At 43.9% G+C, this 47,608-nt stretch carries 38 protein-coding genes, 1 tRNA gene and 1 pseudogene (1 of these 40 running past the window's edge); 36 read left to right on the top strand and 4 right to left on the bottom strand.

Translation table 11 applies throughout. From position 1 onward, the window contains the following. Positions 1 to 1,162 precede the first annotated feature (1,162 nt). The 20 genes and pseudogenes from ACNEUN_RS03325 to ACNEUN_RS03230 form a co-directional block, all read left to right on the top strand. On the top strand, positions 1,163 to 1,717 hold the full coding sequence (locus ACNEUN_RS03325) for a cysteine hydrolase family protein (protein ID WP_463630790.1): 555 nt from the start codon (positions 1,163 to 1,165) through the stop codon (positions 1,715 to 1,717). A gap of 231 nt (positions 1,718 to 1,948) precedes the next feature. Then, positions 1,949 to 4,423: a choice-of-anchor M domain-containing protein gene (locus tag ACNEUN_RS03320; protein WP_463630789.1), complete on the top strand. Its 2,475-nt coding sequence runs from the start codon at positions 1,949 to 1,951 to the stop codon at positions 4,421 to 4,423. Between the two features lie 45 nt (positions 4,424 to 4,468). Beyond that, on the top strand, positions 4,469 to 5,641 hold the full coding sequence (locus ACNEUN_RS03315; RefSeq protein ID WP_463630787.1) for a TIGR03773 family transporter-associated surface protein: 1,173 nt from the start codon (positions 4,469 to 4,471) through the stop codon (positions 5,639 to 5,641). 5 nt (positions 5,642 to 5,646) lie between these two features. Next, complete coding sequence (locus tag ACNEUN_RS03310) at positions 5,647 to 7,887, top strand: choice-of-anchor M domain-containing protein (protein ID WP_463630829.1); 2,241 nt, start codon at positions 5,647 to 5,649, stop codon at positions 7,885 to 7,887. Between the two features lie 75 nt (positions 7,888 to 7,962). Next, positions 7,963 to 9,702, top strand: a complete 1,740-nt coding sequence (locus ACNEUN_RS03305) for an anchored repeat ABC transporter, substrate-binding protein (protein ID WP_463630785.1) — start codon at positions 7,963 to 7,965, stop codon at positions 9,700 to 9,702. Between the two features lie 20 nt (positions 9,703 to 9,722). Further along, on the top strand, positions 9,723 to 10,553 hold the full coding sequence (locus ACNEUN_RS03300; protein ID WP_463630783.1) for an anchored repeat-type ABC transporter ATP-binding subunit: 831 nt from the start codon (positions 9,723 to 9,725) through the stop codon (positions 10,551 to 10,553). Next, a complete protein-coding gene (locus ACNEUN_RS03295; protein WP_463630782.1) occupies positions 10,553 to 11,425 on the top strand; it encodes an anchored repeat-type ABC transporter permease subunit in 873 nt (290 codons plus the stop codon). Before ACNEUN_RS03300 ends, ACNEUN_RS03295 begins: the two co-directional genes overlap by 1 nt. A gap of 49 nt (positions 11,426 to 11,474) precedes the next feature. Continuing rightward, positions 11,475 to 12,356, top strand: a complete 882-nt coding sequence (locus tag ACNEUN_RS03290; RefSeq protein ID WP_427876216.1) for a lysophospholipid acyltransferase family protein — start codon at positions 11,475 to 11,477, stop codon at positions 12,354 to 12,356. A gap of 169 nt (positions 12,357 to 12,525) precedes the next feature. Next, positions 12,526 to 13,521, top strand: coding sequence for an NAD(P)H-dependent glycerol-3-phosphate dehydrogenase (locus tag ACNEUN_RS03285; RefSeq protein WP_463630780.1), 996 nt, complete (start codon positions 12,526 to 12,528; stop codon positions 13,519 to 13,521). A gap of 82 nt (positions 13,522 to 13,603) precedes the next feature. Further along, positions 13,604 to 14,743 (top strand): D-alanine--D-alanine ligase family protein, encoded by a 1,140-nt coding sequence (locus ACNEUN_RS03280; protein ID WP_463630778.1) that lies wholly within the window; start codon positions 13,604 to 13,606, stop codon positions 14,741 to 14,743. Positions 14,744 to 14,815: 72 nt separating this feature from the next. Next, complete coding sequence (locus tag ACNEUN_RS03275; RefSeq protein WP_463630777.1) at positions 14,816 to 15,811, top strand: lysostaphin resistance A-like protein; 996 nt, start codon at positions 14,816 to 14,818, stop codon at positions 15,809 to 15,811. Between the two features lie 100 nt (positions 15,812 to 15,911). Then, positions 15,912 to 17,303 (top strand): homoserine dehydrogenase, encoded by a 1,392-nt coding sequence (locus tag ACNEUN_RS03270; protein ID WP_463630775.1) that lies wholly within the window; start codon positions 15,912 to 15,914, stop codon positions 17,301 to 17,303. A 19-nt stretch (positions 17,304 to 17,322) separates the two neighbouring features. Continuing rightward, positions 17,323 to 18,399 (top strand): homoserine kinase, encoded by a 1,077-nt coding sequence (thrB, locus tag ACNEUN_RS03265; RefSeq protein ID WP_463630773.1) that lies wholly within the window; start codon positions 17,323 to 17,325, stop codon positions 18,397 to 18,399. Positions 18,400 to 18,535: 136 nt separating this feature from the next. Continuing rightward, complete coding sequence (locus ACNEUN_RS03260) at positions 18,536 to 18,763, top strand: hypothetical protein (RefSeq protein WP_463630771.1); 228 nt, start codon at positions 18,536 to 18,538, stop codon at positions 18,761 to 18,763. 10 nt (positions 18,764 to 18,773) lie between these two features. Further along, the gene (locus ACNEUN_RS03255) at positions 18,774 to 19,127 is read left to right on the top strand and encodes a toxin-antitoxin system protein (protein ID WP_463630769.1); all 354 of its coding nucleotides are present in this window, start codon (positions 18,774 to 18,776) and stop codon (positions 19,125 to 19,127) included. A 51-nt stretch (positions 19,128 to 19,178) separates the two neighbouring features. After that, positions 19,179 to 20,615: a Maf family nucleotide pyrophosphatase gene (locus ACNEUN_RS03250; protein WP_463630767.1), complete on the top strand. Its 1,437-nt coding sequence runs from the start codon at positions 19,179 to 19,181 to the stop codon at positions 20,613 to 20,615. Between the two features lie 555 nt (positions 20,616 to 21,170). Next, complete coding sequence (locus ACNEUN_RS03245) at positions 21,171 to 21,338, top strand: hypothetical protein (RefSeq protein WP_463630765.1); 168 nt, start codon at positions 21,171 to 21,173, stop codon at positions 21,336 to 21,338. A 33-nt stretch (positions 21,339 to 21,371) separates the two neighbouring features. After that, positions 21,372 to 21,659 (top strand): toxin-antitoxin system antitoxin subunit, encoded by a 288-nt coding sequence (locus ACNEUN_RS03240; RefSeq protein WP_463630763.1) that lies wholly within the window; start codon positions 21,372 to 21,374, stop codon positions 21,657 to 21,659. A gap of 130 nt (positions 21,660 to 21,789) precedes the next feature. Continuing rightward, complete coding sequence (locus ACNEUN_RS03235) at positions 21,790 to 22,002, top strand: hypothetical protein (RefSeq protein WP_463630761.1); 213 nt, start codon at positions 21,790 to 21,792, stop codon at positions 22,000 to 22,002. A gap of 78 nt (positions 22,003 to 22,080) precedes the next feature. Beyond that, positions 22,081 to 22,233, top strand: a pseudogene (locus ACNEUN_RS03230) (ORF6N domain-containing protein); the annotation flags it as partial. Between the two features lie 371 nt (positions 22,234 to 22,604). Here the strand turns inward: ACNEUN_RS03230 and ACNEUN_RS03225 are convergent. Beyond that, positions 22,605 to 23,546: an AEC family transporter gene (locus tag ACNEUN_RS03225; protein WP_427876238.1), complete on the bottom strand. Its 942-nt coding sequence runs from the start codon at positions 23,544 to 23,546 to the stop codon at positions 22,605 to 22,607. A gap of 441 nt (positions 23,547 to 23,987) precedes the next feature. On the opposite strand from ACNEUN_RS03225, the gene ACNEUN_RS03220 reads away from it, so the two are divergent. From ACNEUN_RS03220 to rplA, 12 genes are all read left to right on the top strand, one after another. Further along, complete coding sequence (locus tag ACNEUN_RS03220; RefSeq protein ID WP_463630759.1) at positions 23,988 to 27,434, top strand: Rne/Rng family ribonuclease; 3,447 nt, start codon at positions 23,988 to 23,990, stop codon at positions 27,432 to 27,434. Positions 27,435 to 27,640: 206 nt separating this feature from the next. Further along, entirely contained in the window at positions 27,641 to 27,949 is a 309-nt protein-coding gene (rplU, locus tag ACNEUN_RS03215) for a 50S ribosomal protein L21 (RefSeq protein WP_427876241.1), read from the top strand. A gap of 33 nt (positions 27,950 to 27,982) precedes the next feature. Further along, positions 27,983 to 28,234, top strand: coding sequence for a 50S ribosomal protein L27 (rpmA, locus tag ACNEUN_RS03210; protein ID WP_004106248.1), 252 nt, complete (start codon positions 27,983 to 27,985; stop codon positions 28,232 to 28,234). A 128-nt stretch (positions 28,235 to 28,362) separates the two neighbouring features. Beyond that, positions 28,363 to 30,036 (top strand): GTPase ObgE, encoded by a 1,674-nt coding sequence (obgE, locus tag ACNEUN_RS03205; protein ID WP_463630756.1) that lies wholly within the window; start codon positions 28,363 to 28,365, stop codon positions 30,034 to 30,036. Between the two features lie 26 nt (positions 30,037 to 30,062). After that, positions 30,063 to 31,208, top strand: coding sequence for a glutamate 5-kinase (proB, locus tag ACNEUN_RS03200; protein WP_427876247.1), 1,146 nt, complete (start codon positions 30,063 to 30,065; stop codon positions 31,206 to 31,208). Positions 31,209 to 31,549: 341 nt separating this feature from the next. Continuing rightward, complete coding sequence (locus tag ACNEUN_RS03195) at positions 31,550 to 32,788, top strand: pyridoxal phosphate-dependent aminotransferase (protein ID WP_463630754.1); 1,239 nt, start codon at positions 31,550 to 31,552, stop codon at positions 32,786 to 32,788. Between the two features lie 136 nt (positions 32,789 to 32,924). After that, positions 32,925 to 33,000 (top strand) — tRNA-Trp (locus ACNEUN_RS03190). Between the two features lie 37 nt (positions 33,001 to 33,037). Then, a complete protein-coding gene (secE, locus tag ACNEUN_RS03185; RefSeq protein ID WP_427876251.1) occupies positions 33,038 to 33,265 on the top strand; it encodes a preprotein translocase subunit SecE in 228 nt (75 codons plus the stop codon). 53 nt (positions 33,266 to 33,318) lie between these two features. Then, positions 33,319 to 34,185, top strand: a complete 867-nt coding sequence (gene nusG, locus ACNEUN_RS03180; protein ID WP_463630827.1) for a transcription termination/antitermination protein NusG — start codon at positions 33,319 to 33,321, stop codon at positions 34,183 to 34,185. Between the two features lie 322 nt (positions 34,186 to 34,507). Beyond that, positions 34,508 to 35,536 carry a SpaA isopeptide-forming pilin-related protein gene (locus tag ACNEUN_RS03175; protein WP_463630752.1) on the top strand — a complete coding sequence of 343 codons (1,029 nt, stop codon included), beginning with the start codon at positions 34,508 to 34,510 and terminating at the stop codon, positions 35,534 to 35,536. 869 nt (positions 35,537 to 36,405) lie between these two features. After that, on the top strand, positions 36,406 to 36,837 hold the full coding sequence (gene rplK / locus ACNEUN_RS03170) for a 50S ribosomal protein L11 (RefSeq protein WP_463630751.1): 432 nt from the start codon (positions 36,406 to 36,408) through the stop codon (positions 36,835 to 36,837). A gap of 14 nt (positions 36,838 to 36,851) precedes the next feature. Further along, the gene (rplA, locus tag ACNEUN_RS03165) at positions 36,852 to 37,547 is read left to right on the top strand and encodes a 50S ribosomal protein L1 (protein WP_427876259.1); all 696 of its coding nucleotides are present in this window, start codon (positions 36,852 to 36,854) and stop codon (positions 37,545 to 37,547) included. A gap of 476 nt (positions 37,548 to 38,023) precedes the next feature. On the opposite strand, the gene ACNEUN_RS03160 is transcribed toward rplA, so the two are convergent. Further along, positions 38,024 to 39,445 carry a PucR family transcriptional regulator gene (locus ACNEUN_RS03160; protein WP_463630749.1) on the bottom strand — a complete coding sequence of 474 codons (1,422 nt, stop codon included), beginning with the start codon at positions 39,443 to 39,445 and terminating at the stop codon, positions 38,024 to 38,026. Between the two features lie 236 nt (positions 39,446 to 39,681). Then, positions 39,682 to 41,730 carry a DUF6020 family protein gene (locus tag ACNEUN_RS03155; protein ID WP_463630825.1) on the bottom strand — a complete coding sequence of 683 codons (2,049 nt, stop codon included), beginning with the start codon at positions 41,728 to 41,730 and terminating at the stop codon, positions 39,682 to 39,684. Between the two features lie 247 nt (positions 41,731 to 41,977). Here ACNEUN_RS03155 and ACNEUN_RS03150 point away from each other — a divergent pair, with 247 nt between their 5' ends. After that, positions 41,978 to 42,886: a biotin--[acetyl-CoA-carboxylase] ligase gene (locus tag ACNEUN_RS03150; protein ID WP_463630748.1), complete on the top strand. Its 909-nt coding sequence runs from the start codon at positions 41,978 to 41,980 to the stop codon at positions 42,884 to 42,886. Between the two features lie 111 nt (positions 42,887 to 42,997). Here ACNEUN_RS03150 and ACNEUN_RS03145 read toward each other — a convergent pair whose 3' ends face one another. Beyond that, positions 42,998 to 43,648 (bottom strand): biotin transporter BioY, encoded by a 651-nt coding sequence (locus ACNEUN_RS03145; RefSeq protein ID WP_463630746.1) that lies wholly within the window; start codon positions 43,646 to 43,648, stop codon positions 42,998 to 43,000. Between the two features lie 157 nt (positions 43,649 to 43,805). Here ACNEUN_RS03145 and ACNEUN_RS03140 point away from each other — a divergent pair, with 157 nt between their 5' ends. From ACNEUN_RS03140 to ACNEUN_RS03130, 3 genes are all read left to right on the top strand, one after another. Continuing rightward, positions 43,806 to 45,737: an acetyl/propionyl/methylcrotonyl-CoA carboxylase subunit alpha gene (locus ACNEUN_RS03140; RefSeq protein ID WP_463630745.1), complete on the top strand. Its 1,932-nt coding sequence runs from the start codon at positions 43,806 to 43,808 to the stop codon at positions 45,735 to 45,737. After that, positions 45,734 to 47,380 (top strand): acyl-CoA carboxylase subunit beta, encoded by a 1,647-nt coding sequence (locus ACNEUN_RS03135; RefSeq protein WP_463630743.1) that lies wholly within the window; start codon positions 45,734 to 45,736, stop codon positions 47,378 to 47,380. Before ACNEUN_RS03140 ends, ACNEUN_RS03135 begins: the two co-directional genes overlap by 4 nt. A 99-nt stretch (positions 47,381 to 47,479) precedes the next feature. After that, on the top strand, positions 47,480 to 47,608 hold the start of the coding sequence (locus tag ACNEUN_RS03130; protein WP_463630741.1) for a fatty acid synthase subunit beta domain-containing protein. It continues 9,438 nt past the right edge of the window; 129 of the gene's 9,567 nt are visible here — the first part of the coding sequence; the start codon lies at positions 47,480 to 47,482; its stop codon lies off the right edge, out of view.

The following is a 47,608-nucleotide window of genomic DNA, read 5'->3' as shown; positions in this document are numbered from 1 at the left end:
GCGAAAGCAACTCGGAGCGGAAACTCGCTCAAGTTGGAAGTCCAGTGGACTTCCAACGCGAGTTTCGTAGCGAGCGCGTAAACCGCGCGAGCGTCCTCTCACAATTGGAGCGAAACTAAGGCTAACATGCTCCAAACATGAGACAGTCCTCTCGCGAATGGAGCAAAACGCAAGCCGACACCCTCCAAAAGCGAGAGAGTAGTCTCGCAAATGGAGCACTGCACAACAATAAACCCTCCAAAAGCGAGAGAGTAGTCTCACAATTGGAGCAAAACGCAAGCCGACACCCTCCAAAAGCGAGAAAGTAGTCTCACAAATGGAGTAGTAAACAACTGAATCAACTCCAAACGTGGGCGCGACAACATGCTTGAGCGCGCATTAAATAATTTTTGTAGTTGTTAGAAAATGTTTATAACATCGGCTGATTATGTGTTTTCGACAATTTCGGCTTGCTTTTTGTAGAAAATATCGGTTGATTTGGTGTTTTCGACAAAATCACCATGATTTTTGTTTATTTCACCAACTGATTATGTGTTTTCGACAATTTTAAGTAATCAGCAAAAAAATCGTAAACAAACACACTCTCGCAAATGGAGCAAATACTGACACTAAACCCTCCAAACATGAGACAGTCCTCTCGCAAATGGAGCAAATACTGACACTAAATCCTCCAAACGCGAGAGCGTCCTCTCACAAATGGAGCAAATAATCTAATCAACAACTCCATTTACGAGAACACTCTCTCGCAAATGGAGTGAAACGAAGACGATAAACCTCCAAACGCGAGACTGTCCTCTCGCGAATGGAGCACTGCACAACAATAAACCCTCCAAACGCGAGAGAGTTGTCTCGGGAATGGAGCAGTAATCAGTGGTTTGCCGCAAGGTAGTGATTAAATGATGATAGTCGGTGCAGAAGCAAGTGAGCTTTGAGTATTCTTTGAGTATTAATATATTGCGCCGATTGCAATTGGGCCAGCAATTGAGTTGATAATTGGGCTATCAATTGAAATAAAATCAAGTAATTAAGAATGCGGAATATTGTAACTAAAGCGATTTTGCTATTGCAGTAGTGCTATTTGCAATAATATGGCATTAGAAATAGTGCGATTAGAGGTAATTGTATTAGTGATTATTCTGCAAATTTCATACAAGGAGTAGGTATGAATAAAGCCCTTATTAACATTGATTATACGAATGATTTCGTTGCAAGCGACGGCTCTCTTACAGTAGGCGAGCCTGCGCAAAAGCTAGAGAAGCGTATTACTGAGATTTCGCAGGAATTTCTCGACGCTGGCGAGTTCGTAGTTTTTGCGATTGATACGCATCATTTGAACGACCCGTATCATCCTGAAACTAAGCTGTTCCCACCTCACAATATTGCCGGAACTCACGGCCAGAAGTTATATGGTGCGCTTGGTGATTTTTACGAAGCAAATAAAGATAAAAGCAACGTGTATTACATTCATAAAACTCGCTATTCTTCGTTTAATGGCACGGATTTGCTGATTAAGCTGCGCGAGCGTCATATTGAAGAGCTGCATTTGGTGGGAGTTTGCACGGATATTTGCGTGCTTCACACTGCTGTTGATGCGTATAATCTTGGCTTCAAAATCGTGGTTCACAAAGATGCAGTCGCAAGCTTTGATCCTCAAGGTCACGAATGGGCTTTGCGCCACTTTAAGACTTGCCTTAATGCGGATATTGTAGAAGGCTGATAATTGCTTAAAAATATCAAATAATCATCAAATAATTATCAGAAGTTATTAAATAATCGACGCTGGTTGCTTTGAGCTGCCAGCGTTTTTGTTTATTCGGAGTGTCGACTTGCTATTAATGAGAATCATTATTATTATTGATACACGTTGTAAAGATATCTTCAATAATTATCTGTATTAGAAGAGAGCAGATAAGACTGAAGAAGATGAAGTGTAGAGAGCGAAATAATAATGACTCAGGTCATGAAGAGTATACTGAAACGCGCGTTCGCAATGGCAGGTATAGCCATTGTCGCGTTCGCTGTTCTCGTTTCAGGATTTAGTGCAGCTTTACCGGCAGTTGCATTAGAAAATAGTAATCCTGGCGAAAAATACGATCCTACGAAAAAAGAAGTGTTAAGTCACGGCCATACAGACGTATTCTACCCAATTCAATACAATGGTAAATTCATTATGGCCGTCGAAAAAGACGCTGCCACTTTCTTAAAGCCTGAAAACACTACTTTGCGCGTAGCAAAAAGCACGTATACTACAAAATCGCAACTTCCTGCTCTCGCTACTGAATACTACTATCTTGATAGTTCCGGAAATCAAAAAGGAAATCCTCTCTTCCCGGGTTGGGACACAGGTTATGCTGCAACTTTAGTTGGCGCATCACATGCAGATGACGCAACAGCAGATATTGCAATTCAGCAAGTTACTGGGCCTATGAACGGGCGTATTCTGCTTTGGACTACCGAGGGCGTTGGCAAAAATTCGAAGAAATTATCATTTGAAGAGAACGATTTAGACGACGAGCCTGATACTGAAGGCAGCCGATTTATGCTACCTGGCGTAATCCACCAACATACTGCTGGTCACATGCATGCAAACTGGGGATTTACGCAACCTGGCGTTTATAAACTAAAAGTATCAGCAACTATTACAAATAAGAACACTAAAAAGCAGATCACAACCGAGCCTGCAGAATACACTTTTGAAGTAGAAGACACATATTCAGGCGAAGTACCTTCTTCCGGAATCCCAGAAACTCTTGATTTGCATCGTCGTGGTGATTTTATTAATCCTGACGATGATGAAGAAGCGCACAAAGCTTCCAAAGAACATAAAGACACGGATAAAGACGATGGCGGCGATATGCGCATCGGCAATATTCGCGATTCCGGAGAACACCCACATTATCATTCATACGAAGGTTATGGCGGTTTAGACTTAAAAGTAGTTAACAAACCAAAGGGCGCTCGTATTGAGTGGAGATATGTGCGCGCTGACGAAGGTCCTGACGCGTATGGAACCACTCTTTTTGCCGAGAGATTGCAGCTTCCAGCTGAGCCTGCAATGAACAAAATGAAGGTGTATGCTCACGCAACTGAAGGCGAAACGCAAATTGGCAAAGATACTGCATCCGCAACAATCGCTGTTGAAGATCACGGTGCTGATGGGCATCCTGTAGTAAAAGCGATTGTTCCTTATAAGCGTTTTAAGCCAGGGGATACTTTACACGCGAAAACAGTATTGCTTAACCCTCATGTTGCAACCGACGCTACTACCGGTGATCCAATCGATGACCCTACGAATCCTGTAACTTCCATTGTTAAAGACTATGTTTGGTTGATGAAAAAGGAAGGAGAAAGCGAATTTAAGCGCATTCCTGGTGCTGTGAGCAGCAAGTTGGAGCTAAAGCTTGATGCATCAATGCAAGGTGCAACGATTCGTCCTTCCTTAGTTTTAAAGAACGGTGAGCTTTACAGAAATAGCAAATTTGATGAGTTTTGCGATTATGTTATTGAGATGAAGGGTGTTCCTCACTCTAATAACAATGATGGCGATGATGATCAAAGCGGTTCGGATTCAAAAGATGATGAGAATCCTCACGCAAAAAAGCATAGTAAGAAGCGCAAAAAGAAATCAAAAATCATTAGACGTGCTTCTGGAAACGGCAGTTTTGCGAATAAACTTTTTGGCAGAAGCTCAAATAATGGTTTAGGTAACGGAAATTATTTTGGAACCCAAAATATGAGAAATGGTTTCGGAATGAATGGTTTCGGAATACCTAATAATGAAGATTCTGGAATTTTTGGATCTGAAAGCGAAAACGGTTTCCAGTTTAGTAATAATTTCTTTAGTGAATTCCGCAAAAAATCAAAATCTTTTAAACAGAATAGTCATAGTGTAAAAAAGAATGTCAACCAGAAGAACGGCATTAATCAGAATGTTGCTCAGAAGAGTCTTATTGAGAGGATTTCTTCTTCCAGCTCTTCAAGTTCTTCTTCCGGTTCCTTTGGTTCTTCTTCTGGTTCTTTTAAAAGAACTGAGAATTCCAGCGGTTCCTCATTTACAAGAAGCTTAAGCAATTTGAATAAAACCGGTAAATCCAATAAAGGTAATAAAGCAAAAAAAGCGAGAAAAAAAGATATCTCTAATAAAACACAAAAGCTAGGTGGATCTTCTCAAACTGTTCGCAATTTCGAAACTTCTGGGAAAAATAGCGATGATAATTCTGCTAAGCCTGTAGTTGAACTTTCTGATAATAATTCTTCTCAAGATAGCGCAGAAAATGACGATAATGAGCAAACTTCCGAAGAAACAAGCAGTAATCATTCCTCTACGTTTATTGCTGCTACAGCTGGTACAGCAAGTGTCGGATTGTGTGCTGCTACTGGAATATGCGGGGTATTAATTAAACCTCGAATCAAAATGCTGTAAATAGTGAAAAACGAAAGTTATATACGTTATAAGGAATCTAAAATTATGAACCACAAATGCAAAAATATGACTAATTCTGTATTAAAACACTCATTTTCTAGCAGATTTATAGCTCTTCTGTTCTCTTTAGTAGTACTAGTTTCATCTTTCTGTTTACAGTCACCATTGGTGAGAGTAGCTTCTGCTAGTGATCAGCCAGTTATGATTCAAGCAGGTCATGCTGATTTTGGTCCTACGCTTATTAATAACAAGTGGAAGATTAAGATTCGCGATGATTCTGGAGATGAACCTGTTTGGCGTGATCCTGAGAATGTTGTGTTCCGTTTAGGTAATAACTCAATTATTCCTATGCCTGATGATGCTACCTACAGTTTTATTGGAGAAAATCCTGGTACGAAACTTTACGTAATTCCACAAACGCAGAATCCTGATGTAGTTTGGCTTGGATGGAACACTCAGGAAGGCGGAGTTCTCAACGAACTTGATCGAGGTGCAAACCTTTCTCTTGAGGCAGTAAGCGGTCCTGGAAAATTGCATGTTTATTTAGAAAATGGTAACAACGCTCCACAGCAGCTTTGGGATAGTACTAAAGGTTATCCACAAAATACTTGGATTGAAACTAATGCGCATACTCATGTGAATTGGGTATTCTCTAAGCCTGGTATTTATCATGTAAAGCTTACTTTTTCCGGAAAGTTGAAGAATGGTCGCGCTGTAAGTGATACTCGAGTGCTTAACTTTGCTGTTGGTGAAGGAACTGACCCGAATGCAGCATTGAGTGAAGCTTCTGACGATAGTGACGATCAGGGTCAAGATGAAGAATCTCAAGATGAAGATAATAGTGAAGGAACTGATGGCGATGCTTCCGAAGAAGATGCTCATCAGAATGGAAAACACTCTTCAAAACATTCTTCGAAACATTCAAGTAAGAAATCTGCAAACAGTGACGATACTGCAGTAATACTGCAATTTGTTGGAATTATTGTTGCGATTATTGCAGTAATAATTGTGTTATTCATTGTTATTGCTGTAGTTAAGAGTAAAAAAGCGCGTAAGCAGGCTTTAGAAAAGCAAGTTTTATCGCAAAAAACACGTGATAATTATTCGCAACAACATACTCAGAGCACACTAAATGCTGAAAATAATTTATCAGATTTAGTAAAAGATCAACCAACAACTGTAATGACACCGATTAAGCCAAATCAAGGGAATGAGTGATTGCGATGCAAGCTATTCTTAAGAATATTATGCGCACTTCGCGAGTGATTATGGCATGCGTATGCTTGTGCGCTTTAGTGATTGGCACTCCTGCAGCTTTTGCTGACAAGGGTAATGACGCAACTGTTGTAAGCGGAAAGAAATCTTCTAAAGATTTTGACGCAATAAAGAAAGTTAATTTTGAAGCGTGTGCAGCTGCTAAATTAGATAAAACTGCTTCACAGCCTGCGGCTGATAGTAAAGCTGCAATGTGCCACGCATATAAAGGTCATGCTGACGTTTTTGCAACTTTCTTTGATGTTACAAGCAAGCGCATGGTATTAGGCACTTTGGGTGATGCGTTTGAAGAGGATGATAATAATGGCGTCCGTTATGATACGAATCGACTTATTTTTGAAGTCGGCTCCAAAAACATCATGCAGCTTTCCAAAGATGAGAACAATTCGGTAATAAAAGAAATCTACGCAACAACTCGCGAAGGTGTAGTCTGGTTCTTTGATCAGTCGGGAGCTGGTAATACTGGTGCATTATGGCCTGGTTTAGATACTAGACCGTTATATGAGGGAGCTGGTTCTACAGAAGTTAATCCAACAGTCAAACTGTCATTAACTGGTATCGAAGCACCTCACAACGGCGAAGTTTTTATGTACACTCGCAGCGGTGACGGTTATGAAAAAATGCTTGGCTCTGCTGATGGCTGGCCGAAAGATGTGGATATTACTGATACTAAAGGTAAACACGAGCACATGTACTGGTCTTTTAACCGTCCTGGTGTGTACAAGTTAAAAATGAAGGCTACTGCTACCGTTGGTGTCGAGGAACAAAGTTCTGAGCAGATTTATACATTCCACGTCACTAATCATGATGTAACAGCTGGCGATTTTGCTGACTATGACGGGCCGTCGTTTGACGGTGGTGACGGTGACGAAGATAGCGAAGACGAAGAAGATTCTGAAGATTCTGATGCTGATTCTAACTACGGTGGCGGCATTAATCTTCAGCAGAGTAACGGAGCTTTCTTTATAAACGGTAACAATAACACTGTGTATGTGACGCCATCGGATGCTATAAAACATGGTCGTGGACTTGTTAGCGTGCGAGGATTAAAAACTAATGCTAAGAATACGAACAACGGATCTTTATCTTTAGTAGAAAGAATTGATAAAGAACAATCAGAGAAAAAAGCTAAAAAGTGCAGCAAATTTAAAGACATAAAAGGCGAAAAGCTTGTAATTGACCATGGGCATGTGGATGTAGCGGTTTACACCGATGAATCAAATAAAGTTAATCTTGCTATACAAGAGGACGTTACAGGAAGTCACGTTTTGCGAGACGCAGATTCTGTAGTATTCGCAGTAGACGACGCTGGTAAAACTAACGGCTTGTACCGTATTCCACAAACGCAAATTGATGGCGTGCCATGGATGGGATGGAACAACCAATCCATGAACCCACATAAGCCAACGCAACTTAGTTTGACTGGTGTCGATGGACCTGGTGACGTGCGCGTATGGATGTTTGGTGGCTTAGGCGGAGGAGATCAGGAGATTTTCTCCACGCAAGGAGAAACCGACTATACAATACCTTCCAACACCCACGCTCATGCGAATTGGGATTTCTCAGAACCAGGGTATTACACTTTGCAATTCCAGGCTTCTGACGGAAATTCTACAATAACTCGCAATATTCACGTTGCTGTTGGTGTAGATCCTCAAGAAACACCAATGTCTTGCAGTGTAAATAACAATTCGGATGAAACTAGCAAAACTGATGTTGTAAAAAACCCATTTAAGCTGCTTTCTTCACAGAAAAAGGATGATGGCAAAGAAAACAATATTTCTCAACCAATTAATCCTATTACGAATCTAGCAACTTCCGGTGGAAACAGTGGTGCAAATAAATCATTTACACGCGCAGTATCAGGTTTTGCTGGCAAAGTAGTTTCTGGTAAAAGCCTTCCAAAATCTGAGAAAAAGAATAGCGATGACAAAAAACCAAAAGGTCTTGTATCAAAAATCAACAAAAACAAACTTTCTCCAGCATCGTACAGGAAAAAGTTAGCTGAAAAAGTTGATTCTGTAGAAGATGAGCCTAAAGGTATTTCTGGGCTATTCAAACGAAACCCTACAGCTGCTTATACGCTTCTAGGTGTTGGAACTTCGCTAGTGCTATCCGTTTTGGGAACAGGATTCTGGATTTTGTATAAGCGAGGATTGATCAACTTAAGTTGGTTGCTGAGATATTAAAACTAAATTGTGCAATATGTGCAATATGTCAAATTGAGATTATTTGCATGAAATTAATTGTAGGAGTGTGAAATAGTGGGTTGTAAAAGCAGGAGATTTAGTAAAACTCTTGTTGCAGCAGCTTGCGCAATTGCGATCAGTTTGCCGCTTACTGCCTGCAGTATAAACAATGACAGTCGTGCAGGTCACAAAGACGGTCGTATAAATGTAGTAACTACAACCGGAATTCTGCGAGATATGGTAGCTAACGTAGCAGGAGACGCTGCAAACGTAACTTCAATAGTTCCTGATAACGCAGACCCACACTCCTACGAGCCGCGTCTTCGATCTATTCGTGACGTAGTTTATGCAGATTTAGCTTTTAGCAACTACATGATGCTTGAAGAGCATAGCGTTATTACAGCTTTAGACGCAAATCTTAAAAAAGGTGTGCCGAATGTTCAGCTTGCGGAAGAAAGCGTGAAGCATGCTGCAGATATTATTCCTATGGTTGAAGATGTGTCTTTAGATACGATTTGGCTTGGTCTTGCAACAGAACGACAAACTTCGCAGCCTATTGAGGAAGCTAAAGAAGCGAAAGATAGCGCACAAGAGAAAACTCAAGAAAAGTCTGATAAGTTAAATCAGTCTGGTCAGTCTTCTCAATCAAATGCTCCTTCTACCGCAACTGAGCAAGGCCGTTCAACAGTTATGAAACCGAACGCATACAATATGAAACGTTCGGATAGAATTCGTTTAACTGCCACGAAAGTTAAAGGATCTGGCTCCCTTTTTGCGTACTTAACAGGCACTTTTGGAAGTGTTGAAACGTATATTAATTCTGCAAATGGCATAAATGACGACGATCATGTAGATCTGCCGGCGGATGCTCACACTCATTTAAGCTGGGCTTTTAGTAAACCAGGAGAGTACATTCTCGATTTGCACGCTGATATACTTGATGCACAAGGAATGCGAATTTCTAGCTTAGGCAATACTAGTATGCGTTTTGCTGTCGGTATTAATGCGCAGAAACTCGCGAAAAAACGTGGAGCTAGCGTAGTTTTAAATCAAGGGCATGCTGATTTAGCTTACGATTTATCAAAACGCGGATTTTTGTACAGAGTTGACACTTTGCAAGAAAATCATTCCACTGTGCCAAAAAGAGTTTATTACGCACCAAACGATGTGGTAGTAGAAGTTCCAACTAATGCTTTAAAAGAAATTCCAGCAGAGCAAGGGTATCGTTTCTTAGGTTCTCCTCGCGAAAAACTTTACCAGCTTCCTCAAGCAGTTTTAGGAAAACATGTTCACGGAGATATTGATCCTCATTTGTGGCAGTCTGTAAAAAATGGTATAGCTTATGTGCGCACTATAGCAGATCGTTTGTGTGAAGTTGATCATAAAAATGCTAAAAAATATCGTGCGAATGCAGAACGTTATATTAATAAGCTTCTCGACGTGGACGCGTACATTCGCAAAAAAGTAGACTCGATTCCAAAAGAGAGACGCAATTTAGTAACCACTCACGATGCTTTCGCATACTTGGGTAAAGCTTACGGCGTAAAAATTGCAGGTTTCGTGACTATCAACCCTTCTAGTGAGCCGAGTATAGAAGATAGACGTAGGCTTTCGCAAGTGTTACGAGACTTGGAAATTCCAGCTGTTTTTTTGGAACCTAATTTGATATCACGCTCGTCGGTTCTAAAAGAAGTGGCTTCTGAATCTCACGTAAAAGTGTGTCCAATTTATGGTGACGCTTTTGATTCAAAAGTACATTCGTACGCGGATATGATGCGCGCTAACGCGGATTCCTTAGCAGAATGTTTGAAATAGTAGGTTTAAAGGTGAAAATTATGGAACAGAATTCAGTTATTTGCGCACAAAACTTGAATATTTCGTACGGAAGTAGACATGTTGTTAAAAATGTTTCTTTTACAATTAAAAGTGGCGAATTTGTTGGTTTACTTGGCGCAAATGGTGCCGGTAAAACTACTCTATTTCGTGCAATCATGGGTTTGATTCCGCACAGAGGAACTCTTGAGGTTAAAGCTCCAAAAACTAATGTAACTAATGGTGTTGCTTTAAATAGTCGTGTTTCATACGTTGGTTATGTGCCGCAGCGTCACGATATTGCTTGGGATTTTCCGCTTTCTGTACTAGACGTTGTTTTGATGGGAAGAATTCGTCATATCGGCTATGTGCGTCGTGCAAAAAAAGAAGATTACGAGATTGCGCTTACTGCTTTAGAACGTACAGGAATGGTAGATTTTCGTAATCGTACTATCGGTGAGCTTTCTGGAGGACAGCGTCAACGAGTTTTGGTTGCGCGTGCTCTTGCTGGTGAGCCACGTTTGCTTTTACTCGATGAGCCGTTTACTGGATTAGATATGCCTACTCAGGAGTTGCTTACTGAGTTGTTCCTTAATTTAGCTGATTCAGGCGAGGCGATTTTGATGAGTTCGCACGATATTATCGGCTCAATTAATTCTTGTTCGAGAATAATGCTATTTGACGGAAGTATTGTTGGAGATGGTACGCCCGAATCGTTAAACGTTGAACAATGGGTTAATACTTTCCATGTTGCTCCACAGAATCCGCTAATAAAAGCAGTGGAACGCGTTATTAGTAATGAAAAATATGAAAATCGTGATAGTAGCGAAATTTTTAACGAGGTGCGACGATAATGTTATCTCCAATTGAGTTTATTCAAGATTTAACTAACCCAGACCTGTGGTTTTTATTAAAAGCTCTTATAGTTGCTTGCCTTTCTAGCGTTATTTGTGGAGCGGTTGGCTGCTATGTTGTGCTTAGAGGAATGGCGTTTATTGGCGATGCTGTAGCGCACTCAGTGTTTCCTGGTCTTGCTATAGCTTTTGTTCTGCAAGGAAATTTGCTTTTTGGTGGAGCAATTGCTGGAGTTGCTACAGCGCTTATAGTGTCTATTTTTAGCCAAAATCGTAGGCTTCGCGAAGACTCGTTTATTGGAGTATTCTTCGTATCTGCTTTTGCTCTCGGAATAGTAATTATTTCGAAAGCTTCAGGTTATGCAGGTTCTTTAGAATCGTTCCTTTTTGGCTCTATTACAGGCATTCCAGATTCTGATATTAGTTTGATTGCTATTACTGGCTTAATTATTATTACTTTGCTTTTTATGTTCCACAAAGAGCTGGTTTGCGTATCTATGGATAGAGAAACTTCTCGCGCAATGGGTTTGCCTGTTGCTTTTCTAGATGGCATGCTTTATGTGCTTGTTGCGATTGCGGTAGTTGTCTCAGTGCAGATTATTGGTAATGTGCTTGTTCTTGCGCTTCTTGTTACTCCTGCTGCAACTGCTCGTCTTTTAACAGATAGATTATCGAGAATGATGTTTTTGGCTCCTTTGCTGGGATGCACTTCTTCAGTAGTTGGAATGTACGTTTCTTGGAGTTTCGATACTGCAACTGGCGGAACTATCGTGCTTGTGGCAACAGCGTTATTTATTCTTGCTTGGGTTCTATCACCTAAGCATGGGTTAGTAGCAAAAGTTTTACCAAAATTGCAACGAGCAGTAAGCTAGAAGTAACTTAGCAGTAAGTGTAGTTTATAGCATGCTGCACAATAGACGTATGGTATCAAAAGGAAAACCTTCGCCTAGAAGTGCAGTAAAACCACTCAGCGATGAGCAGGTAGAACGTTTAGCAAAAAAACATAATTTAGTGGATCCAACCTACTATTATCCTGCGGATAAGCGTAAGCCAAATGTGGCAGAAATAAATGCGCAAAATCCTAAGGCTGCAGAAAGATTACTTGAAGGTACTTCTCGAGTTCTACGGTCGCGTTGCAAAGTACGCGCGTGGGGATTGGAAAACGTTCCGGAAGAAGGCGTGTTTATAACCGCTTGCACGCACGTGACAATGTTTGACGTTTTCATACCTATGACAGCGTTATTTCACCAAGGGCGTAGGCCGCGTTACATGGCAAAAGCGGAACTTGCGCACTGGCCGATCTTAGGCAAATGGTTCCAGCTAGTAGGTATGCAATCAGTGCCACGAAGAAGCGGAAAAGCGCGCGAAATTGAGGAAGAATCAATTAAAATTCTCACAAACGGAAGACCTTTAAGCATTTGGCCAGAAGGCACTTTAACACGCGATCCTAAAAAATGGCCTATGAGCATGAAACCAGGAATTGGAATTATTGCTCTCGAAGCATCACGTAGATTAGGTCATCAGATTCCGCTATTTTGTGCAGTCGTGTGGGGTGCTGCAAGCATTAATCATTGGTGGCCGTGGCCTAAGAAAAACGTTGTAATGTGCTACGATACCCAACTTGATTATTCCGACTTACTTAAGGGCAGTGAAAACTGGGGAGAATTACCTCCAATTGAATCTGCTGAAGAGCTAGCTCGTCGAGTGCGCGTGCGCATGACGCAAATTATGGAAGAAATTCGCGGCGAAAAAGCGCCAGATGGGTATTTTGACTACAGGCAGATGAAAAGAGTTGCGGAATAATCACAAGCGTAATAATCATAAGTAAACTCGCGTTTTATAAAGCCGTAAAGCGTCGTGTGTAGAATTACGTAATAGTGTGATTAGTCGCAAATACTAGAAATAGTAAAAATCAAAAATAAAGGCTAAAGTCGCAAAAATAGAGATTGTAACCGAAAGGCAAGGCGTAAACATGAACGTTACGGTGTTGGGTGCTGGTGCTTGGGGAACTGCGTTTGGTCAAGTGCTTGCGGACGCAGGAAATCAAGTAACGATGTGGGCAATAGAGCCAGAAATCGTTGAAGGAATTCGCGACCATCATCATAACGCAGTGCGCCTGCCAAGCGTAGAAAAATTGCCGGAAAATATGACCGCAACTGGGGGTCGTGCGGAAGCTGTTGCGAATGCGGATATTGTAGTCGTAGCGATTGCTGCACAATTTGCGCGCGTTGCGTTAGCAGAATTTGTGGATTTGATTCCGCAAAATGCGATTGTAGTTTCGCTTATGAAAGGCATTGAGCGCACAACAGGCAAACGCATGGACGAAGTAGTGTGCGAAGCCTTGAAATTGCCGCGCAACCGTTTCGCTGCACTTTCAGGTCCAAACTTAAGTAAAGAAGTAGCATCTCGACAGCCTGCCGCAGCAGTAGTTGCTTGCGCCGAAAAGCATCAGGCAGAAGTAGTTGCAAAAGCCTGCTCAAACAGCTACTTTAAAGCGTTTGTGTCAACCGACGTAATCGGCGTAGAAATGTGCGGATCGCTTAAAAACGTGGTTGCGCTCGCAGTTGGAATGGCTCGAGGCGCAGGATATGGCGAAAATACAGCGGCTATGATCGAAACGCGTGGGCTTGCAGAATTGACGGCCTTGGGAGTTGCAGAAGGTGCAGATTCGCGCACTTTCGCAGGTCTTGCAGGCTTCGGTGATTTAGTTGCAACTTGCGGATCTCCTCTAAGCCGTAACTATACTTTTGGATCAAATCTCGGAAAAGGCATGAGCGTTGAAGAAGCAACCGCCGTAAGCAATGGTGTTGCGGAAGGCGTGCCAACTACTAGCGCGGTTGTGGCAATGGGTAAGCGATTTGGTGTTGCAACTCCGCTTGCAAGCGCAATGGCTCGCGTGCTTGAAGAAGGAATCTCCTGCCAAGAAATGCTTGCAATGCTTTTCGACGACGACGTTTGCGAAGAGTAGCAAAGTGCGTAAATAATCCAAAATAATCCAAAATAATCCAAAATAATTTGAAATAACCAAAATAATAATCTGAAGGAAAAAAATGACGAAAAAGCGTGTAGTGTTCTTGTACGGCGGTAAAGCAGACGAGCATTCGATTTCTTGCATATCTGCTGCTGGAGTACTCAGTGCTGTAGACGAAAGTCGTTTTGATATTATTCGCATTGCGATTACTAAAAAAGGCGAGTGGATTGTTGGCGGTGAAGATCCGCGTAACTTCCGCATGGAAGAAGGAGAGCTGCCAGTAATCACAAAAACTGCTGAAACGCGCGATGTTGTTTTAGACCCAGCCAAGGGAGCAGACGGATTTTTAGTGCGCGAGGCGGACGGTACTCTTACGAGTTTGGGTCATATTGACGCTGTTTTCCCTGTACTTCACGGGCCAAACGGTGAAGATGGAACTTTGCAAGGCTTACTTGAAATGATGCAAGTGCCGTACGTTGGTTGCGGAGTGTTGGCTTCGGCTGCATGCATGGATAAGTATTATGCAAAGCAACTTTTTAAGGCTGCCGGAATTGCAGTTGCTCCAGGAATCGCTTTAGATGCGAGAAAGTTTGCAAGCGATTCAGCAAATCATTTTGCTGCTTACGCAAACGAAATTATTTCGCAAGTTGAAGAGGCAAAACTCGAGTATCCGCTTTTCGTAAAGCCAAGCCGCGCAGGATCTAGCTTTGGAGTTACAAAAGTAGAAACGCGCGATGCTAAAGCTTTGGCGCAAGCCATTTTTGAGGCTTCGAAGCACGATTGGCGAGTGTTAGTAGAGCAGGGAATTGACGCGCGCGAAATTGAGTGCGCTATTCTTGCAGCTCATGACGGAGAAGAGCCGAAAGCTAGCTTGCCTGGAGAAGTTGTGCTCGATAAGCGCGAGGCTGGCGAAGACCAGTTCTACGATTTTGACAGCAAATACATGGATTCTGCAGCTTCTCACGTGGAAGTTCCAGCAGATCTTCCTGAGGAAACTTTGGAGCGTGTGCGTAAGACTGCGCTTGCAGCATTTAAAGCGGCAGATGGCAGAGGGCTAAGTCGCGTGGACTCTTTTGTAACTAAAGACGGGCACGTAATTCTTAACGAAATCAACACAATGCCTGGGTTTACGCCAATTTCCATGTATCCGAAAGCGTGGGAAGCAACTGGAATAAGCTACAGTGATTTAATTACGAAACTTATTGAAGGAATTCTTTAATCAGAAAAGTAATGTTTTGTAAGTGTAGTACTAAATCAGATAGTGCTAAATCGCATACTGCAAGGGGTGAGAATGCAAGAAATGATTGACGACGAAGAATACTTAACAGCTCGCAGCAATCAAAGCACAGTAGGAACGTCGTTATTTGTGTTTCTAATTTCAATGGTTTGTTCTTGCTTATTCTTAAGTGCTGTTGCTAAAGAACTTATGCCAGAAAATTTGTACAAAACTTCTTTGGTATCTATTCTGATTTCTCTCATATGCCAGTATGTTATAGCTTTGCCTATTTCATTTTCGATTATGAGAAATGTACCAGTTGCAAAAGCCTCACAATTTACTATGACAACTAAGCAATTTATAGGATTTTTTGCTGTAAGTTATCCTATTATTTTTGTTGGCAATTATATTGGCACTTTTCTGTCTTATCTTCTTTCGGATGGCTATTCACTAAATCGTGTAGAAAAATTAGCGCTTTCTAGCGGAATTTTGCAAAATATTCTATTTTTTGTAATTATTGCGCCTATTGTTGAAGAGTTTATTTTTAGAAAGCTGATTTTAGACCGTTTAAGAATGTACGGTGAAAAAAGAGCCATAGTATTTTCTGCATTAGCTTTTGCGCTTTTCCACATGAATTTGTTCCAATTCTTCTATACTTTTGGAGTCGGATTACTGTTCGGTTATATGTATGTGCGCACTTCGCGTTTGCGTTACAGCATATTGCTTCACATGATTATTAATTTGCAGGGTTCTGTAATCCCAATTTTGATTATGCGGCAGCTTGTTAATGCAAATGGGAAAATGATAAATATTAATAAACTTGCTAAAAGCGAGCTTTCACAGATACCGTTAAATATTCTCATAATTGGTTTTTATGGAATGTTTATGTTAGGAATGCTTATTTTTGGCATAGTTATTTTGGCAAGATGCAAGCATTATCTAGTATTTTTCGAAGCTCCTAATGAGATTAGTGGCTCGCGTGGTACGAAAGCATTATACGGGTCTGCGAGTGTTATATCTTTTATCGTAATTGGTTCGATATTTACAATATTGATGCTTTTTGCGCAATAAATTTGTTTTTTGAAATGATACACGGGCAGAGTGTACGGGCAGAGTGTAAATTAAAAATAAACGTTTATCGTAATCTACACAAAACGAAGGAGCGATTGCTATGCCGAACAAACAATCTTTTGACAAAACAATTCGCGTTGGATTGCTTGGCGCAGGAACAGTCGGTTCGCAGACAGCGAGACTTATAGTTGAACAGAGTGATGAGCTTGCGGCTAGAATTGGCGCAAATATTGAGCTTGCTGGAGTTGCGTGCTTGCGTCCGGAAGAAGTTGACGCTCCTTGGATTAAGCGCGATTTATTGACTACAGACACGGCATCGTTGTGCGCTCGCGAGGACGTTGATATTGTAATCGAGCTTATTGGCGGACTTGAGCCAGCGCATACTTTCGTAAAAAGCGCACTGTGCAACGGAAAATCTGTTGTTACTGCAAATAAGGCGTTGCTTGCAAAGTTTGGCCCTGAATTATACGAGTGTGCAGAAACTCACGGAGTGGACTTGTACTTTGAGGCGGCTGTTGCTGGGGCAATTCCTATTGTTCGCCCGCTTCGTGAGTCACTTATTGGCGACGAAATTACGCAAATTTTCGGAATCGTAAACGGAACTACAAATTATATTCTTGACGAAATGACTGTGCGCGGACTTGATTTTAATTCGGCTTTGCGTGCGGCTCAAGAAAAGGGTTATGCTGAAGCGGATCCAACCGGAGATGTTGAAGGTTTTGACGCTGCAAATAAGGCTGCTATCTTAGCAACTCTCGCATTCCAAATGCCAGTAAGTATTGATGATGTTTCCGTTGAGGGAATTAGCGCGATTACGGCTGAAGATATTGCAGCTGCGAGTGCCGAAAAGCGTGTAATTAAGTTGCTTGCGGCAGTTGAAAGGCAGGGTGACTGCGAGTCAAACGCAGACGGCGAGTCAAGCGCAGATGCTGGCGTAAGCGTTAGTGTGTATCCGGCTCTTGTTGGTGATGAGCATCCTTTGGCTTCGGTTCATGGCAGTTTCAACGCTGTGTTTGTGAAAGCTAAGGCTGCTGACGATTTGATGTTCTATGGTCGTGGCGCTGGCGGCGCTCCAACTGCAAGTGCTGTTGTGGGAGATGTTGTTAGCGCGGCTCGAAATCTTGTACGCGAATGCTCTGGTTTTGGCGTGCCAATGTATCACAAGTATGTTCCGGCTTCTAGCGAGCAGACTAGAGCAGATTTTGTGATTCGTTGCAATATGGAAGATACTTCTTTGGCTTTGTGCAGCGAAGTTATGGATGTTTTTGCAGATCATAGCGTCGCGGCTGAGCGTTTGGCTTCGGCATGCCAAGCTAAGTATGCGCAAACTAATGGTGATTCGGATTGTCCAGAGTGCGGTCTTGGTGGGCCTGGCAGTATGCGTGTGCTTGTGCGCGAATGTTCAGAAGCTGCAGTTAAAGCTATTTGCGAGGATTTGCAGAAGTTGGACGTTGTGTGCGGAAAGCCGCTAGTTTTGCGCGTTATAAAGTAGAAAAATTGCAGGTGATTGTATGAATCCAGTGTGTAATAGTGTTTCCGTGCGCGTGCCAGCAACTAGCGCAAATCTTGGTTCTGGGTTTGATACAGCCGGTATTGCGCTTGATTATGCGGATTCTTTAGTTTTTACTTTAGATGATAATCAGTCTGAAAATTCGCTTGATTCACTTGATTATGCTGGAAACGTGCGCGTAATTATTCACGGCGAAGGCGAGGATACGCTTCCAAAAGATGAAACGCATCTAGTTGTATCAACTTTTCGCAAAGCTTGCAAAATATTTGGTCTGCCAAACTTACGGTTTACGTTAGAAGCGCATAATCGGATTCCGCAAGCGCGCGGTATGGGATCTTCTGCAGAAGCGATTGTGGCTGCAGTTGCTGCTGCTTGGTCTTTTGCGCACGAAGGTGAGCTTAATCGCGAAGCAATTTTCGAAATCGCGGCCGCAATTGAAGGCCATCCAGACAATGTTGCTCCTGCGGTTTTTGGCGGATTGACGATGAGCTGGAAGCTTGATGCTGGAGAAGGCAAAGGTTCCGTGCGCGTGGCTGGAGATGGTGAAGCGCCTCTTCCTACCGGTTTTCATACGGTACGATACAAAGTTTCGCAAGATATTTCCGTGTCTGTATTTGTTCCTAATTTTGAGCTTTCTACAGAGCTTGCTAGACGCGCACTTCCAGCAAAAGTGTCGTATGGCGACGCAATATTTAACGTATCGCGAGCTGCAATTCTTCCGGTTGCTTTTGGTGAGTTAAATAGTGATTCTGAAAATAAATCAAGCACAGTAAAATCTGATATTTCGCGAAATGCGTTACTTTTTGCAGCAACTCAAGATGCTCTTCATCAACCGTATCGTGCAAATCTTATGAAAGATTCGTGGAAGTTAGTGGAAACGTTGCGCGAGAATGGTTTTGCGGCAGCGATTTCGGGAGCAGGATCGTGCGTTGCTGTATTTTATGCAGGAGACGCTGAGTATAACAAGAGTGCTGCTCAAAAAATCGACGCAATTGCTGAGCCGTGGCTTTCGCGTGCTGGCTGGCGCGTTTTGCACGTACCGGTTGATTCTACTGGCGTTGCAATAAATCGCGAATGATTTGTGCGAAGTTGTAATGAAGTAGCAAGTCAATAAATTGTGGTACAATTACACAATGGTTATTAGGTTTGATCCCAAATCTGCGTATAAACATTTTGATGAAGATCATCTAAATGAGGAAGAGATACGAAAGGCTATGGCTAAACCTATATGGTTTGCTTTAGTTAATCCTGATGATGTGTCAAATCCACCTAGTTCAAGGGGAAGAGTTGTAGCACTGGTCATATGTTTAAGGCATCCAGGCGCATGGGAAGATGATTTAATTGAAGTGCTTGCAAGGCCTCAAGGTAAAGATTTTCTCGTGTTTCATGTAGAGCATCTTACTGATAAATGGTATAAATATTGGAAAAGATGGGGCAAATGAGGTGATTAAAATGGATATGTATGAGAATTTAGCTGATGAAAATGTGTCTGCTCCAAATAATCCTCCTGTAATGCAATTTTCTGGCGAAGCAGCTGCAAAAATTATGCAAACTTTACTTTCTGAAGATTCTGATGCAACTGAAATATTTGCATCTTTATCTGGACCGGGAAGACCAAATTCGAAAGAAAGGCGCGAAAGCAGTGTTCAAGAGCGTTTTCGTGTTCCTAAATCGTGGAGTGAATATATTTCTCGCGCTGCTAAGAGAGATGGCATGCCGAATAAAAGCAAGTATTTGCAATCTTTGATTTTGAGAGATGCTCAGATGCATAATGAACAATGCCAGCTACAGGCAGCGTTGCAATAACTCGCGAATAAGCTGTGCGAAGTTGTAAAGGCGTAAAAGGAAGAGTAAGGTATGACAGTTTCGTTGATTTTGGCCTCACAGTCTCCGGAGCGTAGAGCGGTTTTGGCGGCTGCTGGCGTGATTCCGATAATTCACGTAAGCGAAGTGGATGAGCCGGCGGCTTTGCGCGATGCCGCTAGTGAGCGCGGAACAAACGTTGAAGAGTTGAGTGCTGAGCAGCGAGTTTCTATTTTGGCTCGCGCAAAAGCTAAAGCTGTGTACAATGCGTGGAAACTTGTTGCAGATGCGGCGGCGAGTGCTAGTGGCGATTTAGTTGTGGGGTATCCGCTGGAAGCTGAACATGCGGGATCTGCTGAGACTGCTGAAACTGAATCTTCTGGTAACGCTTTAGCAAGCGACGCAGAATCAGACGTAACGCATAACGTAGATACGGCGCAAACTCGCGATTTTTCAGGTGTTACTGTTCCTACAAAAACTTTCGATATTCACGATTTTGCGTATACGAATAAATCTTCTAATGATTGTAGCGGTGTGCTGATTGTTGGCTGCGATTCCATGTTCCTGCTCGATGGCGAGTGCTACGGGAAGCCGCATACTCCTGAAGTGGCATTTGAGAGAATCAAGCAAATGAGCGGAAAAACAGGACAATTGTGGACTGGTCACTGCTTAATCGACGCAAAAACCGGCAAAACTATTTGCAAAACAAGCCACGCAAGCGTAACTTTTGCGCAAATGAGTGACGCGGAAATTCGCGCGTATGTGGCAACCGGAGAGCCTCTGGAAGTTGCAGGATCCTTTACGCTAGAAGGTTTTGGCGGAGCTTTCATTGAAAGCATTAATGGAGATCCGCACGGTGTTCTTGGAATCAGCTTGCCGCTGCTTCGCAGTATGGTTACCGAGCTTGGATACGCTTGGCCGGATTTGTGGAATAAGAAAAGTTTGGAAGAAGTTGGCGAAAAGAACGATCCGACTTCCACGGAAGTTCCTAAAGAAAATGTACATCAGCCGGGAGATGGCTGGGTGCATTGCAATTGTGGTCGAAGGCACTGGGGTCATAACGGTGCTGCTGGCGTGTTGCTTGCTAGGCGAGATGCTGAAACTGGTCGCGTGACGCACGTTGTGATGCAACATCGCGCGCTTTGGAGCGCTGAAGGTGGCACTTGGGGCATTCCTGGTGGCGCAATTTCCGACGGAGAAAGCGCGATTGAGGGCGCATTGCGTGAGTCTTTCGAGGAAGCAAATATTACTTCGGGAGATATTGAAGTTGTTGGAGCTTACCGCGAGGATCATGGAAATTGGTGCTACACAACGGTTTTTGCGTTTGAAAAGCCAGGACATAGTGTGGATCCGTGCGCGCATGACGACGAGAGTATGGAAATTAAGTGGGTGCCGATTGACGACGTGCCTAAGCTGAAGTTGCTTACAGCGATGCGCACGGATTGGCCGTCTTTCCGCGCTCGGCTTGACTCGCTAGCTGAGCGACGGTAGCTGTGCGACGGTAGCTGCGTAACGACCTGTTTGAGTGCTGCGATGTAGTGCGGAATTGTCGAAAACACCAAATCAACTGGTGAAATGAATAAAACGCAAGCCAAAACTGTCGAAAACACCAAATCAACTGGTGAAATGAATAAAACGCAAGCCAAAACTGTCGAAAATACAAAATTGCCCGATGTTTTCGACATTTTCTATTGACTGCAAAAATATTTAACGCGTGTATAGATTCGCTAGCTGCGCAAAGAGATTTGCAATCTGGAAGTAGACTTCCAACTTTTGCCATTTTGCACTAAACTTGGAAGTAGACTTCCAAGTTGCGAAAGCATTGTTGTTTTCGTTTTGTTCAATAAATATTTTGATAATCTTTAATACAATGTGATAACATTTCGTATACGAAAATATTGAGAGTTGGAGATATTGTTTATGAAGGTTTTAGTGCATCCTAGAGTTATTCGAAAGCGACCTTGGCTCAGAGAAACTGAAGTGATAAATATGTGGAACTAATCATGTAGAGAGCTTCCCAGACAAGGTGAATATGAGCCTAGTCAAATGCTTTCACTTGCGTGGGATTCGCGCGGAGTTATTACAGAACTTATTGCATATAAGGGTGAAGATGGGGAATGGATCATTTTTCACGTCGCTCCTGCAACTAAAAAGTTTCTTGCTGAGATGGGATTTAGCCAAGAAGAAATTAGGCAAATTTTTGGTAGAAGATAATTGGAATATATCTACGAGATAGTAGGAGTAATTATGGCTAATTTTCGCGGTGAAGGTGGCGTTGATGTCACTGATGAAATGCTTGATAAATGGGAAAGTGATGCTAAAAAAGGCATCTATCATGGTAAAGCTGGCAATCTGCATATTAAAAAGCCGCTTGGTAGACCGCCTCTTTATGAAGAAGCTATGATGCCTATAACTTTCCGCATATCTGCTGAAGATGCGGCTGCTCTAAAAGCTTCTGCTGATAAGCAGGGTGTGAAGGTAGGTGATGTTGTGCGAGAGGCGTGCAAATTGCTTCTTGCTAATCAAACACGATGATTGAAAAGTATTGCTATTGCTTGGCTTTTAATATGTCGCTTGTTTTTGTAAAGCTTGAAAGCAATGCAGTACTTATAATTCATGCGAATAGACTTACAAAAGGATTTTTACAAGAGATAAGGGATGCAAGATGAGTGGTAATACGTATACGGCAGAAAACGGATTCGTTATTACGGACGATATTGTTGATAAGTGGGCTAAGGAAGCAGAAGACAATTTTTCTAGTGCTATTGTTACAGAGTTTGCTGGAAGAGCTTGGGAAGATGAAACTCAGCCATTGAAACCGCGTACTGTTAGGTTAAGTGATACCGTTTGGCATTTAATTGAGGCTGATGCATGCTAGTTTTCTGCTAGTTTTTAGATGTTTTGTGGCTTGTGGTTGATTTTGTATTGTGCTTGTGATTTATGGGGTTGTGTCAGAAGTGTAGAAAAATTTGATAACGACTTTATGTTTCAGTTAACTGTTGATGAGTTCAAAAACTTGATGTCGAAAAATTCTACATCAAGTTGGGGTGGCCGCAGAAAGCTTCCTTATGCTTTTACGGAGCAGGGTATTTATATGCTTATGACGGTGCAAAATCTCGACTATTATGCGGATAGAGTCTTTGAATTTGAGCTTGTATCATGCGATGTTTGATGAGTTGTTAAAGAATGCTGAGTTGGAGTTTTAGGTGTGTGGGTCTGTAAGTGCGATAACGCGTTTGCCACAATTTTTTTTGCAGCTTACTTAAACTGTCGAAAATACCAAATCATTTGGTGAAATCGACAGAATGTGAGCCAAAACTGTCGAAAATACCAAATCGCTTGGTGAAATCGACAGAATGTGAGCCAAAACTGTCGAAAACACAAAATTGCCCGATATTTTCGACATTTTCTATTGACTGCAAAAATATTGCATAGATGTCGGCGAGTTGATTGCAAAGAGTTGCAAATACGCCTCTAAAGTTACCCTAAAACGGCGGCAATTACGGCAATACAAAGTGGGCTAGTAACAGTCGAAAACAGGATTCCATCGCGAGCAAAACTCAAGCCAACATCGTAACGAGCAGCGTAATTGTAAACGTTCTGGCCAGTCGGAAGCGCCGCTAACACAACGCAAGCGTAAAGCGTTGCGCCGCGAAAATCCATAACAAAATAAGCCAGCAAAAACGCAACAATTGGCATAATCAAGTTTTTCAAAATCGCAACTGTCGCAATAGCAGCGCGATTGGAATCTTTTTGCAAAGGCTTGCTGCCGTAAAGAGACATTCCGAAAGCCATTAAAATCATTGGAACTGCAGAATTGCCAATCATTTTAATAGGATCGTAAAGAAAATTCGGAACAGGGAAATAGCCAACTTTTGCGGAAATTGCGGAAATAATAATTCCTCCAAGTGAACCAATTAAAAGTGGCTGCTTTAGGGGCTGCTGAGCAATGCGCTTAAGCGAGAATTTTCCTGTAGTTGTAATGTCTAAAACCGTCAAGCCAACAGGAGTAAATACAGCCTGTTGCATAACTAAAATCGGAGCAACAAGCGCAGGATTTCCCAAAATATAAGTCGCAACCGGCAAGCCAATATTATTCGAGTTCAAATAAAGCGAGTTAAGCGCGCCAATAGTGCAATCAGACGCAGGAAGATGGAAACAAATGCGATTAAGCAACACAAACGCAACGCCAACAATCATTGCAGAAAAGAATGCAACAAAGATTGAAGAATGAAAAATCTCAAAAATTGGCTGTTTGGAAAGAATTGCAAACATTAAACAAGGGCTGGAAACGAAAAAACTTACTCTGTTCATTACCATTTGAGCTTGCGATCCGCCAACTCGCATGCGAGCAGTGATATAGCCTGCGATAATAACAATGCCGATTACGCAAAACCCTTGCATAGCGCTGATTAAACCCATGCCCATGATTCTAGCGCTGATTATTGGATTGTGGTAGTTGCGTATAAGTTCGCGAGTTTGTTGCGTAATAGTGAGTTTGTTGCGTAATAGTGCGTTATATGAAAATGGTCTTTTAAATAACGCACGAAAGTATATCGAAAAAGTATATCGAAAAAGTATATCGAAAAAGTATAGCGAAAGTATATCGAAAAAGTAGAAAAAACTATGGTGCACACATATAGATTGCATGTTATTTGACGTTGCAATATGGCATACTAGAGAGCGGTGGCACTGCAAGCCGCCGAAGCATTCGATGGCGTCGATCCCCTCGCAAGGGTTTAAGTGAGGCTGGTGTCCGCCGTCGCGCAGCTAGACTTTATAGAGAGCTTAAGTGTGATTCACATAAGTGAAACCATGCTAAGCCAAGGATACGAAACGATGCAGCGTTTCGTGAGGAGCATAGTGCCCGGAATAACAAGAGATGGCTTCAATGTGCCTGAAGCTGGGGAAGGCGCATCGTATGTGCAAGACAATCAAAAGTCTTCAACGTTGCAGCCAGATAATACCAAAGAAAATACTGTTGTAAATAAGACTTCTAATAATGAGTCTGATACTTCTGGCGTTACTGCACAAAACGGAACTTCGTTTGTGCGCAGTGTGAGTGATTCTGATGTCACTACGCGTCGCCGTCGTGGATCGCGTAGAGTAGTTAGAGTTGCTGGTGCTGCCGGTGAAGCGATGAAATTGCACGTTCAGGATACCAGTGCTCCGTATGCAGCTAGGCCAATAACTTCGCTTCTTTTCCAAGAACCAGTTTTGCCTAATCGTAGTTATAATACTGAGAATTCGAACGATACTGACTCTTTCGATGAGCGTTCGAATAGTGAGAAAAATAGGCGAGCTTCCTCTAAAACAGAGTATAAAGGAAGGCGCGCAAGCCGTGGAAATTCTGATACAGACGAACTAGATGATTTATCAGAAAGCGCGAGTTCTCGCAACTCCCGTAACTCTCGCGATTTGCGTAATTCTCGTAACAATGACGCTGATCGAGACGATGCTGACAGCCGTAATAATGACGATATTCGTAATAGTAGCGATTCTCGCAGCAGTAGCGCTGATCAAAGTCGTAGAGACGGTCGCAATAATCGTAAAAATCGAGACAGTCGAAATACTAAAGACTATCGTGATTCTGAAGATACTCGCGCAGTTAGCCGCCGTCAAAAGCGTACTCTTGACGAAACTTCTTCCAGATCTCGCAGTTCTCGCCGCTTGAACGCTTCAGAACGTCGTGCTGCGGCGGAAGTTGAAAAAATTGAGGAAGATTTAGTTTATGACGATATAGTTTATGCCCCTATTACGCGCGGTGTTGAAGAGACGCTTGATATAAGCGACTTATTTGATAGCGAAAGAACTGGCAGAAGCGAGCGCGACAGTAGAAAGCGCGACGGTCGAGACGGTCGAGATCGTGATGGTCGAGACGGTCGTGATAGCAGTAATGGTCGTGATAGCAGCGACAGTAGCAGCATTCGCGATAATGACAAAAACTATGACAATGACAGCGAAGATGGGATGATTATTCGTCGTCGTCGCCGTCGTGGAAGTAGAGCTAAAGAAGAGAGCGCAAACGCTGATAACGGCAATTACGGCGATAACGCAAGTAATGATGCAAGTAATGATGCTAGAGATAACGCCATCGATAACGCCATCGAAAATCTAAGTAAAGATTCTGAAGACAGTGATAACTTCACATACAGTGGCAGCAGGCGTCGTCGTTCTCGCACAACTCTTAAACAGGATAATGGAGAAATTTCACAGGACGATAGCGATATTATTCCAGATCCTGATGAGCTTAGAGCAAGCGCGGAAGAAGAGGAGACGCTTTACACTCGTCGCCGTCGCCGTCGCCGTTCGAAATCTTCGGATGATGCTGCAAACAGCACAATATCAGACGCAAGCTCTGAGGATAATGCCCCACGCCGCTCTCGCAAGCAGCAGTATATTGATGAGATCACCGATATTGAAGGCTCCACAAGACTAGAAGCGAAACGTCAGCGTCGTCGTGATAATCGTCGCGAGCGCAGCCGTCAGAACATGATTATGGAGCAAGATTTCCTAGCGCGTCGTGAAAATGTTGAGCGACTTATGGTTGTGCGAGAACGTGATCGTCACACGCAAATTTCCGTTATAGAAGACAATATTCTCGTAGAACATTACGTTTCTGATATTCAGGAAGTTGCTACAGTAGGAAATATTTATCTTGGCCGTATTCAAAACGTTTTGCCTAGCATGGAAGCCGCGTTTGTGGATATTGGTCAAGCGCGAAATGGTGTGCTTTACGCAGGCGAAGTCAACTGGGATATGACCCGTTTGGAAGGTCAGCCTAGAAGAATTGAGCTTGCTTTTAAGTCTGGAGATCCTGTTCTTGTGCAGGTTACGAAGGATCCTATTGGACATAAGGGTGCGCGTTTAACTTCCCAGGTGACTATTGCCGGTAGATTCTTAGTATTGGTTCCTTCTGGCGGTATGACTGGCGTGAGTCGAAAGCTTTCTGACCGCGAGCGCTCGCGTTTGCGCGGAATTGTTTCTAAGATTGCGCCAAAAGATATGGGTGTGATTATTCGTACTGCCGCTGAGGGCGCTACTGAGGAAGCGATACAGAAGGATCTTGAGTCGCTTATGCGTCAGTGGGAGCGTATTGAAGAAAAGCGACAGGAGTTTTTGCACGGCAAACGTCCGAAGTTGCTTCAAGGCGAGCCGGATGTGGCTATTCGTGTTGTGCGCGATATTTTCAACGATGATTTCCAGAAGCTTATCGTTGAAGGCGAAGGCGTGTGCCAGCGAATTAAAGAATATCTTGAGATGATGGCTCCTGATTTGTTGAGCAAGATTGAGTATTGGGATCCTGCTGAGCATGAGGGCAAAGATATATTTGATAAGTGGCAGATTGATAGTCAGCTTCGTAAGGGTATGGAACGTCAAGTTTATTTGCAGTCTGGCGGTTCGATTGTTATTGATAGAACTGAGGCTATGACTACGATTGACGTGAATACTGGCCGATTTATTGGTCGCGGTAAGTCTTTGGAAGAGACTGTAACTCGCTGCAATTTGGAAGCGTCTGAAGAGATTGCTCGTCAGTTGCGTTTGCGTGATATTGGTGGCATGGTCATGATTGATTATGTTGATATGGTTATGCCAGCAAATCGCGATTTGGTTCTTCGTAGACTGCTTGAGTGCTTGGCTCGAGACCGCACTAAGCATCAGGTTGCGGAAGTAACTTCGCTTGGTCTTGTGCAAATGACGCGTAAGCGCGTAGGACAGGGCTTGGTTGAAGCTTTCTCTGAGGAGTGCCCAACTTGTAAGGGGCGTGGCTTTATTTTGCATGATGAGCCGACTGTTTCTTCTGAGTATGCTGATCCTTATGCGCTTAAGGGTGGAGATCCGTTTATTAAAACTAATAAACACGGTCATGGTAGTTTAGTCGAGTCTGCGACTGTTAAGCAGCAGGGTTCTAGTGCTGATGTGCGAGCTAAGTTTGCGCAAATTGCTGCGGCAACTACTACTGTAGATTCTTCTGATAAAAATAATGACGATTCGTCGTCTTCGGAATTTACTGATAATTCTGACGCTGATAATTCCGGTTCTGATAATTCCGGCGCTGCAGTAAATGTTTCTGCTGAAGATTCCGCAGCTTTGCATGCTGTAGAATCGTTGGATTCCGTTACTGATAATGGTGACTCTTCTGCGCATGCGGAAATTTCTGCAGAGTCTGTAGCTAAGCTGGAAGTTGATATTGTAAATGCTGCTAAAGAGTCAGTTAAATCAGATATTTCTGAAAATCAGAAATATAACGGGAAAGTTAGTGAACCTGCAGAAATAACTACAGAATTTCCTGTAATTCAACCAAAATAATTGTGTTGGAAAGCGGCTAAATAATAGACAATAATCAATGAAGTATGTGGCATGAGTACAATATTGACTATTGTCTATTCTGGCTATAAAAAATAAGCTCTTGACGTAAGTACAGGGGTGGGTGTAATTTTGATAGTCGGTGTCTTGACGTGCTCCTGACTGCTGCGCGTTAGACAAGAAGCTTTCAATTGAGCAAGGAACGAATTATGTACGCGATTGTGAAGGCCGGTGGCCATCAAGAGAAGGTCGAGGTTGGAGATGCCATCCTCGTGAACCGTCTCGATGCAAAGAAGGGCGATACCGTGGAATTCCCGGTCGCGCTCGTAGTTGACGGCGCTAAGGTTATCTTAAGCGCTAAGGATCTTGCAAAGATCTCGGTAAAGGGCGAAGTTGTAAACGACGAAGCCAAGGGTCCGAAGATCAGCATTATGAAGTTTAAGAACAAGACTGGCGTGGCTCGTCGCAAGGGTCATCGTCAGAAGTTGACTCTCGTCAAGATCACGGCCATTGCCTGATTGACGGTGTTATAAACCTGAAAGGACAGCAAGATGGCACATAAGAAGGGTGCGTCTAGCTCGCGCAACGGTCGCGATTCACAGGCGCAGTATCTTGGCGTTAAGAAGTTCGGCGGTGAAGCTGTGGTGGCTGGCAACATTATCGTTCGTCAGCGCGGCACCAAGTTCCATGCTGGTCAGAACGTGGCTTTGGGTAAGGATCACACGCTGTACGCTTTGGTGGACGGCAATGTGAAGTTCGGCATTCGTCGCGACCGCAAGGTTGTTGACGTTGTGACTGCCTGAGTCGCTTCGATTATCATCTTTTTAGCCGCACCCAGTTCGGTGCGGCTTTTTTGTTCTCCTCATTTTGCGTTTTTAAGAGTACTAAAACGTGGAAGTTAAGTGTTGTGCTATTCAGGTAAGGTAGCGATATGAGTGATTTTGTGGATCGCGTAACAGTGCACGTGAAGGGTGGCGACGGCGGCAATGGTTCTGCCGGCGTGCGTCGCGAAAAGTACAAGCCTTTAGCTGGTCCAAATGGTGGCAACGGAGGCGATGGTGGTTCTGTTATTTTTGTAGCAGATCGTAACGCAAATAGCCTTCTTGACTATCGTTTTATGCCGCATCGTACTGCTGAAGACGGCACAATGGGTTTTGGTGATACAAAAGACGGTTCAAAGGGCGCTGATTTAGTACTTCCTGTTCCTGTTGGTACAGTTATTTTTACGGCTAAAGGCGCGGCTGGTTCTGCAAAACGCCCGGGTGAAGTTTTGACTGATTTAAAGCAACCGGGTGATCGTTTTGTTGCTGCTGCTGGTGGCGCTGGCGGTCTTGGAAATGCTGCTCTCGCTAATAAAACTCGTCGTGCTCCAGGATTTGCTCTTTTAGGAGAGCCTGGCGAAGAGCGTGACGTAATTTTGGAACTTAAATCAATTGCAGACGTGGCTTTAGCTGGATTTCCTTCTGCCGGAAAATCAAGTTTAGTTGCGTCTATTAGTGCAGCTAAGCCGAAAATTGCTGACTACCCGTTTACTACTCTCGTGCCAAATCTGGGAGTTGTAAGTTTTGGCAACTATCGTTATACGATTGCTGACGTTCCAGGCTTGATTCCAGGCGCTTCTGAAGGTAAGGGTTTGGGACTTGAGTTTTTGCGTCATATTGAGCGTACTGAAATTATTGCTCACGTAATCGATTGCGCAACTTTGGAGCCAAATCGCGACCCTATTAGCGATTATCACGCTCTTGAGCATGAGCTTGCGCAGTATGCTGATAAGCTTGAGCTTCCGCTGGGCGCTATTCCGATTCCTGAACGTCCGCGCATTATTGTGCTAAACAAAGTTGATGTGCCTGAAGCTAAAGAACTAGCTGATTTTGTGCGCGGCGAATTTGAGGCGATGGGATTAGACGTATTCGAAATCTCTACCGCATCGCACGAAGGTTTGAAAGAGCTTGGTTTTGCTCTCGGACGATTGGTTGAAAAGATGCGTGAGAAGCTTGCTGCTGAGGAAGCAGCGCGAGAAGAAGAGCGTGTTGTTATTCAGCCGCTTGAGCAGCAGACTTCAGCGTTGCGTCGACGCCGCGATGATGGACGTGGAAATAGTGCGGACTTCACTATTGAACGTGAAGAAGACAAAAACGGTGATTTTTGGTTTACCGTTACTGGCATGAAACCTGAGCGTTGGGTTGTTCAAACGAACTTTGATAACGATGAAGCTGTTGGATATTTGGCTGATCGTCTTGCGAAGCTTGGTGTTGAGGATGAGTTGCGTAAGAAGGGTGCTCGTCCTGGAGATGAGATTCGCATTGGCCGCGGAAATCGTATGGTTTGCTTCGACTGGGATCCAAGTATTGCTGCTGGAGCAGAAGGTCTTGATGGAGCAAGCTTGGGTGCTCGTGGTAGGGATTTGCGTCTTGAGGCGAATGATCCTAGGAACTCTCGTCGTACTAATGCGGAGCGTAGACGCGACTATCACAGCATGATGGATGCTAAGAGTGCTGTTCGCGACGCAATGATGGCCGAACGTAAGTCGGGGCACTGGGCAGATCCATCTGTTGACGATGATCGTCATGACGAAAATAGCTTATTCGGCCGCGGTGAAGAGTAAAAACTAGTAGAATCAAGAGGAATTTTATGAGTAATCCTGCAATTGAGCTAACCGAAGAAGGGGTTCGGCGTTCAATTCGTGAGGCGCGCACAATCGTAGTAAAAGTTGGTTCAAGTTCGCTTACTGACGCGTCAGGTCATCTTGATGTGCAAAAATTGCGTGCGCTTGTAGCTGCGATTAGTCATGTGCAAATGATGGGTGCGCGTGTAGTACTAGTTTCTTCTGGCGCTATTGCAGCAGGTTTTGGGCTTCTTGGTTTTGATGAGCGTCCTAAGGATGTGCCGACTCAGCAGGCGACGGCTTCGGTTGGTCAAGGCTTGCTTATGGCTCAGTATGAGTCTGCGTTTGCGCAATTTGGTTTCAGAGTAGGGCAGATGCTGCTTACAGCGGATGTTACTATTTCGCCTTCGCGTTACCGCAATGCGCAGCGAACAATGCTTCGTCTGCTGGAGCTTGGCGTAATACCGATCGTAAACGAGAACGACGCGCTTTCTAGTAACGAAATTCGTTTTGGCGATAATGATCGTCTTGCTGCGCTTGTAGCAAATGTGGTGCGTGCGGAAGCGTTGGTATTGCTTACGGATGTTGATGCTTTGTATACTGCTCCTCCGAGCGAGCCTGGAGCTAAGCGTGTAAGTTTTGTACCAGATGTGACGCGTGCTTTAGAGAAAGTAAAAGTTGGTTCAAGTGTTTCTGGAGTTGGTACCGGCGGAATGATCACAAAGATTGAAGCTGCGCACGTTGCTGCAGTTTCGGGTATTCCTACCGTGTTAACTTGCGCGAGTAACGCTGGGCCGGCTCTTGCAGGCGATGCTGTTGGTACTGCGTTTGCGCCTGTTAATACGCGTGATTCTTCAAGGCGACTTTGGATTGGTTTTGCTTCTTATCCGCATGGAACTTTGGTTGTTGATGCTGGTGCTGCGGAGGCGGTTCGTGGAGGTCGCGCAAGTCTTCTTGCGGCTGGAATTGTTGATGTGCGCGGCGAGTTTTCGGCGACGGATCCGGTGTGGATTGATGATGAGCAGGGCAATCATTTAGCTAAAGGATTGGTTGCTTTTGATGCGGAGGAGATTCCGGAGATTATGGGGCGCACGAGCGATGAGCTTGAGAAGTCGCTTGGACGGCAGTATGCGCATCCGGTGGTGCATCGCGACAATCTTGTGCTTGTGTAAATTAACTGCAACTACATTTGCCGGGAATTTTCCGGAAAATGTTTCACTACGCCGGTCTTGAGACAATAACGCAGTAACAGTACTGCACTAGTGTCTCAAAATGAGCAAAATGAGACACTCTTGCAGAACGATAACTGCGCGAATGTCCGAAAACAGCCAAACAGAGACAATAACGCAGTAACAGTACTGCACTAGTGTCTCAAAACAAACAAAATGAGACACTCGCGCAGAAAGCAAGTCATCGCGCGCTACGCTTTAAGTGCGAAAACAGTTCGTCGCGCAAACGCCTGGTAATTTCCGGCAGATTCGTCGTTTCTCGGCTTAAGGTTACACTGGAATACATGGCAGATAATATTGCAGAAACTTCATCGCAAGAAAATTGGCGCGTATTAAGCGAGCGCATTAACCGAGTCGCTCCGAGCGCAACTTTAGCAGTAGACGGCAAGGCGAAAGCTATGAAAGCTGACGGCATCGACGTTGTAAGCTTTGGTGCAGGCGAGCCTGATTTCCCTACTCCTTCTTACATTGTTGAAGCAGCCGCAGCTGCTTGCAAAGACCCGCGCAACTATCGTTATACTGCCACAGCCGGTTTGCCGGAGCTTAGAGAGGCGATTGCGCGCAAAGTGCAGCGAGATTCCGGCTACGAAGTTTCCCCAAATCAAGTCGTTGTAACAAACGGCGGAAAGCAAGCAGTTTACGAAGCTTGCCAAATTCTTTTAAACGATGGCGACGAAGTTATTATTCCAGCTCCGTATTGGACGAGTTATCCGGAAGCGGTAAAGCTTGCCGGCGGCGTACCTGTGCCGGTTTTAGCAGGTGCAGAGCGCGGTTTTGAGCCAGATATTGCGGCGATTGAGGCTGCTAGCACACCGCGCACGCGCGCAATCATCGTAACTTCGCCTTCCAATCCTACGGGCGCTATTTGGAGTGCGCAAACTATTCGCGCAATCGGAAAATGGGCGCTTGAACACCATATTTGGGTGCTTTCTGACGAAATTTACGAGCACTTGCATTACGACGGCATTTCGACTTCGTATATTGGCGTCGAGGTGCCAGAGATCCGCAATCAGCTGCTGATTTTGAATGGCGTTGCTAAAACTTACGCTATGCCGGGTTGGCGCGTCGGTTGGATGGTTGCTCCGGCAGATGTGGCGAAGTCTGCTGTAAAGTTGCAAAGCCACATGACTTCCAACGTTTCTAATATTTCGCAGCGTGCGGCAATTGCTGCAGTCGGTGGCTCGCTGGATGTGGTTTCCACTATGCGTGAGGCTTTTGATGCTCGTAGAAAAGCGATTGTGGAAGCGTTGAACAATATTGATGGTGTTACTTGCCCTCTTCCTCATGGAGCTTTTTACGCGTTTGCTAACGTTGAGGCGCTGCTTGAGCGTCCGCTTGGAGAGAAGCGCGAGATGCCGCATACTTCTTCTCGTTTTGCTGAGATGTTGCTTGATGAAGCGCATGTTGCTGCTGTTCCGGGAGAGGCTTTTGGTGCTCCTGGATATTTGCGTTTCTCTTGCGCTCTTGCTGACGATCAGCTTGCGGAAGGTATGCGTCGTATGAAGAAGTGGGTTGAAGCTTAGTCTGTTTCAATTTCTAATTTTTCTACGACACTCAATAATTGAAGTTTTGGTGCGGAAATCGTGGCCTTCCGCTAACATAGCTATTTGGCGGTTTTGCTATATTCTCTGTTTTGGGGTATGATTAGCAAGTTCACCTAGGGATGTGGCGCAATTGGTAGCGCAACGGTCTCCAAAACCGTAGGTTGTGGGTTCGAGTCCCGCCGTCCCTGCCAGTTTCATTTTATCAATCAGTTAGCGAAGGGTTTAGGCATGACACAGGCACGCGATAGTAAAAAAGCGAAAAAGCCAAATTTGTTCGTGCGTATCATCAGGTTCGTTAAGCAGACTATTGACGAGACTCGTAAGGTGATAGCTCCTCATGGTAAGGAACTTTTCGCATGGTCAGCTTCTGTATTTATTTTCGTTATTTTCTTGATGGTGTTTGTTACTTTCATGGACTTCGGCTTAGGCAAGTCCGTTATGTGGATGTTTGGCTGAGTTGAGATTCGAGGGTTTACAAAATGACTGACGAAGAAATGACTGATGCTGATATGACTGATAATGAAGCAGCTGAGATTAATCTTGAGGCGCTTGATTCTGTTGATGATGCTGTAGTTGATGATTCAGTAGTTGAGCCTGCTGAATCTGTAAGCGCTGAGTCTGATGAAGACACTTCTGCTGATGTGAATGCTGAAGATGTGACTGCTGGCTCGGTTGAAGCTGCTGATTCCACTGGCTCTGAAGAATCTACTGAAGCTGCTGACTCTTCGGAAACTTCTACTGCAGAAGTTGATCCTACTGATGCTGGCGCTTTGGCTGTAAAAGAGTTTTCGCAAAAGTTGCGTACGCTGGAAGGTAAGTGGTATGTTCTGCACACCTACTCCGGCTACGAGAAGCGAGTGAAAACTAATGTTGAGTCTCGTGTGCAAAGCTTTGGTTTGGAAGATAAGATTTTCCAGATTGAAGTTCCGATGGAGGAAGTTGAAAAGCATACCGAGAAAGGCAAGAAGGTTATTACTCGCGTGCGCGTGCCAGGCTATGTGCTGATTCGTATGTGGCCGGACGAGAATGCTCGCCGTATTGTGCGCGAAACTGAGGGTGTGACTGGTTTTGTTGGTCCTTCTAAGGAACCAGCTCCGCTTAGCCGCAAAGAAGTTGTGGCTATGATGGCTCCTATGATTGCTTCCGAGGCTTTGAAGAATGCTGGTGATAAGCCAGCTGCTGCTCGTAAGCGTACTGTTGAGGTGGCTTACAAGGTTGGAGATCAGGTTACAGTTACGGATGGTCCATTTGCGACTATGGCTGCTGTGGTTTCCGATGTGGAGCCTACAACTCAAAAGCTTACAGTTTTGGTTTCTATCTTTGGTCGAGAGACTCCTGTGGAGCTTGGATTCCATCAGGTGGAGCCGATTGTTTGAGCTTTTATAAAACTTTTACAAACCGGGGTGCGTTATTCGTGCTCCGGTTTTTTAGTTTCGCTTAGTTTTTTTTATTTACTGCGACACGCCGTAAAATGGTAGATTTTCTTGTAGCCGCAGTGCTTTTATCAATCTAAATAATAAATATTTCCAAAGTAAGTAGTTTTACTTGAATCTCACCATGGGGGGGGGGTATACTCTCAGCTGTACATTACGAAAGGGGTCGCATTCTGCCTGATTGTTAATGTGAGCCTTTGGGTTTCGTTAATTTTTGGGCCATTAAGTTTAAAAATTGTTTATGATTGTATAAGGAGAGTATGTTATGACTGCTCCGGAATCTAATACATTTTTAAAGTGTGTACGTGCGATTAGAGATTTTGTTGCTCGTCACATTGACTCTGGCGTTGCAAGAGAGTCTCAAAAGGCTTCTTGCGCCGCTTTGCGCTCAAACGCGTCCAAAAACGCGTTTGTAAAATCATCTAAAAACGCGTCTCGAAAAGCGTGTGGTTCGTGCACGAGTCGAGCGTTACTTTCGTTATTTGTAGCATCTGCAACGTTGCTTGCTACTTTTGTGATTGCTCCAACTTATGCTTTAAGTGCTGGTGAGAGTGCTACTGTTACTGAGAATACTGCTGGTACTAAGTCTGGTTCTGCTAAGACTGAGGGTGAGCAGAAGCAGACTGAGCAGAGTGAACCTAATAGTGCTGAGCTTAATAAGAATAATACTGGCTCTCCAAGCACTTTAACTAATAATAAGGAATCGAAGCCTGTTGAAAAGCAGAACTCTGATAGTAACAAGGTTGATGATAAGGCTAAGTTAGCTGAGACTGCTGCAAATAAAAACACTAAAAAGAAAGATGCTGCTGCTAACGCTAATGGTAACGGCACTGACAGAGGCGCGAATGAAGAGCCTCAGCTTCCGAAAGAGTGCAAGGCTGCGTCAACTATTGGTGATGCTGCTGCAGCTGCTGCTTCCCAACCAGCTGGCGCTGCTGCTACTGATGTGCAGACTGCTACAACAAATGATAAAGGTAACTTCGCGGCTGCATACAAGACTCGCGCTGGCGTTCCTGTTTATCTTGTTGAGGTTAAAGCTCTTACAGGCTATAAGCTTTCTAATGTTATAAAGGAAGTTACGGTCGCTACAACAAATACTGTGACAGATCCTTATGTTGTAGAATTCCCGAATATTCCAGAACATAACATTGATGGCAAGAGCTTCTGGTTCAACCTTCCTGCAACCGGCTCTTACGGAATACTGATTTTCGCTGTCGTGGGCATGGTTCTTATTGTTGCGAGCGTGATTACGTACGTGCGCAATCGCAAGGAAGAAGAACAGCAGAACGCTTGATCCGCTTTTTAAAGCTGGTCTTGTAGTCTAATAGCAAAGTGTGAGTCTAGGGTTTACTTAACTAAATCCTAGACTCGCTTTATCTACCAGCCCTGTTCGTAGTTTAATTTGTATGAAATTACTAGCGTTGTTGTAAAAAACAGGTACGCTAAATAACAACGGTGGGTGAATTTACGAGTGAGGGGTGGGTATTGCTTGGTCGAAGATGCTTTGTTATTAGTGTGGTAGAGATTTGAGATTTTTCGCACTGAATGAGATGAACCTCAGCCATTGAAGCCGCGTACTGTAGTTAAGCGATACTGCTTGGCATTTAATCGAAGCTGATACGAAGCGCGTAAAGATGACTGTGAGTCAAAACTGTCGAAAATACCAAATTGTTTGGTGAAATGAACAGAATGTGAGTTGAAACTGTCGAAAATACCAAATCGTTTGGTGAAATAAACAGAATGTGAGTTGAAACTGTCGAAAACACCAAATCGTTTGGTGAAATAGACAAAATGTAGGGCAAAACTGTCTAAAACACCAAATCAACCGATGAAATAAACAAAACGCGAGCTGAAACTGTCAATCTCCCGATGTTTTCGACATTTTCTATTCACTGCAAAAATATCACCGCGTGTATCGATTAGTTATATGCGCAAAAGTAGCTGCAGCTTTCGTACTGCAGCGTGTCGCGAAGATGTGACATAATAGGAAAGCTTGTGACTGGAGGAGAAATCCGCTAGCACAGCACAGCAATACAAGATGCGGGAGGAAGCTGCAAAACGGCTTTATAGCAACGTTTATGCATAAAAATTAAGTGTAACGTCTATGTATCAGCGTTTGTAGCAACCGTTTGGACCGCTTGTAAAAGAAAGAAGAACCATATTATGGCTCCGAAAAAGAAAGTCTCCGCGCTTATTAAGCTCGAGATTCAGGCTGGCAAGGCAAATCCAGCCCCACCACTGGGCCCAGCATTAGGCTCCCACGGCGTGAACATCATGGACTTCTGCAAGGCCTATAACGACCAGACGAAGGACAAGATGGGTCAGATCGTCCCAGTAGAGATCACCGTTTACGAAGATCGTTCTTTCACCTTCGTTTTGAAGACTCCACCTGCTGCTGCTTTGCTGCTTAAGGCTGCTGGCATTCAGAAGGGCACCGAGAACCCATTGACTCACAAGGTTGGTTCTGTGACCAAGGCTCAGGTGCGCGAAATCGCCGAAATTAAGATGCCTGACCTCTCCGCACGTGACGTCGAGGCCGGTATGAAGATCATCGCGGGTACTGCTCGCTCGATGGGTATTACCGTTACCGACTGAAAGGGAGTGTAGAAATGGCTAAGCGTTCTAAGAAGTATCGTGAAGCGGCTGAGAAGATCGACCGCAATAACCTGTACACCCCAGCTGAAGCTATCGCTTTGTTGCAGAGCATGCCAAAGCACGCTTTCGACGAGTCCGTTGAGGCTGTTATGCGCCTTAACGTTGATCCTCGCAAGGCTGACCAGTTGGTTCGTGGCGTAGTAAACTTGCCAAACGGCACCGGTAAAACCGCTAAGGTTTTGGTGTTCGCTCGTGGTCCAAAGGCTACTGAGGCTCAGGAAGCTGGCGCTGACATCGTTGGTGATGACGAGCTTATCGAAAAGGTTGCCGGTGGCTTCCTTGACTTCGATGCAGTCGTTGCAACCCCAGATATGATGGGTAAGGTTGGCCGCTTGGGTCGTGTTCTCGGCCCTCGTAGCTTGATGCCAAATCCAAAGACTGGCACCGTTACCATGGATGTAGCTAAGGCTGTTGCTGATATTAAGGGCGGTAAGATTGAGTTCCGCGTGGATCGCCAGGGCAACCTGTCATTCCTCTTCGGCAAGCTCTCCTTCGATGCTAAGGCTCTTGAAGAGAACTTCAAGGCTGTTGCAGACGAAATCCGCCGCTTGAAGCCAACCACCATTAAGGGTCGTTACATCACTAAGGTGACTGTTACCTCCACAATGGCTCCTGGTGTTCCAGTGGATATTGCAAGCATCGCTGCCTGATTTATTGCTAGCGAGTTTGTGCGAAAGCGCGAGATTCGCAAAGTAAATCAAGTATAAAGCTTATAAACGCTGAGAATGTGCTCATTTGCGAGCGCTTCTCAGCGTTTTTTAATAGTGAGGCACGCGTGCAGTTGGCGCTCGCGCGAGCTTTGACCGAGCTTGAAATCATTGGGATTTCAAGCTCTTTCAAAGCGTGATTTGGCTCAATTGTGAAGCACGGTGTGCTTCACATGCCAAATCAGCCTAACGGCTACCAATAACCGTGAGGAATAAACGCTCGCTTACGAAACTCGCGTTGGAAGTCCACTGGACTTCCAACTTGAGCGAGTTTCCGCTCCGAGTTGCCCTCGCGCGCTAAATCGCAGCGCTCAGGCAGGTCGTCGCGCTGCGTGAGTGTCTCTTGATTGCGTTTTTGGGACACTCGTGCAGTTTGTTTTCGGCGTGAGTGTCTCTTGATTGGTGAGTTGGCGACTTAGCTACATAATGTGCGAGCGCGCGTCGCGGATGCGGCCTATGGTAATGGCCGTCTGCAGTACGTACGCTGCACGAGGGTCGGTAGCATCCCAACCAGTTGTTTGCGCTACTTTGCGCAAACGGTATCTCACAGTATTTGGATGCACATTAAGTTCGTGCGCTGTCTGATCAAGTGCTCCGCCAAATCTAAGGAACATGTCTACTGTACTAAGAGTCGGATCGTCGCGATTATACGGAGCTAGGCTTTGATAAACGTCGTTGTATAAGCTTTCTACTGCAGTGCTGTCTCCAATAAGAGCGCGTTCAGCTAATACGTCATCAGCGTGAATTATTTGCGGCAAATGTTTAACAGCTGGTGCTACTGCAATTGCTGAAAGCGTGGCTGTTAAAGCAGATGATACTCGATCTACTCCCTGCACTATTCCGCTTATGCATACGGGCTTTTTGGATGCTGTAAATATTTGACACAGTTTTTCTAGCGACTGCTCGCTTGGGGTTTCACGAACTGCTAGCAAGACTATATGGGATGGTGATGAGAAAGTCTCGCTTGAATTTGCGCTATTTGCGCTACCTGCGCTACCTGCACTACCGGTAGTGCTACCGGCAAATAGATTCGTTGTTTGCCACGATCTGTTAATACGCTGTAAAGCGCTATTTTGCGCGCGTTCGACTATTGCGTCATATGCGTTGCAGTTTCCTAATTGTGGCCAAATATTGCGGCGTAATGTGTCTGTATTATCTGGAATTACTGGAGAGTCTTTTTTGCGCGTAGGGCCATCATCTTTAGTAATTTCTGCGCCGTAAGTACCAGCTATAACGATTATTTTCGGTGTATCAGGCCATTGCAATAGGTGTATTAAAGCGTTTACTCTCTGATCTGCGATGCCGTTCATAAGACACGTTGCAATAATAGTGTGTAAGCGTAGGCGAGTGGCAGCGTCAAAAACTTGACCATCGCGAGTATCGAAAATCCCAAACGGCTCAACTGCTGGTGCGCAAGGAAGTGGCGTAAAGTGTGGCGCTTCTTCTACAGTAGTATTCTCGCGATCTTGATTTGTGTTTTTGCGTCTCCACAAATGGTGCTTTCGTTTTTCTTCAACATCGTCTTTGTTGTTTGTGGAAGATTTAGTAGATTCTTCTTTTGCTGCAACAGTTGCGGAAAGTGCCGACTGATTTACCAGCTCATTTGATTGATTTGATTGTCCTGACTTTTCTAACTGCTTTTGTATTGCGCAAATTTGCACTCCTGTTAAAAGTGAAAGAAAATCATCATTTAGATTTGTGAATTTTTGATTCGCATCTGATTCGTCACTCGCCATTGCGTGATATGTATCTGAAGCGTTTACTTCAGTATTATTTAAGGATGCGGCATCGGAATGAGCACTCTGTGCTTGCGCAAACTGGTTTGAATTAATCTCGTCCATCCTGTGCCCTTAGTTGCAGCAATAATTAGCAATCATCTTTTCTATTATAGTCTTATAGTTGCTTTCTAGTAAATGCGCGGCTCGCAAGTGCTTTTGCGCTTTATGTTTTCGCTTTGCGTCTGCTTAGTATTTGCGCTTTGCGTCTACTCCTAATGTTTACTTCTTAGTACCCACCACTTTTATAAATTGCAGAAGCTAGCTCCTTTTAACTCAGCGCAGATTAACTAAGCGCAGAGTCATAATTTTTTAACAGCTTTCAACGTATCTCTCCAAAACGCTAGAAGTACAAAGCAGAATACAAAAGTAAGCGGAAGCATATGCCTTTCAAAATTATTAGCTGGAGCCATAATCATTACGCCCATTAACAGTGCTAGAGGAATATGCCATATCACTGTTTTCCAGCGTCTCAAAATAATTTCAGCAACTCCAATTAGTAGAGTTCCAATCACATAAGTATTACCGTGAATTAGGAATCTTAATGTGCTTTCTTCGCTTAATTCATTAATATTTTTTGAGATTTTGGATCTAAGTCGTGGATTCCATAGTTTTATCCATACAGATTTATGTATGCTGTCTGTGTTGAGATAATATTCTGGACCAACGTAAGGCGTGTCGAGAATATCAAAATATCCGTAAGATTTTGCTACAAGAGCGTCTGTTGCTACAAGTGGACTGTTAGTAATTGTTTTCCACCATGCTTTGTCTAGCTGTTTAATATCGGATTTAGTTACGTATCTCCATCTGTAACTAACTTTTTTTGATTGCAATCCAGAAGATTTTACAGGATCCGCATCGTTCGGTTTGTATGCTTCTGCTGCTTGATCTAGATTAAAAATTCGCGATATCGCGCGTTTTGCGCAGTGCGGTATGCTTTTTGGATCTACTTTTGCGATTCTAGCAATCTGCTGTAATTGTACTCCGCGACTTTCAATAGGGTCGCCGTTTATGATTGCGCCGCTTGAGATAAGCATTGTGATTGATCCGTGAATAATCACAGTCGGCAGTAGGATTCCACAAAGCCACAGTTTCCAATGTTTTATATGCGCTATAAGTAGCAGTGCGAATTGAATTGTAAGAATATACCAAGCGTATTTAGCTGCGATTAGCATTACAGATACGCTTATAACTAGCTCAATTATAGTGTGAATTGGAAGTTTTCTGCGGCTTTTGCGTTCGCTATTTTCACAGTCGTAGCTTCTATTTTCGCAAGTATTTTTATCGAAATAAATGCTATTAATTTCGTAACAAACGCCAACCCACCATGTAAAAGCGAATGCAAAAAGCGGTGATTTCGTTAGTGAAATCGTAGATAAAATAACTAAAGGATTAAACAGAAGCAGAAGCAGAACTATTACGCGCGCTATCATCGGCGTTTCTGCATTTGCGTAAATTGCGTAAGTTTTGTATTTTTTATTGTGCTTTCGCAAGCTATTGTTTTTATCGTAATTGTATTTAGATATAAGCCACGGTCGATTTAGAAAACGATTTGCTGTGGCAGCAAAACAGAAGGCTGCAAAAACAAATTGCATAAAAGCCAGAAGTACGATTCCAGCATCGTTAGAATCTGTAAAATAACGCGAAACTGCCGCGACAGAGCCGTAAATAACAGTAAGAACTATGTTGTGCTGATCGCTTAAATATGTTGGATTAGATGGCCACAAGTAGTGAGCAGTAGGGTAGATGTCTGCTGGTACGAAACTGAAGAATCCAATATATGGTTGTTTTAATCCTGTGATTTGGTTCCAAGCCCAACTGTATTCGCGAATTTGCGAGCAGAGGTCAGCTCCGTAAGCTGCAAGAAACGTAACCGGCACCCACAGCCAACCTAGTAGGAATGTTATGAAAAGATTGCGCTGCCTATGTGTTAGGTGGAAAACGCACCAGCGTATACAAAGTAGCGCGAGATTAGATATTTCTATTGCGGCAGAAGCTGCTTTAGCAAGAAAATGAGGTACGTTCCTGCGCAATAATTTCTTGTGCGCTTCAGTATGTATTAATTCAGTTAAATCGTGCCATTTAGATATAAGAAAATACTTGACTTTTTCCAAAAAATTTACTGCTTTTTTAGACTTGCTAAAAATTACAAGTGAGAAAAGAATGCAAGAGTAAATTATAAAGGAAATCAAAAAAATAATCGCATTACTAACACCAAAATCTGTAATAGAACCTAAATGTTTGGTGTGTAAGCTGCTGCGAAATATAAATCCTACGCTTGTGCAAAAACTTAATAGCGAACAAACGAGAATTCCTAGAAAATAATTAAAAACTACGCCTAATATTTTTATAAATTTGTTGCTTTTATTAGAGTCTGCAGGTTTTGGTGCTAAGGATTCGAGCATACTGGCTTCAGTTTTGCTAGATTTACTAACGAAATCCTTGCTTTCTGCCAATTTCATACCTGTAAACACCTACCAAATTTTTGCAACCTTTGTCACCGTGCTAAATTTACGCAAATCTTTTTGCGCAAATCTTTTCTTTTTGCACAAAGTCTCGCAGTAGCGATCACTTAACACGGTGTATAAAATTATACATATGAGTTTATTTTCTTCGCAAAGTGTGGCTAGCATGCCGCAAACTGCAAAAGTAGCAGATTATGTAAAACTTTTTAGTATCACAGATTCAACGCAAAATTTTGCGCGAGAAATAGTGCAAAATAATGAAATATCAGAAAGAAGTGACGGAAAGCCTACAATTTTTGCTATTGCTGCAGATGATCAAACTGCCGGTCGCGGAAGGCTTGGCAGAGAGTGGGTAAGCAGGCCGGGAGAAAGTTTTCTAGTATCTTTCTTAACTCTTCTTCCTAAAAAAATAGTTACTAACGCGGATATAAACGGTTGGCTTCCGATTATTGCCGGACTGTCTGCAAGAGACGCACTTTTAGACGTATTTAGTAAGTACAAAAGTTCATTTATGCATGGAGAAGATTGCAAACTAAAACTCAAGTGGCCTAACGATATATTCTTGCACGATTGCAAAGAAGGCGGAATTTTAACAGAACTCGTAGCAGTTCCTGGAAGAGAAGATCTTATGGGAGTTGTATTTGGAATCGGTATGAACTTGTACGTTCCGCAAGAAGTTCTTCCAATTAAAAAAGCAACTTCTCTACAAATGCACATTACAAAACTGCCGGAAGCTCAAGAATTGCGTGACGTTATTGCAGCAAGTATAGTAACGCGTTTGCGCTCGCGCTTATACGATTTTGTTAAAGATTATCAAAATAATGTGGCAGATTTGCTTAAAGAAGTAACTTGCGTGTGTTGGACACTCGATAGGGAAGTAAATGTACATCCTGTTGACGGAAGTGTAATAACAGGTACTGCAGTTTGTATTGGAAAGAATGCGTCGCTTACTATTCGTGCAAAAACAGGCGAAGATATTGTTGTAAAAAGCGGTGATGTTCACGCTGTTGCGTACGACGAGGACGCTTTTCCTGAGCGCTGACTGCGCAATTAGCTAGATATAAAAGAGACAGGCCGTGGCAACCGGGAATTGTTACCACGACCTGAAAGATGGGAAAAATACGAGAAGGTAGAAAATAGAGAACAAACACCCTCACGCATGTTTCTCTTTGAGCATATCATATACCCCTGAACAAACGACACTCGCGAGAAAAGCTTTAATAAGATCACCAATCATGAAGATGATCAAAGTAGCTGCAGCAGTCGAAAGTGGCATGCCAGTTAAGTAGCTTTGGCCAAAAATACCGAATGCGTAAATCACAATCGTGCCGATTATGGAAGCAACTGAGTAGGTGCAGAAGCGTGCGAAAGTCTTCTTAAATGAGCGTTCCGGCATCATTGCGTCAAGAGCAACGTCGAATACGCGCTTCAAAGCGGCAGTTGCAGCAACGCCAAAAATAAAGCCAACGAGGAAGCCAGCAGTAGGACCTACGAATACGGCCCAGCCGCCCTTAAATCCAGCGAACACAGGCAAACCTGCAGCGCCCAAAGCCAAATACATTACAACGGAAGCAACGCCCTTTTGCCAGCTCAAAGTCAAACCAATAATGCACAAAACAAGAGTCTGCAACGTAATTGGCACAGGAGTAATAGGCAGATAAATAGCTCCAGCCATAGTAGAAAGAGCCAAAAGCACAGTAAGAAGAACCGGCTTAGCAAGCCAAGTTGCAGCAGTCTTAACTTTATGCGCAACAGTTTCAAGAGAATTTGTTGTTGCAGCATTATTTTGATGCATGTCAGTCATATAAACCTTCTTTCGGTTTTTTAAACGTTTCCGTTTTCGCTAAACACATTACGTGCGTAAAAAATCAATTGCATTGGAGAAGTGTACAAAATTTTGCTCTAGCTTTTGTGTATGTCGGTGGAACCGTTTTATAGAATCTTGGAATATTTTGTAACTTATGGTTACGAATATCAAAAAAATACTCATCGCTAATCGCGGTGAAATCGCCTTGCGAGTAATTCGCACGGCTCACGAAATGGGCATTTCTACTGTTGCTATTTACGCACCGACTGATCGCAACGCGCAGTTTGTAGAAATGGCAGACGAAGCTTACGCACTTTCCGGAGACACGTATCGCGACACTTACTTAAACGAGGACGCGATTCTTGACATTATTAAAAGGAGCGGCACGGATGCTGTACACCCTGGGTATGGTTTCTTATCGGAAGTTGCATCTTTTGCTAAGAAAGTCAATGATGCTGGTGTTATTTGGATTGGACCTCGTCCGGAAGCACTTATTGACTTGGGTGATAAGATTACAGCTCGCCGCGTGGCTGTGCGTGCGAAAGTTCCGCCAGTTCCGGGCATTTCGGAGCCTGTAAAAGATATTCGAGAGCTTCTTACTTTTGCGCAAACGCACGGCTATCCGGTTATGATGAAACGCACGGATGGCGGCGGCGGACGCGGTATTACTGTCGTTCGTAACGATGACGAGTTGCGCGGCTTTTATATGAATCACGACGCTCTTCAGGGCGGCGACTTAGACGAATATTTTATTGAGCGTTTTATTGACAAGGCCAGGCACGTTGAAACTCAGTGCGGCCGCGACGCTCACGGAAATTTCACCGTATATTCCACGCGCGATTGCTCGGTGCAGCGCCGAAACCAGAAGCTGGTTGAGGAAGCTCCTGCACCGTTCTTGACCGACGATGAAAAAGAGCAGCTTTACCGATATTCTCGTAACCTATTTGAAGCTGTTGACTACGTTGGTCTTGGCACGTGCGAATATATGGTGACTTCTCAGCATAAAGTCTACTTCTTGGAAGTTAATCCGCGATTGCAAGTTGAGCACACGGTTAGTGAGGAAGTTAGTGGACTCGATTTGGTGCGAGAACAGCTTAATATTGCCGACGGCGGCGAGTTGATTAAAGATCCAGAGCCTCGCGGACACAGTTTTGAGCTGCGCATTACTTCGGAAGATCCTGCTACGAATTTGACTCCAAGTTCTGGTACTTTGACGAAAATCAAGTGGCCTTCAGGCCCTGGTATTCGAGTTGATTTTGGTGTTGAGGTTGGAGACAATATTTCGCCAAAATTTGATTCCATGATGGGTAAGCTTATTATTACTGCACAAAGTCGTGAAACTGCTGTTGCTCGCGTGCGTCGCGCTTTGAAAGAGCTTTGCATTGAGGGCGTGCCAACTCCTGCGAAACTTTTTGAGCAGATTTTTAACGATCCTGAGTTTACTGCGGAAAATCACAGTTTCGACGTGTCTACTAAGTGGATGGAACGCAAGTATTTGAACCGCGTTTCTGCCTCATCTTTGGGTGGACAGCCGGCTTCGCTTGTTTCTGGAAAGTCCGTGGACGAATCCGAAAATAAGCAGCCTGCAATGGAATCCTTCATTATTGAGGTTGATAATAAGCGCGTAAAGCTTACGATTCCGCAAGATATTGTTGATAATTTGACTGGCTCGGCGCGAGTTCGTAGCGTTTCTAGAGCTTCTCAGCCGCTTCGTGGACGTTCTCTTCGTGGAAGTACGCGTAAAACTGAAGAGCAAAAACAGATTCCTGGCGTAATTGCTGCTCCTATGCAAGCTGTTATTACGCGCGTGAACGTTGCTGAAGGCCAGCAGGTTGCTAAGGGCGATTTGCTTGTGGTTCTTGAGTCTATGAAGATGGAAAATTACGTTTACGCTCCTGCTGCTGGTACTGTTACTGGAATTTTTGTGGGGCCTGGCGACGGCGTGGAATCGGGCGCAAAGCTTGTGACGATTGATCTTGCTGGAGATAAGAGCGCAGATAAGTCTTCTGAATCTTCCGAAAGTGCAAAATCTTCTGAAAAATCTTCTGAACAGTCTTCTGAAAAGTCGGAAGGAGAGCAGAAATGAGCGCTTTAGTAAAAGAAAAGTCTGAAATTTCTGAAACTTCAGCGAAAACTGCCAATAATTCTGCCGCTAGTAATTCTGCCGAAGAGAGCAACTTGCAGCCTCGTCGTGGAAAAGCTGCAGTTCAGCACGCAGCACAGCTTGCTCGTGACGCGGAACAGAAAGCTTGTGAGCGCCAGCATGCAAAAGGCAAAAGCACTGCTCGCGAGCGTCTAGACTTGCTGTTTGACACCGGCTCTTTTGAAGAAATTGGTCGTTTTAACGGCGGCGATATTAATAATGATGTTGCAGGATGCGCTGTAATCACTGGTTTTGGTGAAGTGTATGGCAGAAAAGTTGCAGTTTACGCTCAAGACTTTTCTGTGCGCGGCGGAACTTTAGGCAAAGCTGAAGGTGAGAAAATCTGCCATCTTTTGGACATGGCTTTACAGCTTCGAGTACCTGTTGTTGCAGTAATTGATTCCGGCGGCGCTCGCATTCAGGAAGGCGTTAGCGCGCTTATGCAATACGGGCGAATTTTCAAAAAAACTTGTGAAGCAAGTGGATTGATTCCGCAAATCTCACTAATTCTTGGTCCTTGCGCTGGTGGTGCAGTTTATTGCCCTGCATTAACAGATTTGATTATTATGACTCGCGAACATTCAAACATGTTCGTCACCGGCCCGGATGTTGTTAAAGCTGCAACCGGCGAGGCTATTAGCATGGACGATTTGGGCGGAGGTCTTGTGCATAACGCAACTTCCGGCGTTGCTCACTATTTGGGCGAAGATGAAGCTGACGCAATCGACTATGCGCGCACAGTTTTGGCTTATTTGCCATCTAGCTGCGAGTCTGAGCCTCCTATTTTTGCCTACGCTGCAACGCGATCGGACCGCGAAACTGCGCGCGAGTTGGCAAATATTGTTCCAGATAACGATCGTCAGCCTTACGACGTGCTAGACGTAATTCGTAGAATCGTTGATTACGGTGAGTTTGTGCAAGTTCAGGAATTATATGCTGCTTCTGCAGTAGTTGGTTTTGCTTGCATTGAAGGGCATCCTGTTGGGATAGTTGCAAATCAGCCGAAGGTGAACGCTGGTATTTTGGATGTTAATTCTTCCGAAAAAGTAGCGCGATTTGTGCGATTGTGCGATGCGTTTAATCTGCCAGTTGTTACCTTGGTTGATACTCCTGGTTATAAGCCTGGTTCAGATCAAGAGCATGCTGGAATTATTCGTAGGGGCGCAAAAGTGATTTACGCTTACGCGAATGCTCAAGTTCCGCTTGTAACAGTGATTTTGCGCAAAGCTTTTGGTGGAGCTTACATTGTTATGGGCTCAAAATCTATGGGCGCGGATGTAAATTACGCGTGGCCAACCAGCCAGATCGCTGTTTTAGGCGCTCAAGGTGCTGTGAATATTATTCATCGCAAGGATTTGCAAAAAGCTAAAGAGCGTGGACAGGATGTTGATGCTCTTAGAAAACAGCTGGTTGACGAGTATGAGGCAACTACTGTAAACGCGAATCTTTCGTTGGAAACTGGTCAGATTGACGCAATGATTGATCCTGAGCAGACGCGCGATGCAATAGCTAACTCGCTAAAACTTTTAAGAAGTAAAAAGCGAGTTTCGAGAACTGGAAAGCATCACGGAAATCAGCCAATGTGATTTCAGTGAGTGCAGAAAATAAAACTAGATCGCAAGTAAATAAACCAAATTAATCAAACAAACGATAGTTTTATCGGATATCAACGAGAAGGAAACATCATGACGACATACTTTTTCGACCGCCTCGCTTATGATCCACACGCGCTTGTGTTCGCAGGCCAATCAACTCCATGGGTTGAAGCTTTACGTGAACTTAGTTCAGATGAAGAATTAAACGCGGAACTTCAC

The sequence above is a fragment of the Gardnerella sp. C0684A1 genome (assembly GCF_055326835.1).
The sequence above is the reverse complement of the archived record's forward strand: the minus strand, read 5'-3'. Positions and strand labels throughout refer to the sequence as shown.

Excerpts from the sequence above, each read along its gene's own strand:
- proB (WP_427876247.1), top strand. The coding sequence starts at position 30,063 with ATGAGTAATCCTGCAATTGAGCTAACCGAAGAAGGGGTTCGGCGTTCA.
- ACNEUN_RS03310 (WP_463630829.1), top strand. The coding sequence starts at position 5,647 with ATGCAAGCTATTCTTAAGAATATTATGCGCACTTCGCGAGTGATTATG.
- rpmA (WP_004106248.1), top strand. The coding sequence starts at position 27,983 with ATGGCACATAAGAAGGGTGCGTCTAGCTCGCGCAACGGTCGCGATTCA.
- ACNEUN_RS03285 (WP_463630780.1), top strand. The coding sequence starts at position 12,526 with ATGAACGTTACGGTGTTGGGTGCTGGTGCTTGGGGAACTGCGTTTGGT.
- ACNEUN_RS03160 (WP_463630749.1), bottom strand. The coding sequence starts at position 39,445 with ATGGACGAGATTAATTCAAACCAGTTTGCGCAAGCACAGAGTGCTCAT.
- ACNEUN_RS03145 (WP_463630746.1), bottom strand. The coding sequence starts at position 43,648 with ATGACTGACATGCATCAAAATAATGCTGCAACAACAAATTCTCTTGAA.
- ACNEUN_RS03240 (WP_463630763.1), top strand. The coding sequence starts at position 21,372 with ATGGCTAATTTTCGCGGTGAAGGTGGCGTTGATGTCACTGATGAAATG.
- thrB (WP_463630773.1), top strand. The coding sequence starts at position 17,323 with ATGAATCCAGTGTGTAATAGTGTTTCCGTGCGCGTGCCAGCAACTAGC.
- nusG (WP_463630827.1), top strand. The coding sequence starts at position 33,319 with ATGACTGATAATGAAGCAGCTGAGATTAATCTTGAGGCGCTTGATTCT.
- ACNEUN_RS03290 (WP_427876216.1), top strand. The coding sequence starts at position 11,475 with ATGGTATCAAAAGGAAAACCTTCGCCTAGAAGTGCAGTAAAACCACTC.
- ACNEUN_RS03280 (WP_463630778.1), top strand. The coding sequence starts at position 13,604 with ATGACGAAAAAGCGTGTAGTGTTCTTGTACGGCGGTAAAGCAGACGAG.
- ACNEUN_RS03270 (WP_463630775.1), top strand. The coding sequence starts at position 15,912 with ATGCCGAACAAACAATCTTTTGACAAAACAATTCGCGTTGGATTGCTT.
- rplU (WP_427876241.1), top strand. The coding sequence starts at position 27,641 with ATGTACGCGATTGTGAAGGCCGGTGGCCATCAAGAGAAGGTCGAGGTT.
- ACNEUN_RS03260 (WP_463630771.1), top strand. The coding sequence starts at position 18,536 with ATGGCTAAACCTATATGGTTTGCTTTAGTTAATCCTGATGATGTGTCA.
- ACNEUN_RS03275 (WP_463630777.1), top strand. The coding sequence starts at position 14,816 with ATGCAAGAAATGATTGACGACGAAGAATACTTAACAGCTCGCAGCAAT.
- secE (WP_427876251.1), top strand. The coding sequence starts at position 33,038 with ATGACACAGGCACGCGATAGTAAAAAAGCGAAAAAGCCAAATTTGTTC.
- ACNEUN_RS03235 (WP_463630761.1), top strand. The coding sequence starts at position 21,790 with ATGAGTGGTAATACGTATACGGCAGAAAACGGATTCGTTATTACGGAC.
- ACNEUN_RS03225 (WP_427876238.1), bottom strand. The coding sequence starts at position 23,546 with ATGGGTTTAATCAGCGCTATGCAAGGGTTTTGCGTAATCGGCATTGTT.
- ACNEUN_RS03325 (WP_463630790.1), top strand. The coding sequence starts at position 1,163 with ATGAATAAAGCCCTTATTAACATTGATTATACGAATGATTTCGTTGCA.
- ACNEUN_RS03300 (WP_463630783.1), top strand. The coding sequence starts at position 9,723 with ATGGAACAGAATTCAGTTATTTGCGCACAAAACTTGAATATTTCGTAC.
- obgE (WP_463630756.1), top strand. The coding sequence starts at position 28,363 with ATGAGTGATTTTGTGGATCGCGTAACAGTGCACGTGAAGGGTGGCGAC.
- rplA (WP_427876259.1), top strand. The coding sequence starts at position 36,852 with ATGGCTAAGCGTTCTAAGAAGTATCGTGAAGCGGCTGAGAAGATCGAC.
- ACNEUN_RS03150 (WP_463630748.1), top strand. The coding sequence starts at position 41,978 with ATGAGTTTATTTTCTTCGCAAAGTGTGGCTAGCATGCCGCAAACTGCA.
- rplK (WP_463630751.1), top strand. The coding sequence starts at position 36,406 with ATGGCTCCGAAAAAGAAAGTCTCCGCGCTTATTAAGCTCGAGATTCAG.
- ACNEUN_RS03135 (WP_463630743.1), top strand. The coding sequence starts at position 45,734 with ATGAGCGCTTTAGTAAAAGAAAAGTCTGAAATTTCTGAAACTTCAGCG.
- ACNEUN_RS03140 (WP_463630745.1), top strand. The coding sequence starts at position 43,806 with ATGGTTACGAATATCAAAAAAATACTCATCGCTAATCGCGGTGAAATC.
- ACNEUN_RS03255 (WP_463630769.1), top strand. The coding sequence starts at position 18,774 with ATGGATATGTATGAGAATTTAGCTGATGAAAATGTGTCTGCTCCAAAT.
- ACNEUN_RS03195 (WP_463630754.1), top strand. The coding sequence starts at position 31,550 with ATGGCAGATAATATTGCAGAAACTTCATCGCAAGAAAATTGGCGCGTA.
- ACNEUN_RS03295 (WP_463630782.1), top strand. The coding sequence starts at position 10,553 with ATGTTATCTCCAATTGAGTTTATTCAAGATTTAACTAACCCAGACCTG.
- ACNEUN_RS03250 (WP_463630767.1), top strand. The coding sequence starts at position 19,179 with ATGACAGTTTCGTTGATTTTGGCCTCACAGTCTCCGGAGCGTAGAGCG.
- ACNEUN_RS03320 (WP_463630789.1), top strand. The coding sequence starts at position 1,949 with ATGACTCAGGTCATGAAGAGTATACTGAAACGCGCGTTCGCAATGGCA.
- ACNEUN_RS03175 (WP_463630752.1), top strand. The coding sequence starts at position 34,508 with ATGACTGCTCCGGAATCTAATACATTTTTAAAGTGTGTACGTGCGATT.
- ACNEUN_RS03315 (WP_463630787.1), top strand. The coding sequence starts at position 4,469 with ATGAACCACAAATGCAAAAATATGACTAATTCTGTATTAAAACACTCA.
- ACNEUN_RS03245 (WP_463630765.1), top strand. The coding sequence starts at position 21,171 with ATGCTTTCACTTGCGTGGGATTCGCGCGGAGTTATTACAGAACTTATT.